Here is a 57,671-nt window from a genome sequence, read left to right on the forward strand (position 1 = left end):
TCAGCAAAACCCAAATATAATAAACCAGCAGGAGTCTCAAATCCAAGTAATAACCCATAAAATTGTATTGAATTATGAGCCATAAGCCACTATAAACTGTTCGTTGCAGTCCTAGTGGTACTGCCTTTTACCAGAGATACCTTTAATGCATACCTGTTCTGCCTAGGGGCTTTTCCCTCAAGCAAGGATTTCAATACGGCAATCGTCTGCTTTGCTATCTCTTTTACCGGCTGTTTTATTGTTGTGATATCTATAAGATTCATATTTACTACATAGGTTCCGTCATAGCTCACTGCACAGAAATCTTCCGGGATTCGTTTTCCTAACTGCACTGCTGCTTTCAAAAACGCCGTACAGGGCATGTCTGCTGACATCAGACCGTCTATCTCCGGAGATTCCTGCAAAATTGTTTTCGCCAGGCCCAGATATCCGTCAAAATCAAAATCGTTCCAGGGGATAGTAACTCTCCTGCATGCAATTTTGTGCTCCTGAAGTACCCGCTCCAATTCTTCATGTGATTCATAAGAAAGAACCTTTTTCTTCGACTCTCCGCAGATATGAATCACTGATTTGCATCCGCTTCTGATAAATTCTTCAGCTGCAAGCCTGCCGCCCAGTCCATGATTGGAAGCAACTACCGGAATCTGTTGATTTACCTGATAATCCAACATGACCAGAGGCTTTTGAAAAGACTCGTATTCACTGTCGTCCAGACTGTTCACTCCCATAATCACGCCATCCACAATATTGGATTTCAGCATATTCATGTATTCCTGTTCCCGTTCCAAATCATCATCTGTACTGCAAAGCATCAGCTTATATCCGCATTCATAAAGCTCTTTCTCCATATATCCAGCGAGACTCGAAAAAAACGGATGCCGGATATTCGGCACTAACATAGCAATGATCCCTGCCCGCTGCCGAAACATTCCTCTGGCAAGCTCATTTGGAATATAATTTAATTCTTTCATCGCCTGCTCTATCTTCATTTTCGTCTCCGGTGCCACATGGGCTGTACCGTTTAATACTCTGGAAACTGTACAGGCTGCCACATTGGCCTTTTTAGCCACATCACGAATACTTGCCATAATTACCAACTCCTTATGAAATATGTTTCATTCATTTTAGCACGGGCAGGAAAATATGTAAACAGATTTTAAAAGAGGCGCCAAAGCGCCCCTTACATTATTCCGGCTTAACAACAAAGGTATGAATAGAGTGTGCCGGAATCTCAGCCGTAAATTGCCCCTGCGGATATTCACAGGTAAATTCCCGGTCACGGTCCATACTATTCATCAGGGTTATGACCACTTCCCCATTTGGATTTTCAAATACAATAGCATTGGAGGTCCAGTATCCGGTCGTACGGATTATTCTGGCTCCCGGTTTCACAAAATGGGAAAAATGCTTCATCAGATAGAACTCCGGCTGCAGGGTTAATTTTCCTGTTTCGGGATCTACGGTTGCAAGGGAATTCTGGCACCAGCCCCATGTAGAGATACCCCCTTCCGGCAATGCCATATTCCAGTATGTATAACGCTCTGCACCATGGCGGAAATAATACCACATCTGCATAAAAATATATTCCGCCTGTTCCCACTCATTTAAGCCGTCTCCACACTCACTCTCAGTCTGCATGATATGCATTTCAGGAAAACTTGCTTCGATCTGCTCCAGCTGATGTTTGCCGCCCCACTGCACACCCACACCAGTGATATATTTTCTGGCATCCTTATCTGACAGTATGGTATTGGCAAATTGATCATAGAATTCATGATAAGGGGCACCGTTTCCCGGCCATCTGAAATCTACAAAAGGCCCGTTAATAGTTCCAAGCCAGATCTGGGTGTCCAGTCCGCTCTTATCGAATTCCGGCCCCAGATATCCTTTGATAAAGTCCCGCATATCAGAACCATACCAGAGGCAGGAAGGGAACTTCTGATCCGCCATCGGCTCATTCTGAACATGAACCATATCCACAGGTATCCCCTGCTCCCTGTATGCTTCCACAAATTTCACAAAATATCTGGCATAGGCATCCAATACTTTTTCTTCCATACGGATTCTTCCAAAATTATAAGCTTTCTTTGTCTTCATCCAGATGGGCGGACTCCAGGGCGATGCAAAAATACTTAAATCCGGACAATACTTACGGGCGGCTTTAATAAAGGGCAGTGTATATTTTTTATCTCTTTCAATATTGAAATCCTTCAGTTCATAATCCCCATCGGTATCATCACAGCTATACCATTCCAGACTGAAATCGTTGGCACCAATGGGGACCCTTCCCATACAAAAAGCACAGCCTTCTTCTCCGTATAATTCTTTGATAAAAGCTTCCCTTGTATCTTCATCTGTTTTTTGCAGTGCATCCCATCCCAGTTCATTAAAACAGCCTCCGAATCCAAGTACTTTCTGGCGGTAATCTGTTGTAAGCAAAAGGGTATCTTTACTTTCTCCCCTGCTTTTCACCTCCACTTCTTTCCAATAATCACTTTCCCTGCTCATTACATGGGTCACAGTTTTCATATATTGCTTCTCCCTTCTAATATCTATCCGGTTAATTGTTTTTGTTAGTCCTAATATAACAATTATCCTTCGTTTTGTGTAGGTTCAAATCAAACGAAAAAACAGGTCGATTTTAACTTTTAAAATCGGCCTGTTTCCGGATTTCCGGCTGAGATACGTTTTCTAAGCTCTTTTGGTGTACAGCCATAGGCATTTTTAAACATTCTCATAAAGAGTTTGTAATTGTAAAAATGATTTTTTTCCAGGATATCTTTGATACAATAATCGGTATACAGCAATTCTTTGTGGATTTTCTCCATTCGAACTGTATTCAGATATTCCAGAAATGTGATCCCTGTCTGCTGTTTAAAAAATCTGGAGAAATATATCTGATTTAACCCTACTGTATCGGCGATATCATGCAGCGTAACTTCTTCGTTATAATGCCGGTTCACATAGTCCATAATCTGCCGCATCCGCAGCTGGTTTTTCTGTGATTTCATCATGGTCACTTCATCTATCCGCCGCGAAAAAGAATGTATACAGATATAGAGCAGTTCAAAGACCAGGCTATAACAGCGAAATATATATCCTTCTGCTTTTATTTCATATGCAAGAAGCAGGTCCTGCATAAGCATTCGGATTCTGTTAAGTCTGGTTTTCACTCGCTCATCCTCCGTATCCAGGTCTATTTCAAAGCTGTAATTTACCACATCCGGCATAAACTTTTTCAGAAATGCAATGGGAATCTGCAGTAAAATAGCCTGATTCCCGCCAATGCATCTGGTGGAGTGGATGCTCATTGTATTAATTATCACGAAATCATTTTCTTTCAAAGGAATCATCCGGTTGTTGTCATACACTTCCAAACTGCCTTTCACCAGATAAACAATCTCAATCCAGTCATGAAAGTGTTTGGGAACTACACTTCCCTCGTCAATAGAATAATTCAGATTAATGTCAATCGCATCATTCGGTTCTATAAATTCATGTGTATAGGACTCCACAATCATTTCTCCTTTGTTGTGTTACGGATTATCACTCATAAATCCGGTAATCTCTTTTGCTGCTGTATTCTGCTGTTCTTCCTGGGAAACTGCAGCTTCGCCGTCTCCTTTTTGTTTTCCGTAACTGCCAAACTGGGCATGATTTCCTCCCTCTATCACGATTTCTTCATGCACTTTTGGCATCATTTTCAGACCTTCTTTGAACTTCTCCCGGTTCATGACCTGATCCATGCTTCCATACATACTGAGTACTTTCAGACTGCTGCTGCTAAGATCGGATGCTGGATAAGCGCCCAGTAGGATAAGCCCCGCCAGCCGGCTGCTATACTTTGCTGCAAATTCTGCAGCCATGGCACCGCCCAGAGAATGGCCTCCCACATACCAGTTTTTAATTGTATCATATGTATCCATATAATCCTTGGCAGCATTCATATCAAAGACAGCCAGATTAAACGGCATTTTCACTAATATGCAAAGGTATCCTTTTTTCGCTATGATCTGCATAAGATCTGCATATGCAGTATACTCTACCTTTCCTCCTGGATAAAAGATCAGCGCCGTTTCCGGTTTTTGATCGGATGGAGTAAAAAAATAACTGTTTCCCTTACTTGTAATGTCCACACCCTTGCTGCCGTCAGCCTGCGCCAGCGCTTCTGTTAAAACAGGATGTTCCGCATGATAGTAACTCCCTGTATAAATAAAAAATGCTCCCGCCATAACTACCAGCACACTTGCCGTTATTATGGCTATTTTTTTCCATAAACTCATCTTCATTTTGGACTTCATTCTTTATGCCTCATTTTCTGATTACTTATTTAAAATCCGGTGAATCTCATAACGTATTTCTTTTATTCTTTTTTCTTCAAATGCAGGATGGTCTAAAAACCATTTTACATTCAGTGGAGATGGATGGGGGAGAACGTATGCCGGTTTCCCATTCAGCCTCTGATCCTCAAAAATCAAATCCGTGAAATTGCTTTTAGGGAAGAAAAAGTCCGCTGCATATTTGCCAACCAGGATATAGATCTCATTATTGACCAGTTCCATTTCCTGCAAAAGCCACTTTCCGGCACATACCTTCGGAGGCTTCCTGTCTCCTCCTCCAGAAGCTTTTCCTGGGAAACAGTGGGCAACTGAAACAATATAAAAGAAGTCCGGATTATAAAATTCTTCATCCGTAATGTCATACCAATCATGACGCAGCTTCTGTCCGCTGGCATCGTTAAAAGGCTTACCCGTTTCATGAACCCGCCTGGACGGAGCCTGGCTGATCTGCATGATTCTGGCATCTGCATTTCCAAACAGGATAGGACGGGGTTCATAACCAAACAATTCCTCACAGGCACGGCATTCCCGTATCTGTCTGCGAAGTTCCCGGTATTTTTTTTCTCTGAAAATTCGGCTTTTATGATCTGATATCTGGCTTTTATGATCTGCTGTACAGCATTTATTATCTGATATCCGGCCTTTATGATCCGTCATGTCTCCCACCCCTTTCCTGATAAAAGCACCCTTTCGGGTGCTTATACCTGCCTGATTTTTGGATTTACTGCTTCTTCTCTTACATTGTGAGTCTGATTTTGATTTTCTGGTTTCACCTTCTGGGTTACACTGTTGAATTCTTCCAGATTCTTCTTTTTATTCTGATGTTCCAACTCTTTTTTATTCATATCATCACCTCAGTATTACTATGGCTGAAGTGAAGCATATTTATTCAGATATTTTAGAAAAATAATAGTCCGTTACCTGTCTTTTACCAGGTCATAGCTTTCAGCCAGCATCCTTTTGATTTCCTTATCAGGTATCGTTCCATCCAGAATCAGTGAATTCCAATGCTTTTTATTCATATGATATGCCGGCACTACGGATGGAAATGCATTTTGCCAGAATGTAACCCATTCAGGACTGCATTTAATATTTACCCAGATTCGCTGGTTTCTCTCATAGATGTATGCAAAACTTCTTTTATTTTTTCCACACCTCATAACAGTCCAGTTATCATCATGAAATGGATAATCTTCATAGACACCGGGAAATGTCTGGCAAAACCGGATAACCTCTTCTCTTGTCTCCATTTTTCTCCTTTAGATCGCGTATCTGTTCTAAAGCCTGTTAGAATTGTTTACAGACAAGCTCAAGTATCAGATATTCTTCCTGCCTTTTCTGACAATCCTATTTTCGCACATTTTGACAAATATTTCAAATACTTTATTTCCCCGGACAACCAAGCGGAATGCTTGCATGTTCATTCGGCGAATGACACGAGAGACAAGTAATCTGGTACACCGTTGATATATCTGATACTGTCCGACTAGGAAATCATTTCTTCCATAGTATGCCATCCAAGTACCGCACACTTTACACGTGCCGGCATATGGGAAATATCTTTCAGCGCCGCAGCTTCCTCCAATACCTCCAGCTCTTCTTCCTTTGCTTCTCCTTTTATCATTTTCCCAAACAACTCCGCCAGTTCCAGGGCTTCCTGCTCTTCTCTTCCTATGATTAAATCCAGCATCATATCTGCGGATGCCTGGGAAATGGCACATCCTGTTCCGGTAAAAGTCCCGTCTGTAATTACACCATCTTCGATTTTTAATTGCAATAGGATGTCGTCCCCACAGCTTGGATTCACACCTCTTAATACCTTTGTAGGGTGTTCCATCTCTTCTTTATGGGTTGGATGCAGATTATGTTCATTTAAAATTTCGGTATATAATTCTCTAAGCCCCATATCCAAGCCACCTCCTTACCTGTCTTAAATTTTCCAGAAAAATATCGATTTCTTCTTCCGTATTGTAAAAGTATACGCTGGCTCTCGCCGTGGCATTCACATTTAGGAATTTCATCAGCGGTTCTGCACAGTGGTGCCCTGCCCGAATTGCAATATGTGCAGAATCCATTATAGACGCTATGTCATGAGGATGTACGCCGTCTATGGTAAATGTCAGAATACCGCTATGTTCCTTTGGATTTCCGGAACCGATGAGATGCACATGGGGAATTCTACGGATTCCTTCCATTGCTCTTTCTACTAAAATCTCTTCCCGTTTTTGAATTTCCTTATATCCCACTTCCTTCAGATAACAGACCGCTGCCTCTAATCCTGCTGCTCCCTGTGCATTTACCGTTCCGGCTTCAAACTTATGGGGAAGCGGTGCAAATGAAGCATCCTGCTGGCTAACCGTATCGATCATCTCACCACCGGTCAAAAATGGAGGCATTTCTTCTAACAACTGCTTTTTGCCATACAGTACACCGATCCCCATGGGCCCCAGTAATTTATGCCCGGAAAAAGCGTAGAAATCAGCATCCAGATCCTGTACATCTACTGCCATGTGAGGAACTGCCTGGGCACCGTCCACTAATACAACGGCACCCATTTTATGTGCATATGCGATAATTTCCCTCACTGGGTTCGTACATCCGATTACATTCGATACATGGGCAATCCCCACTAGTTTTGTGCGGCTGCCGATTTTAGTTTGCACCTCAGACCAGGGGATACTTCCATTCTCGCTGCAATACAGATAAATCAGTTTCGCACCGGTCTGCTTAGCCACCATCTGCCATGGAAGGAGATTACTGTGGTGTTCCATAATGGTCACCACGATCTCATCTCCTTTCGTTATATTAGAGAGCCCATAGCTGTATGCCGCCAGATTAATGGATTCTGTTGTATTTCTGGTGAATATTATTTCACAGTCATGCCTGGCACCGATAAATTCTTTTATCGTATGCCTGGCCCTTTCATAGGTCTCCGTCGCCCGTATGCTAAGTCCATACAGTCCCCGCATTGGATTCGCATTCTCTGCTTCATAAAAACGGGTCATCGCATCCATTACCTGACGGGGCTTTTGAGAAGTTGCTGCACTGTCCAGATAAATCAGTTCCCTGTTTTGCAGGATAGGGAAATCTTCTCTGTAATTATGTTTCATATTGAAACACCTCCTCTATATAGGACTGAACCTTTTTCACGGAAGCTTCATCGGGTATCCGGCGGCAGATTGCATCTATACCGGCACGAATAATCATTTCCTTAGCCTCATCTTCCGTAATTCCTCTGGTCTGCATATAAAATAGAAGTGATTCATCAATTTTCCCTATGGTTGCCCCATGATTTCCATCAACCTCTTCTTCCTGGCACAGGATCAGGGGAATTGTCTTATTAACTACGTCCCTGCCAAATAGCAAAGTCTCTTCCTGCTCTTCACCTGCACTGCCTTTTGCACCACTTCTAAAATCAATCGTACCCCGGAACACCTTTTCTGCCTGGTCTAGCAGTGCTCCTTTTACCTCCATTCGGCTTTCGGTCTTCTTTCCTTCATGCACTGCCACATAATTCATATCCAGCTTTTGCTGCGCTCTGCAAAGATATCCGGTTCCGCTTTCAAAACTGCTTTTATATCCCTTTAGCCGGGTATGGCAGCCTGACCATCCCCTGTTTCCTCCGATCTCCAGTTGAACTACCTCAACCCTTGCCTGTTCCTCACAAACGGCTCCCATATCATCGAAATGTATAACTTCCCGCCCCAGAAGCTGCAGCTTAATGATCCGCACTACCGCATTTTTCTCCGCATAAATCCTGGTACGAATCCCAAACAGTGCTTCGCTGTCACTTCGGGAATGGTAATCCATAATAATCGTCATTTCGCTGCCTTCCCGGGCATATATCAGCTGATCTTCAAAAGCTGCGCCATGATCCTGGCTGGTATAATGTAAAAACAGGGGTTCCGCCACCCGACATTCCTTTTCAGCCAGATACCCCGTAATCTCTGTCTGCATCTCCTGAAGAAATTCACCGGTTTCCTCACCCATTCCTGTTTCTATGCCTTCCATAGCAGGCATGAAACGCTGCAGCTCCTCTGTTTCCATAACACGTATTCCAGCTGGAATCTCAAAACTGCACTCCATTTTTTTCTGTACCGCATCGATGTTGAAATCCATTTGACTATCATTTATTTTTAACCAGTTCCAGGTGGGAACCGGAAGTCTGTTCACCTTTTTATTACATACTATCTGCATTTTTAATCCTCCGTTCTATCCGATACATCCGCTCATCTCAAGGCGGATCAGATTATTCATTTCCACTGCATATTCCAGTGGAAGTTCCTTGGATACCGGATTGGCAAAACCACTGACAATCATTGCTTTTGCTTCTTCTTCGCTGATACCTCGGGACATAAGGTAAAATACAGCTTCATCACTGATCCGGCCAATTCTTGCTTCATGTCCGATATCCGCATCCGAAGTCCGGATATCCATTGCCGGTATAGTATCTGACCTGGACTCGCTGTCCAGCATCAGAGACTGGCAGGATACCGAGGCTTTGCTGTGCTTTGCTTCTTTCGTCACCGTTACAGAACTGCGGTAAGTGCTGTTTCCGCCCGATTTAGAAATTGATTTGGTATTGATAACAGAAGATGTATGGGGCGCTTTATGCACCATTTTAGCTCCTGTATCCAGGTTCTGTCCATTTCCCGCGAAGGTAATCCCTGTGAATTCTGCCCTTGCCCCTTCACCATTCAGAATGCTCATAGGATACAGGTAAGATACGTGTGAGCCAAAAGAACCGGAAATCCATTCAATGGTTCCGCCTTCTTCTACCATGGCACGTTTGGTATTCAGATTAAACATATTCTTTGACCAGTTTTCAATAGTAGAGTAGCGAAGCTTAGCGTTCTTCTTTACAAATAACTCCACACAGCCTGCATGTAAATTTGCTATATTGTATTTCGGTGCAGAACAGCCTTCGATAAAATGCAGGTCTGCGCCCTCATCCACAATAATCAGTGTATGTTCAAATTGTCCGGCACCCGGTGCATTTAAACGGAAATAGGACTGCAGCGGTATGGTTACGGATACGCCCGGCGGAACATAAACAAAGGATCCCCCTGACCACACTGCTCCATGGAGCGCTGCAAATTTATGGTCCCTCGGTGTTACCAGCTTCATAAAATGCCTTCTCACCATATCTGCGTATTCACCTTTCAGCGCACTTTCCATATCCGTATAGATTACGCCCTGTTCCAGCACTTCCTGTCTCACATTATGATAGACCAGTTCTGAATCATACTGGGCTCCCACTCCTGCAAGGGATTTCCGCTCCGCTTTTGGAATCCCCAGTCTTTCAAAGGTCTCTTTAATCTCCTTAGGAACATCAGACCATTTACCGCTCATAGCAGTATTAGGCCTTACATAGGTAACAATCTGATCCATATGTAAGCCATCCAGTGCAGGTCCCCACTGGGGCACTTCCATCTGGTTATAGATCTGAAGAGAGCGCAGGCGGAACAACTCCATCCATGCAGGATCTTTCTTCTCTCTTGATATCTGCTCCACAATTTCCGGTGTCAGACCTTCCCGTACCCGGTAAAAGTCCTTTTCATCATCTTTTACATCATATATACTTCTGTCGATATCGTCTACATAGGTCTTTTCTTTCATGCTGGCTCATCTCCCATCTCCTCATAGAACTGTTCAAATCCATGCTTATTAATTTTTTCTACCAGTTCTGGTCCGCCCATTTTCACAAGTCTACCTTTCAACATAACATGGGTATAATCCACATGCAGATATTCCAGAATTTTCGTACTATGGGTAATAATCAAAAGTGCACCATCCTTCTGCTTCTGGTATTCCTCTATCCCTTTAGATACAGTCCGGACCGCATCCACATCAAGTCCGGAGTCCGTTTCATCTAAGATTGCCAGTTTGGGCTTTAACATCAGCATTTGTAAGATCTCCGATTTTTTCTTCTCTCCGCCGGAAAATCCTACATTCAGATCTCTTTCGGCATAGGAAGGATCCATCTGGAGCAATTCCATAGCTTTATTCATAGAACGCTGAAAGGATAACAGCTTTAACTTCTCCCCGGTCTGCTGATGAATGGCATTGCGGATAAAACTCTGAAGTGAAATTCCAGGAACCTCCAGCGGATTCTGGAAAGAAAGAAACATTCCCATCTTTGCCCGCTTATCTGTGGATTCCTCTGTAATGTCCCTTCCTTCAAATAAGATGGAACCCTGGTCAACCTGATACTGTGGATTCCCCATCAGGATATTTCCCAGAGTGGATTTTCCGGCGCCGTTTGGGCCCATTAAGACATGTGTTTCCCCCTTTTTCATTTTCAGGTCCACATGCTGTAAAATCAGACCGTTATCTATACTTACGGATAAATCATTTATTTGTAGTAACTCTTTAGACATTTTAAAAACCTCCTGTATTTGTGTATATTTTAATTCCGAGTATTTTACTGGGAATTAATTTACTTACATTATAATCCCCTTCTTTAAAATTAGCAATAGGCAACTTCTAAAAATTTAAAGATCGTGGACAAAAATAGAGAACAGAAGCTGAGGTATATGGAATCCCCGCTGTCTGTTCTCTGTTTTTTATACACTGCTCTCTGTTCTTCTATTCTCTATTTGCTAATCTTTATTTTTTATTCCCTGTACTTTATTCTCTGTTCTTCTATTCTCATTCTTATTAAGTTTTGTGACCTGGTTAAAGTTTCAATAACATTAAATAATCTTCTTCTTTTTCTTCTATTATTTGAAATCCCGTTTTTTCATACATCTTCAAAGCATAATTATCTTTGTCTACGCTTAAGGATGCCTGAGCATAACCATCTTCCCTCAACAACTGTATCATCTCTTCCATCAGCCGGGTTCCGATTCCCTGACCTCTGTAACTTTTATTTACGGAAATTGCAAACTCCGGGGTAACTGCATCAACATTTCCATAACCCGGATCCGCTCCTGCTAAAATTCTGGTCCATACTGCCCCGACAATCTTCCCTTCTGTCTCTGCAACCAGGCATCGATCATCCTTTTTTCCAAAATTCTCTATGTAGTGGTATAAGTCAGGTTGATAGATAACCTCTCTGGGCAGCTTTGGTTCCTGGTCCGGCTGATAGATTGCATTATATAACATCTCTTCCAAAATATTATTTTCCTTCGGTTTAAGCTTTCTGATAATCATACTTATACCCCCTTAATAGCTCAAGCTGTACTGTATTATAACACCTGCCCTGTCCTTTGGACAACCGAATCAGCCTGGTAACGTTTGAAATCTTCCAAATTATTCCGGTATTTTTAGTGTTTTATAAGTAAAGTTATAAACAAAATCTGTTTTTTTGCGGAAATATGCCAAATTGGCCACCGGTATGTATGAAGAGCACATTTCCTGTCAAAAGCGGATTTCGTTTATATAACTCGGAGACCACCCCGTACAGGGCTTTTCCGGTATACACAGGATCCAGCAGGATGCCTGTCTGAAGCGCCGTTTTATGGATAAAATCCATCACCTGAGATGAGGTTATCCCATAACCTTCTCCCACATAATCATACACTATATGAATGCGGTCGTAACTTATCCGGTTACGGCACCCACCTACACGCAGCCCCTCTTCAATAATTCCGGCTATCTGCATTTCTGCATCTGCATTCTTATCATAGATATTGAATCCCACAATCCGTTTCCGGCATCCATACATCTCATTTGCCGCATAAAGCCCGGCGTATGTTCCTCCCGACCCAACCGCCACACAAATCGTGTCAAACGGCTCCCGTAAAAGACGTTCCTGCATCATAATTTCTTCATATGCCTGATAGTACCCAAAAAATCCGATTCCGTTTGAAGCTCCTTCCGGAAGAATATATGCCTGAATCCCTCTTCGGGTATAAGAAGCCCTGATCTCCTCCATAAGCTGCTGTCTGCGGTATTTATAATCCTCCTCTGAAACAAACTGCACGTTGGCACCAAAAAGCAGATCCAGAAAATAATTTCCATCCGGGTGCATATCACTGCCACTCAAAACCAGATGCGCCTTTCTGGAAAACAATGCTGCTGCCGATGCAACTGCCCTGACATGGTTTGATTGGATCCCTCCGCAGGTGATAAATACCTCTGCCCCCTGATCCATCCCTTGTTTTAATGCATATTCCAGCTTACGTACTTTATTTCCACCCATCTCAAATCCGGTAAAATCATCCCTTTTCATAAAAAGTCTGGCATTTTCCCTGCAGTAGTCCATCCCATCAAGAGACCATATTGGCGTTGGTAAATTGGCGAGCTCAAGTCTGTCCGGTTTTCTCATTCTGACTGACCTCCAAATACGATTTGTTTATCATATGCCTGTCTGTCAGGGAATAGAATGATAACTCCTAACCAAAATCCGTCATAAAAGCCTCATTATGGAAAATTGCATTGCGAATGCTGTGCGGGGACCTGTAAAGGCATTTCATTTAATAGTTTTCAAGGAAATTGTATTTCTTTTTATCTTTTTTGTATCCTATCACTTTTGCAAGATTTACATTTTCTACACTGCGGAAAATATTTTTTTCGATGATTTCATCTTTCTTTCTGAACTGTTGAATAAGTTCTTTCATCTCATCCCGTTTTGACCCTTTTGCTCCACCACAGCTTGCACAATTTTCCGTAAATCTGCAGGCGCATTGAATAAAATGCAAATCATTTGTATCACGCCATGCCTTGATCGCTGCCTCTTTTACCAGATATAAAGGACGAATTAACTCCATTCCTTCAAAATTAGCGCTATGCAGTTTTGGCATCATAGTCTCAATCTGCCCATTGTACATCATCCCCATCAATATCGTTTCAATCACATCATCATAGTGATGTCCCAAAGCAATTTTATTACACCCAAGCTCCTTTGCTTTCGAATACAGATAGCCCCTTCTCATACGTGCACATAAATAACAGGGACTGTCATCCACACCTGCTACAATGTCAAAAATCTCGGTATGAAACACCTTAATCGGAATCCCCAGCAGCTTAGCATTATTCTCAATAATCGTCCAATTCTCTTCATTATATCCGGGATTCATCACCAGGAATTCAACCTCAAAATTATTCCTGCCATGCTTTTTCAATTCCTGCATAAGCTTTGCCAGCAGCATGGAATCCTTACCACCCGAAATACAGACCGCTATCTTATCACCGTCCTGAATCATTTCATATTCATTGATTCCTTTGGTGAACTGTCTCCATACGGTTTTCTTATATTTCTTTATGATACTTCGCTCAATATCTGACCTGCGCTCTTTTATCTCATCATCTTTTTGAACTAGTCTGCTTAAATTCAGGCGAAGGTAAGAGCGGTAGCCGCCTTCTATATTAAATGCCTGATAGCCTGCAAGCTGCAATGTATCCACCACATCTCTGCTGCGTTCTCCGGTATGGCAAAGAACATAAACCATTTTTGCCTGATTGATATCTAAAAGAGAGGCATCAAATTCGTCCAGCGGAATGTTGATCGCCCCCGGCATGGTTTCTTTTTCATAATCTTCTCTGTTTCTTATATCAATAATTATACGTTCATTTTGATTTACTAATTCTAACTCTTCAATATTTATAGATTCCATTATGCTCATCCTTAACCGTTCCAATTTATCATTGCTTCATGGTTAACATTTTAAGCAAAGTGATAAAAGGCCGTTTATTTATATTGTTATTTCCTATTAAAATACTAGGATAACATATTATACACTTCCTGGGGGTGGTTGTCAATTTGTAACCTGTCTGTATGAAGACAGGCTATGGGAAAGATCACCCTTTATTTTTCCAAACAATATTTTACTGTTTAAGGTTCATTGACAGCAAGGCTGACTTTTGACCGCTGTATGATCGGCAGTACAAGTTGAATGACAAAAACCCCATCTACAGTTTTAAAAGAGTGCAATCCACCATACCGTTCTACAATGGCAATCATACTTTTGATACCAAAGCCATGACCTTCTTCCCTATTTTGTGTTTTAGGGAACTTACCCTCCATTTCAAGGGTACCCGCATAGGCATTCTTGATGGAAATCAGGAGCTTTCCATCTTTGACAAAGACACGGATATCTACTTTACGCAGCGTTTCATCCTGCATCTTTGCAGCGGCAGTAATGGCATTTTCCAGTCCATTGGAGAGTAATGAACAAATCTCTGTATCGTTGACCTCAAGCACTGCAGGCAGCTGAACCTTCGCATACAGGGATACACCCACTTTATTCGCTTTAGCGTCAAAGGAGGATAAAATTAAATTCACAGTTTCATTTTCACTGTAACGCACAGGGGTTACTGCGTTAATATCAGACTCAGCTGCCACAAGGTACTCCTTTATTTTTTGAATATCGCCATCCATGGCAAAACCAGAAAGCAGTGATAAATGGTGGCGCATATCATGGCGGTAGATGACTGTCTGCTCATTGGCGGTACGCAAGGCATTCAATTGCTCCTTCGCGGCTTCTATTTGTAAATCTAGCATAGCTTGTTCACTTTTCATACGTTCTAACTGTTTTGCTACCCAAATTCTATCCTGCAAAACTTCCCACACTGCAAGAATAAACAGCGCAAACAATATCGTGGTAAACACCCAAAACAAAAGTGGTCTGCAGTATAAACGAAATGCTTCTTTAAATATGATAATCATGTACTGATTTAGAGGCTTATTAAGCGCTGCCGAGGCGAAAAACAACATCGTATACCCTGCCAAAAACACAACAAGCAATGACAAAAAGTATCGTAAAAAAGTATTTGTCCGCCGCTCTTTTAAACAATAATACAACATAATCCCAAGGAGTATAAAGCAAAACAATTCTACTTTATCAAACCAATATGGCAAGGGCAAATGTAATACAAATGTGGCTGTATAGAGGATAAAATAAATACTCCAGACAGAAAGAATCGTAATAAAATACATTTTTCTTAAATTTGTCATTTTAGTTCCCAAATATAAGAGGGGAAACAAAAAATAAAATGCCGTCGCCAGGCCACTATCTATCATCGGCAAGGGGTTTTCATTTAAGACACTCATATAGCAAAACATTTGCAGCAAGGAGGCAAAAACGAGTAATAAAATAGGAAACCCTTTTTTCGAGGTTGAAAGCTGAAACAAAAACAAGCCAAACAACAGCACCGAAATGATTCCATAAATGGCACCGGGCAAAGCATGTTGATTTACCCATGCTTCATGCTGAAACAAAAGAACATCATCACTCACCAGCTCAAAACCAATAGATCCATATGGCTCATTGTCATACACCCTCGTTACTACAGTAATGGTTTTACCCACCCATGAGGGATTAAATGAAAATACTAAAGAAAAAGGTTGATTTTGAGGCTTTTGCATCCGTGGCAATTCTCCCGGTACGGATAAATCCGTTTGATAGTTACTAAACACTAAACTTTCATCTACAAAAACTAAAACGGCTCTGCCAGTATCAATATATATTTTGCTGTACGATGCCCAGTTTTCTAATATCGTTCTTCGTAAAAAAACTGTTTTTGTATAGTCTATTGCCTGAGTGGCAGTTAAAGATTTTTCTTCTCCGTTTTCAACACCTGAGATTTCCCATCCATTGTTATTTTCATAGTCAACGGTTAAATACAAATTGCTGGCATTAGTAGTTGTAAAACTATACAAATAAAGTAGAAAAAATATAACAATTACAATCAGCGTACTCCAAAAAAGTGCTTTCCTTTTCATCAATCCGTCCTTCAGCGAAAGCCATCGATAGAGTAAAACCCCTTCAAAGTCTCCCGCATTTCCTTTTATGTGTTATTCTCTTCTTATAAATCACGCATACTACAGAACTTGTTAAAAGTGAGTGTTACTCGTAAATTGTTCTCTTCCGAAGTTGACTCTATTACGCTGGACAGCCAGCCCCCAACCGCCCAACAATTATATTAGAGGAAAAACTTTATGGATAAAGATTTCTACTAAACAAAAGGCATCCGTAACAAACAATTCTATTGAACAATTTCCCTCTGCCTTTTAAGCAATATCCTTCCTTTACACGTCTCCATTTCCCTGCTCCAGGTACACTCTTTGCAATGCAGACATTTACCAGGATTTCGACCCTCAAGTGCATCTTTTGCCCAGTTTGGGTTTACCATGATTCCCCGCGCAATATCTACTATATCTACATTGGTTTTCTGAAGTACGTCTTTTGCCATTTTCGGGCTCATAATACTGTTAACTGCAAATACCGGTACTGATACCGCCCTTTTAATCTCCTGAGCCGCATAAATGCATGGCTGAAAAGGAAATTCTTCTGGTGCAGCCGGTTCATCTTCACCAGAGAATCCATAAGAAATATCCAGAAAGTCAATGCCTTCCTCTTCCAGTATTTTTGCAAATCTCAGTGATGCCTCCAAATCAGGCTCAAATCCTCCCAAACGAATACCCACCACAAAATCTGAAGGGACTTTATCTTTAATAGCTCTTAAAATCTCAACCGCAAATTTCTGGGGATACCTTCCATACTCATCTTTTCTTCTATTTACCCTGCAATTAAAAAACTCACACATCAGATATTGGTGGCAGCCATGTAATTCCACTCCGTCATATCCCGCTTTGTAAGCGCGGACTGCAGCATCCACAAACGCTTGCTGGGTCTTATGTATTTCCTCCAACGTCATTTCTCTTCCAGCGTTTTCGCCCCCGTTTTTCTGAAAGCGATAATTGCTAGGGCACAAAAGCTCCTTTTCCACACCTGCAACACCTGCATGATGTATCTGTATAAATATTGGACAGTTTTCCTGATGTACAGCCTGAACAATGGCAGAAAGCCCTTCTATCTGACTATCTTTCCAGATACCAAGCTGTCGCCTGGACAGACGGCCTAATTCATCTACGCAGGTTGCTTCCTGAATAATTAAGCCAGTCCCTCCTTTTGCTATATTCCTGTAATGTTCAATGTGCTGCTCTGTAACAGAACCATCTTCCCGCCCTGCACTGTAACATACTACAGGTGGAAAACAGATACGATTTTTAATTTTGAGATTTTTTATATGAAATGGCTGGAATAATTGATCCATCTTGATACCTCTGCTTTCATTTTAATTACTGAGATAAATGCGTCACTGCTCGTACCACCAGATTCCATAGCCCTGGTTATTGGCAATCTGATACAGGGGTTCGATTGTTTGTCTAAGGGATGTGACAAAGGCATCACGTCCCCTTGCGCAATTATCGATGTGGCGTATATCACGGTTGATTGTAAGAAACTGATCCATAGTCTTTTTGTTGATCTGCGGTATCTTCTTTGCAGCTAGAAAGGCCTGAAACTGATACTGACAAAAGCCATTAAGATACCGGTCCAAGTCCGGCAATTTATTTCCCTTCTGACTGTTTACATTTTTAAACGCCGGATATAAATTCCATATTTCATTATGTAAAACAAAGCTCCAGGGTATAAAATGGTCGATGCTAACCATTCCAAACCGTTCCTTATTTTCTTTCGTAAATGGCTGCCCAGTGTATAAGTCCGGTAAATGTTCTCTCTCCTGTACCAGTTCCCAATATTTTGACGCTTCAGACAATTTCCTTTGTATAGGTGGAAATATTTTAAACGGAATTGCAGGAACATTCAAATTGCGTGCCTGAATATACTCAATTAATTTGTAATGCATCCACCCTTCTATCACTGCTGCATTGGTCTTGATATAATCAGACCAACTTTTCGAAACCGTAAGGGTTCCATTTATTCGATCCATTACGTATAAGGCATGATTGTGATCATTCTTATTATACTTTTCAATCAGTCCGTTTACATCTTTATCTTTGAAAGTATGATCCGTTTTCTTTTCAAATTCAATTTCCCGTTGATAAAATGGCCGGATTAATCTATAAGGTACCATATTGGTAAAGTCTTTTACTTTTTTTAATAAAAGCTTATCTTCACTACAATAAACAAACTCTACGATCTTTTCTTCCTGCTCTTCTCTGGGAACCTTTAATTCTCTGTGAATATACCAAATAGCATCTGCCAATTTATCTGAATGCCCAAGACTTAAATTAAAATACACTACAGGATACCATGCCGCAGCTATCATTCTGGCTACAAGTCTTTTGTATTCCAGAATTCTTTCACCTTTTCGTATTTCTGTGAAAATTCCTTTGAACCAATAAATTTTGTAACTGGAAGAGAACTTATACAGCATACTTTCCAAGTAGCCGGATTCCACGGTTGTAGATACTGGGAGGATTTGATGGATGGGCGGATTGGGCATTATTACCCCTCCTTTCTTTGTAAATTAAACTATAAAGATATAACACAAATACTTTAATTACATGTTTCTTTTTAATATATGAACAATTTCAACATCTGCTGGAAGCCAGTTTACTTTATCTAATTCTTCTTTGGTTAACCATCTGGCGGCTTCGTGCTCTAATAAGGTGAATTCTCCCTTTATTAGTTCACAAATAAAGCAATGCATGGTTAAATGGAATTGGGGATAATCATATTCTACTGTGTGCAAAAAATGGTTTACCTTTATCTCCGCATCTAATTCTTCTTTTATTTCTCTTATAATTGCATTTTCTAGAGACTCTCCATTTTCTACCTTTCCACCTGGAAATTCCCAGCCATCTTTAAAATCTCCATAACCGCGTTGGGTTGCCAGAATTTTATCACCGTTTTGTATGATAGCGGCTACTACCTCGATTGTCTTCATAAAGTTATCCTCCTAAACATCTTTAACTTACAATATACTCGAAAAGATCATCCCTCACAGGCGTAAGCAATTTATAATGTATTTCTACTGCTTTTTTAGATGTATTTGGCATAGTAAACTCTTGAGCCTCACCTGTTGCGCTTATTTTGCCTAAATAGTAAAATTCCTTAGAAATTTTATCATCTTTATTCTTTCGAACGAACAGTTCCATTTGCACCCCTAGCTCTTCTGCATGTAAAGCAGTGTAGACATCATCGGATAATAGATTTCTACCTGATTTTGAAATTGCAATTAAATTGGAAGGATCGATCAATCGATCCTCATACCTAATTGTATCTTGAATTCCTTCTGATTTATCATAATTTATAAATACAGGATAAGTTTTTGTTTTTTTATCATATTTGTATCCGCCTATATTTAACGCCACATCTCCTTTTTCCCACTCTAACAGCCGGCATACATCATCATAAGTATATTTCTGATACAATTGAAATTCTGTATCCATATAGCGTTTCGAATAATTCTTGTGATATCGATTTAATCCGAATTCTATTATCTCGTTTATCATTAAATTGAATTCTCGATCTTGTATTAAATCATGAAATTTCTTACTTACTTTATAATCATATCCGTCTTCTTCAATAAAAATACAATCTTTATATGTAACTTTACCTGTTCCTGCCACAAACTTATTAGTCAAAATATTTTTTAAGTTTTCTTTTGTTTGTTCCGTTACATCAATCTCATAATCATTTTTTAATTTTTTCTTTAAATATCCAAATAATCCCTGTTTATATAATAGTAACCTCTTTATTACCTCTAACTCATGTACTCTTTTTCCTGAAGCAAATTTTTTAGAAATAAACTCTATGAATTTTTCTTGTTGCTCGGAAAACCGTATATTATATTCTTTTTCATATTTAACTAAGAATTTATAATAAGATCCTAACGAGTTATTATCAAAAATACGTAGAATATCCATTTCCCCATAGTCATCAAAATCCTGCATTTTAGGTATTCTGCCCAATTTATTCTTTAAATGTTGGTAACTTTCTTTAATAAGCCTTACTTCATTAAAATTCGCAACATCTATTGATTCATAAATTCTCTTTCTGGTAATTTCATCAAAATGAATTGTGGAACATCCTGGTATCACTCGATTCCCTTCAGCAATATATTTTCTTAATGTGTCTTTATTATAAGTTCGATCTCCAGATAAAGCAATTGGTATCAAAAAATTCTTTTGATAATTACCAATAAAGTCAATTATTACAACATACTCTTTTTCTTTTGCCTTGCGAAGTCCGCGCCCTAATTGCTGCACAAAAATAATCGCCGACTGGGTAGGTCTCAACATTACAATTTGATTTACTTCTGGTATATCTACCCCCTCATTAAAAATATCAACCGTAAAAATATAATCTAAAGCATTCTCATATTCAGCCTGCTCTAATCGCTCAATCGCGTCTTCACGTTCTTCTTGGGAATTTTGGCCGGATAGAGCAATGGTATGATAACCTCTTTCATTGAATAAATAAGATAATTCCATTGCTTCTTTATTGGTACTGCAGAATATTAACCCCTTTACCCGACTCCCACTGTGACCATAAAACTTAATTTGTCGAATAATATTTTCAACACGATCAGAAGATATTAAATAACGAAATTCGGTGTTATCATCTACTATTTGACCATCTATTATAAGGTCCGTAATTCCAAAATAGTGAAATGGACATAATAAATTTTCTTCCATTGCTCTTTGCAACCGAATTTCATAAGCGATATTGTGGTCAAACAATTGAAAAATATCAAAACCATCCGTACGTTCAGGACTCGCTGTCATTCCTAGCAAAAACGCTGGTTTAAAATAATTCATTATTCTTCTATAACTATCTGCACCAGCTTTATGCGTTTCATCAATAATTATATATTCAAAGTAATCGGGCTCATATCTTTGAAGGTTTGTTTCTTTTGACATAGTTTGTACTGTGGAAAATAAGTAATCCGCATTATAATCCTGCCTATTTCCTGTAAATAACCCTGCATCAATATTCCAACCTAAGACTTTTTTAAAACTTTCCATTGCTTGCTTCAATATCTGCTCTCTATGTACTAAAAATAACATTTTTTGAGGTTTTACATTACGAACATCAAAAGCGCTTAAATAAGTTTTTCCTGTTCCAGTTGCAGATATTAATAGTGCCTTATTCTTCTTTTCGGCTCTAAGATTTGCTAATGATCTCGTGGCCTCTATTTGCATACTATTCGGCTTTAAAACGGACGATTTTATATTTTCTTCCTTTTGTTGACTCCTTAATTTTCTATTTTCAAGATAAATTTCTTCATAGTTTAAGATCCAGTCTTCACATAATATTTCTGCTTCGTTCCACATCCTCGTAAACTCGTCATTGCTTTCTTTTATCAACTCACCATTTTCCATAGAAGTTATTTTTATATTCCACTCTTTATTTGACTTTAAAGCACCTTGTGTCATATTTGAACTGCCAACAATAAATACATGATTTTCGTCACTTTTAAACATATATCCTTTAGTATGAAACATTTCTCGTGTATATACCCGCACTTCAATATTAGAAAATTTCAATAAATCCCTTAATGCATCTGGTTCATTAAATGCCAAATAATCCGTAGTAAGTATTTGCCCCACTATCCCCCTATTTGTAATTTCCTTCAAAGTTTCCTTAACTGCTATTAAGCCACTTTTTGTGACAAATGCTACTGAAAACCAGAAAGAACTACATCTTTGTAACTCACTTTCGATACAAGCCAAAACAGTATTTCCTCTATTTGTATCATTATAAAGAAGCTTAGGACGTAAAAATTCTTTAGATTCATAATTTATATCAATCAAACTCGTTCCAGCTGCTTCTAGGATTTGATCAGCCATATTCTTCATACTCGTACTCCTTAAGATCCTAATATATTTATCTCTTTTATTTTTTACTATCTTTCTACATCCTTAATATTAATAATCCACTCCCTATAACTACAAATTACTACTAAGTTCTGTCTGCTTTTCCAAGTAATGGTTTAACACGAAGAATCCCTTTTTCTAAAAAGTAGGGGTTTTGCCCCGTGGTTAATTTTACACTGGCAAAAATTTTATATTAAACTCACACGGCGTTACTCCCTCCCCATTTTCAGTAGAACTTATCCAACACGCTTCCCTCAGAAACAACTCTATTTCTATTTAACAATCCGCAATTTTCCCATAATTCCACCTTTCCGCACGAGAAGGCAAACCGTCTCCACATACAGTGAAACGAAAGTGTTTTCCCTTTACCCCATCAGCTTTTCCTGCCTATTTCTCGTTGCTACAAATATATTCGTTATATGACTTAAATATAGAATCAGATAATCTAGTACCAGTAGAAATAAGCTTAGAAAGAACTTTCAATTGTTCAGAACACGCCACACCATCTATGGGATGTGGATAATTAATTGCATGATCTATCTCTCCCCAAATTTCTTCAAATAACGTTCTCACCTGAATTTCACAACGCAAGTTATTCCCATTGTTCAATTTTATAAGATAATGCACACTTGTATAGAAAGAATCTTTAACTTCTGTATTTATCTCCAGATTTTCATAAAACTTTCTTGACTCAGGATCCCACGTATATGCTTTGGGTTCTTCCACTAAAATCCACTGTTTTTATTTTACCTTATTAATGATTTCTTTATGTATGTGCCCAAATTGTTCTTAATGTAAATGTAAGATTCTCACGCCAATCAAATCTGTAATCTCGTTAAATAAATTATTACAAGTAATAACAGTTCCCTTTTCTAATTTCCTTAGTAATTTATCCTTTAAATGTTCTGGATCCTTTATTCTTGATTTTAGAGAGTGAATTACAGGAAAGGGCATTTCATGTAATATAGGATTTTCATCAAAAAATGTCCAAACTTGTACAATTAATTGTTTCAAAATAAATTGTGTTTGTTTGTCAGTATAATATTTTATTATATTTTTAATATTGACGTTATCTTCTGTAAGATGTTCCATCTATTATAATTCCTCCATTCTCTCGATAATATCTTCGGCAAACGTAGTATACTGACTTAACGTTTCCTTATATTTTTTGTAATGGCCTGAATTAGGTTTATCAATTATTGTATCAATATTTTTTTTCTCAAATTCAGCGTAAGTTTCAGGCACTAACCACATTGGACATTTCAATGCTTGCGCAACTGATGGAAATGTATTATGCGAATACATAACAGAAACCCCACCTATAGGTTCCATAATATTTTCACACTTAACTCGATTGTTTACTCTTATAAAATTTTCAATTATTTCTGGCATTTTCTGTACATATGAATAATGTGCTTGAGCTAAATCATAAGGATTCAAATTTTTAGATTGTTTTTTTGCATTATAAATAGTATATCCAAGAAATTGAACAAACTTCTTAGGGAACTTTTTCCTTTTTTCATCAGAAATCAGCTGATATATAGTGTTAAATTCTTTTTGCCACTGTTCCAATGAATCTCCGATATTACGTATTCCATACATACTAAACATATCTGGTAATGCTGGAATTAAAAATCCATCGACTGTAGAAATTATTACTTTATTTAAAATACCCAAACTTGGTGATGTATCGATTAAAATATAATCATAATTTTTAATTGAATTATAATTTTCACATATTCTACGTATATTTATTATTGTCCTAATACTTAAATTATCACTCTGATACAAACCACTCCATCTCTCTGAAAGTTTATTTTCGTATTTATGTAATGATAACCTTCCTGGAATTAGAGAAACCATTTCATTAATCTTTACTGTAGGAGGCAAATCGGATAACTCATCTAACCCATCTTCCGCAGGCTTTAATAAAAAATGAATAGAACGCGGTCTTTCTAAAATCACATCTAAATCACCTTTTTTCATTGCAGCTTCAAAATCATCAATATAGTCATCTTCCTCTTTCCAAATTCCATGTAAACATTCCTCATTCATAGCAGAAATAGTCAAATTACATTGAGGATCTAAATCTACCAACAACACCTTTTTCCCCATTTCTCCCAATGCGCAACCTAAATGATAACACAAAGTTGATTTACCAACTCCACCTTTTAATAAATTGATCTTTATATATTATGTATAATGCATTATAGATATAGTTTAAGTTCTTTAAAAATACAACTTTTATTTACTCAATTTTGTTTTTCTCCTATCCCAATGACAAATACTTTTTCAATATCAATCACATACAAAAAGGATTTAGTTTTGCACAAATATTTATTTTCCTTACCCCACTTTGCTTACGGATAAACTTATCCATCTCATTTCCTGTAAAAACACACCTACATATCTTTCCCAAATCCCCGAAACCCTTTGAATTACCGGGCTTTCTTCTCCAGCAGTACGACGGTTTCCACATGCCCAGTCCCAGGAAACATATCAACCCCCACAACCTTCACAACCTCATACCCTCTCCCCTGCAGCACTTCCAAATCCCTCACCAGACTGGTAGGCTTACAGGAAATATAAACCATTCTATCCACCCCAAAATCAATAATCTTCAACAATGCCTTCGGATGAATCCCATCCCTTGGCGGATCAAGGACAATAAGATCCGGTTTTTCCTTCACTAAATCAATTGCTTTCAATACATCTCCTGCAATAAACTCACAATTATCCAGATTATTCAAAGCCGCATTTACTTTAGCAGCTTCCACTGCCTCTTCTACGATCTCAATTCCAATCACTTTTTTTGCAACCGGAGCTAACATCTGTGCTATCGTTCCAGTGCCGCTGTAGAGGTCAAAAATTACTTTGTCTTTCGTCTCTCCCACATAGGAACGTGCTGTCTCATACAACACCTCTGCACCAAGTGAATTCGTCTGAAAGAATGAGAATGGAGAGATTTTGAATTTCAGCCCTAACAATTCTTCATAAAAATAATCCTGTCCATATAAAATTTGGGTTTCATCATTCTGAACCACATCCGCCAGACTGTCATTCAATGTATTTAATAGCCCAACGATTCTGCCTTGTAATTCTAGTTCCAAAAGCCTGTCCTTCAGTCCCTCCAGACTGGGAGCTGATTGCGTACTGGTTACAAGATCAATTAAAATTTCTCCTGTCTTTTGTCCCTTACGTACCAACAGGTGACGCAGGTATCCCTGGTGAGATAGCTTATGATAAAAACTAAGATCCGTTTCTTTAAAATATTCCAACACGCAGGCCAGAATCTTATTATAATCAGCATCCACGATTTCACACTGATCAACCGTTACAATATCGTAAAAGCTTCCCCTTTTATGCATACCTAATGCCAATGGGCCATCTTTAACTTCATCCCCAAATGAAAATTCCATTTTATTACGATATGCAAACTGTCGTGGGCTGCCTTTCATTCCCTCGAATTCATAATTCTGACAGACGCTGTCTACCAGATCTTTTACCTGTTTTTCTTTCATAGCCAGCTGAGTCGGATAATCCAGATTCTGATATGTACAGCCACCGCAGATACCAAAATGCGGGCAGGAGGGTTCTACTTCCACAGGTGACTTTTCAATTACTTCTAACAAACGTCCCTCGCATTTTCCTTTTCGGATTTTATTGATGGAAAAGCGTACTTTCTGTCCGGGAACTCCATTTTTTACAATTACTGTTTTTGTTTCATTCTCAACTTCTACAATCCCTTTGTTAGGAAATACAACTTCTTTTATAACACCTTCTAATACTTGACCTTTTTTCACTATAACTTACGCTCCATTTACATTTCATATTTTTCGTTATTACTCTTTGTTAACTTTAATCAAAAACTATCCATGTTTTATATTTTACATTACTATATATCACTCTGCATAATATAAATATTTTTCTTTTACCAGTATGCGAAAACATTACTCTGGAAATATATATATTCTTTATAGCTAAATGTTTATTATCTATATTAACTAAACTAATTTTTTAGCTGCCCTTTCGCCTAAAATAGAATTCCATCTTGTTTTCTACCAACATATGAATAATATTTTCTATGAACCAGTAAAAAAATTAAATGTTTAAATCACTATGCTTATATTCAAGAATACGCTTCAAAACAACATATATCTACAACATATTTTCACAACATTTATCCAATATCTCTATTCTACCAAATCTCTCGACATATTACAATTTTTTCGTAAAAAAAAGCAGGTGCCAAATGACATCTGCCCTTTTATGCATTTTTAATTAATCTACTGCGTCTTCAACGGCGTCTTTCACTTTTTCTGCTGCTTCTTTGACGTCTTCTTTTACATCGTCAATTATATCATCCGCATCATCAAAATAATCATCGAAATCATCATCAAAGTCCTCTTCAAAGTCTTCCAGATAATCCGGCGTGAAATAACGATAAACACCATAAGCGATTGCTGCTACTGCTGCTACAGCACCGATAATTGCCAAAACCCAAAGCACTGTATTTTTGTTTTTGTCATCCTCTTTTTTCTGTAATGCAGCCAGTAATTCTTCAAATTTGTTCATATCCTTACACGTCCTTTCATTAGATTTACTCTTACGACTAGTATATCACTAAATACTAAATTTTACTATATGAAAAAAATATTTTATACTTTCTTTAGTTTTGCAAAGGCCGCAAACATCTTTTTTACGCCTGCTTTTTCGAAGTTGACGGTTACTTCATAGTCCTTGCCGCCTTCTACGATTCCTTCTACAGTTCCTATGCCGAATTTAATGTGTTTTACCTGATCTCCAACACCGTAATCCAAGGTATCCGCCTTCTTTACCTGGAATTGTTTGGGATCAAATATTTTTGTTTTGAATGCTGTTTTTGCCTGGGCATAATTGGTTGGTTTTGGAATATCTTCCACTTTATCCTTCACCTGTCCGCCAACAGCTACCAGGTCCCGTGGTATTTCCCGGATGAATCTGGATACTTTGTTATACTGTGTTTCACCGCGGATCATTCGCTGCTTTGCACTGGTCAGGGTCAAACGCTGCTTTGCTCTTGTAATTCCCACGTAACACAGACGGCGCTCTTCTTCGATATCCAGGGGATCGTCGGAAGTTATAGTCATATAACTCGGGAATATGCCATCTTCCATTCCGGCCAGATACACGTTTGGAAACTCCAGTCCTTTGGCACTATGCAGGGTCATCAGTACTACATGGCTGCTCTCTTCATCCAGGTTATCGATGTCCGCTACCAGGGCTACTTCTTCTAAAAATCCGCTCAGTGACGGCTCTTCAGCATCACTTTCATAAGATACAACTTTAGTGATCAATTCATCGATATTTTCAATTCTGGCTCTCGCCTCATCGGTGTCTTCTGCTTCCAGTTCTTTTACATACCCGGTTTCGTCGATGATTGATTTCATAATTTCCTGTACTGACAGATAATCCAGTTTACTGCGCAGTGTCTGGATGAAGGTTACAAATGGTTTTATTTTTACTGCACTTCTTCCCAGTGTTGCAATGCTCTCAGCATCTTTTAACGCATCATAGAAGCTCATATCATACTCATCTGCATATTCCTGCACCTTTCCAAGGGAAGTGGCTCCGATACCCCTTTTTGGTACATTAATGATTCTCTTAACTGCCAGGTCGTCCATGGCATTATCTACCGTCTTTAAATAAGCCAGAAGGTCTTTGATTTCTTTTCTGGCGTAGAAATTTACGCCCCCGATGATTTTATAAGGAATATTTGCCATCAGGAATTTTTCTTCGAACATACGGGACTGGGCATTCGTTCGATAGAGAATCGCGCAATCCTTATATTCATAATTGCCTTCTCGTATATTCTGCGCAATATCTCCCACAATATACTCTGCTTCATCAAAAGCCGTTAAAAATTGACGAAAATGAATTAAATCACCTTCCTCATTATCGGTCCAGAGTGTTTTTTCTTTTCTGCCTACATTGTTTCGAATCACATCATTGGCGGCATTTAAGATATTCTGGGTGGAACGGTAATTCTGCTCCAGTTTAATTGTTCTTGCATTGGCGAACATTTTTTCAAAATTTAAAATATTTCCGATATTGGCACCACGGAATTTGTAAATAGACTGGTCATCATCACCCACTACGCAAAGGTTCTGATATTTTTCTGCAAACAGACTTACCAGTTTAAACTGTGCCGTATTGGTATCCTGATACTCATCTACCATGATGTATTTGAATCGTTCCTGATAGTAATCCAATACATCCGGGCAATTCTGGAACAGCTCTACTGTTTTTACAATTAAATCATCAAAATCCAGCGCATTATTGCTGTGAAGCTGCTTCTGGTATTCTTTATAAGCCTGTGCAATTTTCTGCTTTCCAAAGTCACCTGCAACATTTAATTCGTATGCCTGCGGACTAACCAGTTCGTCTTTTGCAGATGAAATAGCTCCCAGCAGTGCTTTTTCTTTATATACTTTAGTATCTATCTGCAGGCGTTTGCAGACATCCTTCATCAGAGTTTTCTGATCGTCGCTGTCATAAATGGTAAAATTATTCGTATAACCCAATCGGTCTATGTAACGTCTTAAGATTCTGACACAGGTAGAGTGGAATGTGGATACCCAGATACTTTCGGATCCGAAACCCACCAGGCTGTCTACACGCTCACGCATCTCTCCTGCCGCTTTATTTGTAAAGGTAATTGCCATAATATTCCACGGGTTTACCCCTTTTTCTTCAATCAGATATGCAATGCGGTGTGTCAGAACCCTGGTCTTGCCGGAACCTGCCCCAGCCAGTAATAATAACGGACCTTCCGTATGGAATACCGCCGATTTCTGCATGTCATTCAATGTATCGTATATGCTCATTGTAATACCACCTAACTTTTAGTCTCGGGTTTTATTATATAATAAAATGAGGCTTCTGTCACCAAGAATCCACATTTTTCATCTTATTTTAAGATTATTCCCCTCTATTCATCAAAAGCCGCGGTGACGATGTAACCTCTTGGGGTATTTTCAATTTTCTTAATGATCCCTTTTCTTGCCTTAATTCTTCTGCCGGACGGAAAGCACCCGGACATAGCCACTGCTGGCTCTATGATATAGCTGTAATTCATCGAGGTGTTGATCTCTACGATCTCTACTTCCTGTCCTTCCTCTACCAGCCCCGGCCTTTCCATCTTAAACTGTTCTTCACGCATTAATTTTCATTCCTTTCCATAAATATACCTCTAATATCTTAGTACATTCCCTCCTAATTTGCAACCCTCCATTCCTCTTATTACATGACACCCACCATTCCTCTTATTACATGCTTCTTATTACAGGCATTTTAATTACATCCCCTCTTATTACATGCACATTTATTACATGCTCCCTCATTACATGCACTCTCATTATATGCTTATTCATTACATACTCGCTCATTGTGTACCGATGCATTCCCTATATTCTACCCGCCTATATTCATCTTCTACACGAATAGAGCTATATCTCAATCTGAAATATCTTTACCATAAACCAAACCGGTTGAAGGGTACCCAAATCGGTGTTACACTAAATTTAAAAAATGAAAGGAGTCAATGTTATGAAACGCCGTTACCTCATATATAACATTCTGATGTGCCTGCCTTTGATTCTGACCCTGATCAGCTTGTATTTCCTACCGGATAAAATCACGACTTCAGTTAATTTATCCGGTAGCGGAATGAATGTCATCGGGAGTAAGTATGAACTTTTGATTTTCCCTATTTTTACTCTGGCAATCTGTGCATTCGTGAAGGTTATTTTGAAATCGGAAGATGCTCATATTGCAGGCATCATCCTGGTTGTTATTTTTAATCTTATCACAATAATTACATTAATTGGTACCTTTTCCCATGATACAGATATTTCCGCATATTTTAAGAACGGAATTAACTTTAAGCCTTCTCTTGCTGTTGTTACCTGGATTATTGGAATCTTTATTTTTCTGGGTGGAATCACGATGTGCTTTGCCAAAAAACCGGTGGGTATTTACTCCGTTATGAAAGCCCCGGAAAAGGAGAAAATATCTGATCTGATAAAATATAACCGTGCGGTGGGATTTCTGTTTATGGGATATTCACTGTTCTTTATAGCAAGCGGATTCGTGGGATTGAAGGATCAGACATTATGTACGGTGTGTCTCACTCTGAGTGCAATGCCGGGCTGTATCATTATCATGATCATCTATGAATGTGTTATTGCTAAAAAATACGTTTTAAGGTAGAAATTGCAATTATGTTTTTCTCTGATATTGTAGATAGTATTAAGAAATATTACAAACTACAATAAAAACATTTACAAATAGTAATGAAAACTATATAATGTAATCAGAGGTGAACAAGATGACAATAGATACAGATGATATGATAAACAGCATATTGCGCAGCTTATCCAGAATTGATTATATCAAACCTGCAGATATTCCAAATATTGACCTATACATGGACCAGGTAACTACTTTTATGGATTCGCACTTAGCCCATTCGAAACGAAATTCAGATGATAAGATTTTGACAAAGACCATGATTAATAATTATGCTAAAAATGACCTGCTTCCGCCACCGCTGAAGAAAAAGTATTCAAAAGAACATCTGCTGGTTTTGATTTTTATATATTATTTTAAAGGCGTGCTATCCATCACTGACATTCAGACACTGCTCCATCCCATAACAGAAAAATACTTTCATAACGATTCCGACTTTAATATGGAGACACTCTACCAGGAAGTATTCAGTTTGGAGAAAAGCCAGGTAAATGAAATTTCTAAGGATATTTTGGAAAAATACAATACTTCCCAGAAGACCTTTGAAAATGCAGATGAAGAAGATCAGGCATTTCTAAAACATTTTTCTTTTATCTGCCTGCTGAGTTTTGATGTATATATTAAAAAACAGCTTATTGAAAAATTAATTGATGAACTTCCAAAAAAAGATTTAGAAAAAAGTAAAAAGTGAAAATCAAGAATCTAATATCAAAAATCTAAAAACAGGCAGGATGCTTTTTAAAGAGCAGCTCTGCCTGTTTTATATTCTTCTATCTTTTTAATATTACTGCTTTTTTTCCTGCATACGGTCGAATACCATTTCATACCCATCATTACCATAATTCAATGAACGGTTTACTCTGCTGATGGTTGCCGTAGATGCTCCTGTCTTTTCTGCAATTTCCAGATACGTTTTATGCTCTCTTAGCATCTTAGCTACCTCAAAACGCTGTGATAAAGAAAGCAATTCATTAACAGTACATACGTCTTCAAAGAATAAATAACATTCTTCTTTATCTTTTAGATTTAAAATAGCCTCAAACAGTTGGTCAACTGCTTCTGTCCTGATTTTTTTGCTCATAAAATTACCCCTTCATTCGTTCGTTGTTGTACTTTATATATTAGCACAGCGAAACTTTAGTGTAAAGAAGTTTATCGATTTTTATAGCGGTTGATATACTTTTTGTATTCATCCACAGAACGATTTACGATTAATTCTTCCGGAAATTCAAAACATTCAAACAGTTTGTCTATAAACTGATGATTTCCCACATCTGCGGCGCAGTGGGCATCACTGCCTAAGATGATTGGTACCTGATATTTTTTACACATTTCCAACATCACAATATCATTTGGAATTGGGTTCTCTCTGGCTCCCAGGGGATGCAGGGAATTGTTATTAAGTTCTAACAGTACCTGATGTTCTTTTGCCCCCAGGACAAGCGCTTCATAGTCCAGCGGGAAACGGCTGTCATCCGGATGTCCGATAATATTAATATATGGATTTTTCATGGCATTCAGACATGCTCTTGTATTCTCTTCTCTTGTACCGGATTTTATACAGGGTGTGTGCAGGCTTGCAATTGCCACATCCATTTTTTTCAAAAGGCTGTCATCCATGTCCAGATTACCGTCATAATCCAGTACATTAACTTCTGCCCCAAATAAAACTTCTATTCCACACATGCTGCGCTCCAATATACGCAGGTTCATGAAGTAGTATTCATGGCAGGTCCCCGGCATCTTAGGTGCATGCTCAGTAATCCCAAGCAGTTCCAGACCTTTTGCTGCAGCCTCATAGGCCATTTCATGAATCGTACTGTATGCATGTCCGCTGGCCAGCGTATGTGTATGTGAATCTAATACGTATCTCATCTCGTTAACCTTCTTTCTGTTCTAACATGGTTATTATACGTGTTTCATGGGGAAATTTCAAGTTCCGTTTTCCTTTTCCGATAATTTTGTTCCAACAAAGTGTCTTTCACAGAAAAACAGCCCGGCTGAAACACCGGGCTGTCTGTAATTATTTTTTCTTTTTCTTTTCACTCACATATCCAATAAAATTGTTCTGATACAATGTCTGAAAAAATCTCGTCATGCGTTCATACAACGGTTCAGCTTTATCGCCAAACTGTACTTTCATCTCATTTGCGATTTGAAATACTGTTTTTCTGCCATCCATCAGCTGCCACGCAAAGCTTCCGTAGTTATCCAGTGTAATATGACTGAATCTGGGTCTTTTAAATACTTTCTGGGCAATCCAATTGTAGAAACCTTTATTTTCCATGTGAACGACTACGTTCCCTTTTTTATCCAGATCCCATTCAAACTTAGGATTACAGATCGGAACAAAGTCAAGATAATTCTTCTTGTTTTTCTTTCCCATTCTTATGCCTTAGCTTTCTTTTCCTTTAAGAATAAAGAGAACTTCAATAATGAGAAGATTAAAAGTGCAAAGAAGATTAATCCTACTATCTTAGCAACGCTTTCCGGGAATATTCCACCGCCAACTTTGGCGATAATGTCTCCAAGAGATTCACCTTTAATTTGGATAATTGCAAATACAGCCAGCAGGATACCAACTAAACCTTCTCCGGCAATCAGACCAGAACAGTAAAGAACACCGCCATCGATGGCATTTTTCTTTTTCTTCTCGTCCATTCCCTTTTTCTTTTCAATAAATAATCTTACGAGTCCACCAGCCATCATAGGTGTGCTTAAGTGGATTGGAAGATATAAACCAACTGCAAATGGAAGTACCGGGATTCCTAATACTTCTACTACAAGTGCAATGAACACACCGGCAAATACCAGGTTCCATGGTAAGTTACCGCCCATAACACCTTCTACTACCATCTTCATCAGAGTAGCCTGTGGTGCAGGAAGTTCAGCAGAACCATATCCCCATGCTTCATTTAACAGATATAAGATACCACCGATAGCAATCGCCGCAGCTAATACACCGATAACCTCACCAATCTGCTGTTTCTTAGGTGTAGCACCCAAAATATAACCTGTCTTTAAATCCTGTGAAGTATCACCTGCAATTGCTGCGATAATACAGATAACAGAACCGATTGCAATTGCTGCTGTCATACCACTCTGTCCAACCTGTCCGGTTGCTTTCAATGCCATGGATGAAATCAGCAGTGTTGCAATAGCCATACCGGAAACCGGGTTATTACTGCTACCAATCAATCCAACCATACGTGAAGATACAGTTGCAAAGAAGAATCCGAATACTACGATCAAAACAGCACTAAATAAGTTTACCGGAATAATCGGGATCAGCCAGATTGCAATAGCCAATGCAAGTATAGAAATAAAAATAACCGGCATGGAAAGATCCTGATCAGTACGAATGTTGGAATTAGCAGTTGCGCCTTTTCCATATCCTTTAATAGCGTCCTTGAAAGTTTTGATGATAAGTGGCAGTGACTTAATTAAACTTAAGATACCACCGCATGCTACAGCTCCTGCACCAATGTACTTAATGTAATTGGACCAGATACCAAAAGATCCTCCCTCTTCATAAATCTGAGCGATCGGTATAGTAGCCGGGAACAATGTAACATTTGCACCAAATAATACGATTAATGGCATTAACACAAACCATCCGAGTACACCACCTGCAAACAGATATGATGAAATCTTTGGTCCGCAGATATAACCAACACCTAACAGTGCTGGTAATACGTCCATACCAACACCCGCTCCTTTATAAGCAGGAATTTCATAATGTACTTCACTTGGGAATAATTTAAATCCGTCTGTGATAAATTTGTAAGCTGCAGCAATACCTAAACCAGCAAATACAGTGGACGCTTTTGCACCACCCTGCTCACCAGCCAAAAGTACTTCAGCACATGCCATACCTTCCGGATATGGAAGTGTTCCGTGTTCCTGTACAATTAAGGCTTTACGAAGAGGTACCATGAAGAGAACTCCTAATGTACCACCGATAAATGCAATAATTGCAATCTCAAGTAAAGACGGTGCTGCTGTTCCCCACTCTTTTGCCCACAAAAATAACGCTGGCAGCGTGAAAATAGCACCTGCGGCTACAGACTCACCGGCAGAACCAATCGTCTGTACCATGTTGTTCTCCAATACGGAGTCTTTTCTCAAAATGACGCGGATAACGCCCATTGAGATAACGGCAGCTGGAATTGATGCAGATACGGTCATACCTACACGAAGTCCAAGATACGCATTTGCGCCACCGAACAGAACAGCCAGCAATACACCCAGGATGATGGCTGTCGGCGTAAATTCCGGTACTGACTTGTCAGCAGGAATATACGGCTTGAAACTTTGTTTTTCGTTCATGTGTCTTTCTCCCTTTATCTTTTTTGTTCGTGTTATTATAACATGATTTTGTTCATAATATCAACTAATTTTACATAATTTCTTTAGTATTTGTTAATCTTTTTTATTTATCTTTTAGATTTGTTGGTTTTCTTTGCAACATTTACGCAATTTTTCATATCTTATAGCATTAGATCTTTTGGAGGTAAGTTATGAAAAAAAAGCTTTTACTGTTAGCTGCTTTTACAGTTCTTCTGGCATTGACCTGTATCGGCTGTAAAAAAGAATCGGACACACTGACCAAAGTTACTTTAAATGAAGTGGCACATTCCATCTTCTACGCACCACAGTATGTGGCAATTCAGGAAGGTTATTTTGCGGAAGAAGGAATTGAACTGGAGCTTGTCACAGGATTTGGTGCGGACAAAACTATGACCGCTGTAGTATCGGGTGATGCTGACATCGGTTTTATGGGAAGCGAATCTACCATTTACGCCTATAACGAAGGAGCCTCAGATTATGTGGTAAACTTTGCACAGCTCACTCAGCGTGCAGGTAACTTCCTGGTTGCAAGACAGGATATGCCTGATTTTACCTGGAGTGACCTGAAAGGAAAAAATGTTCTTGGCGGCCGCAAAGGCGGTATGCCTGAAATGGTATTCGAGTACATCTTAAAACAAAATGGATTGAATCCGGCAACCGATTTAAATATAGACCAAAGTATTGATTTTGGATCTACCGCTGCTGCATTCTCGGGCGGTCAGGGTGACTTTACGGTAGAATTTGAGCCTGGTGCCACTTCTCTTGAAAAAGAAGGCAGCGGCCACGTTGTTGCCTCCCTCGGTACGGATTCCGGTTATGTGCCATACACCGCATACAGCGCTAAAGGCAGTTTCATCAAAAAGAATCCTGAAATTATCCAGGGCTTCACCGATGCCCTGCAAAAAGGTATGGACTATGTGAATTCCCATACGCCGGAAGAAATCGCAAAAATTATTGAGCCGCAGTTTAAAGAAACAGATCTTGCTACAATTACAACCATTGTAAAACGTTACCACGAACAGGAAACCTGGAAAGATAACATGGTATTTGAAGAAAATAGTTTCAATCTCCTTCAGGATATCCTGGATAATGCCGGGGAACTGAGCCAGCGCGCACCTTATGATAAGCTGGTTAATACTAGTTTTGCCCAAAAAGCGGCAAAATAACAATAAAATGCCATCTGTATATTTTGCAGATGGCATTAAGCAATTTTCAAACACATTCCAGCGCGTATTTCCTACAATCCATTTATTGTAAGGAACCTCAAATAACCTGCTTATTTTAATCCAAACTCCCGTTTCAAGGTATCTTCCATCACTCCCACAGGTGCGTCAGCTCCCGTCCACAGGGTGAAATTAAGCGCTCCCTGCTGGGCCAGCATTCCAAGTCCGTTTACGGTCTTCGCGCCCCTTATTGCAGCTTCCTGTAAGAATAGCGTATTGGGATCATTAAAAACCACATCGCTGACTGCCATGCCGGACATTATGGTGTCGTAGTTAATCTCCGGCTTGTCCGATACATTTGGATACAGGCCTACACAGGTGGCATTAACCAGAATGTCTGTATCTTCCGGCACTTGATAGCAGCCCTCCCATTTCACAAATTTCCCTGCTGCTTCCGTTTTTGTTTCAATCAGTGCCGCCAGTTCCATACCACGGTCTTCATTACGGTTTACAACCGTAATTTCCAGAGCCCCAGCCAGCGCACACTCCACACCGATTGCCCGGGCTGCACCTCCTGCTCCTAATATCACGATCTTCTTATCCCGGACTTCTATGCCCTCTTTTTTAAGGGCTGTTAAAAATCCTTTTCCGTCTGTATTTTCTCCAAACAGTTTCCCTTCCCGGTTTACTACGGTGTTCACGGCACCGATAATTTCTGCGGCTTCTGACAGCTCATCCAGGTATGAAAGTACCTTGACTTTATGAGGGATGGTTAAATTAATCCCCTTCATTCCAAATGCACGCACGGCATTCATAGCCGCTCCCAGATCTTCTTTTTCTACTTTGATTGTCAGATAACGGTAATTCAGACCCATTTTTTCAAATGCAGCTTCTTCCATGACACCTGTTGGATTTTCATCTACCGGGCAGCCAAAAACGCCAACCAGTTCAGACCGGTAATTTATCGACATATTAATCCCCTTCTTTCATTTTATTTTTAGTCATTCAAAATATTTAATGAGTGCCTGGGTTCCAAGTTCTCCGTCTCCTCTTTTTTCCAATTCTTCGTATGCTGCAAGTGTCTGATCCAACACTTTTAAGGTGAGTCCGTCTGCCTCAGCCTCTTCCTTCGCCAGTTTCATATCTTTAATAAAATGCTTAATAAAAAATCCCGGTGCATAATCCTGTTCCAGCATTTTCGCCGCCTGCAGTTCCAGCTGCTTACTTCCGGCTGCCCCTGTGGCAACGGAATCCAGCACCGTAGGTATATCCAAACCCTTCTCTTTTGCATAAGCAAATGCTTCGCAGATACCGGATATGGTGCCAGCTATCATTATCTGGTTTACCATTTTGGTATGCTGCCCGCTTCCTGCTTTCCCTTCCAGATGGATGTTCTTTCCCATCGCCTCAAAAACAGGGAGGCATTTCTCGTATGCCTGTGGATCTCCCCCTGCCAGTATGGACAGCGTCCCATTTTGGGCGCCTACATCCCCTCCGGTTACCGGAGCATCCAGTGCGTGAATTCCACGTTTTTTAGCCTCTTCATAGATTTCTTCCGCTAATTTAGGGCTTGAGGTGGTCATATCGATCACATATGTTCCTTCCGATACATTTTCCAGTATGCCATCCTTCCCAAAATAGACTTCTCTCACATCTTTTGGGAATCCTACGATTGTAATTACCGCGTCACAGCCATTTACGCACTCCGGAATAGTTGGATGATAAACGGCTCCTTTTGCAATTACATCCTCCGTTTTTGCCTTATTTCTGGCATAGAAAGAAACTTCATATCCTGACTTCATTAAATTATTCACCATTGATTTTCCCATAATTCCAACACCGATAAACCCGATTTTCTTCATCTCATCTTCTCCTTTTTATGTAATAGGGGTACAGCAATAATTTTATTTTACCCGCAATAATGCCGGAATGTCAATAGCTCCTGCACGGATACATAAATGAAGGAAGCACAACGGGCTATGTATCTGGATTTGGAACAAATATACCGCAAAGTGGGACGCGCAGACGGCTGGAATGAATTTTCAGACACTCTCCAGGATTTTCAGAAACCCCTGCATTGGCTCCGACAAAAATTTATCCTTATGATATGCCAGATAATTTTGATTCTCCATATAAAGTCCGGCTACCGTCAATGGCACCAGTTCTTTTCTCTCACATTCTTTTTCCACCAGAATATCAGGCATAATGGTAACACCCAGGTTATTTCTGGCTGCCTGAATCAATGCCTGGGAATTTACGCTGGTCCATGCCGGAGATACAGACAGATTATGTAAAGTCATTGCACTTTGGAAAGTATCCCGTATTGCGCTCCCCTTCTCTCTTAGCAATAATTTTTGTTGTGCAAGTTCTTCAATCTGCACCTCACTTGCAGATGACAGAGGATGTCCAGTGCCGCACAACACCACAAGGCGGTACGAAGAAAAGGGAATACAGACCAGATTATCCCTGGGAAAGACTCCTTCTATCAATGCAAGATCAACTTCATTTTGCAAAAGCTTTTCGGTAATAACCCGGGCACTTTCCACTTCTACCCGGACGGGAGTATTCTTCCATTGCTCTTCAAATCTCTTCAGCAGGGACGGCAGCCAGAAATTAGCAATCGTTATACTGGAACCAATCTGTAAAACTGCCTGCTCTTTCAGGTTATCCAGGCCGCCTTCCAGATCATCGTACAAATCCAGTACACGGATGGCTTTGTCCAGAAATAACTTTCCGAATTCATTCAGATAAATCCGCTTGGACACCCGGTCAAACAGTGTATTGCCTATTTTTTCTTCCAGATCGTTTATGACATGAGACACAGCAGGCTGGGTCATATATAGTTTTTTCGCTGCTTTTGTAATATTTTCTTCCTCACAGACAATTTTAAAAATCCGAAGATGGCGTATTGTCATTTCTATCTCCTCCTATTCATTACTATTTTGTTATGTTCTATATAAAATAATATAATTTTAATTATATATCATCAGGAGTTATAATGAAACTGCCAAATAATTTATTCCCGCAGGCAACGAGCCGTATGAGCGCGTTTGGGAATCATTTGGCGACTGCGGCTTTTGCAAAAGTACAAACACGGTTGCCTGCGGTGTAGTTTTCGACTTGACCATTTATGAAAAAGGAGATTTCACCTATGAAAAAATTACCTCTGCTCTGCTGGCTCTTTGGAATTAATTTCTTTATCAGCGCTTTTACTTTCGGGGGCGGCTATGTAGTCATTCCTATGATCCGGAAATATTTTGTGCAGAACAAGAACCTGCTTTGCGAATCCGAACTTCTGGATATGGCTGCAATCGCACAGTCCTCACCAGGTGCAATTGCCGTCAATCTCTCCGTGCTCGCAGGCTATAAAACCGCCGGGCTTAAAGGCGCCATTATCAGCGGACTAGCTTCTGTCCTGCCCGCACTTCTCATATTATCCGTGATCAGTGCCGGTTATCAGGCATTCCGCGACAATACGGTGGTATCTGCCGTTTTAAAAGGAATGGAGGCTGGTGTCGCAGCTTTAATCGTGGATCTGGTCTACGATATGTGCCGCAATATTTTTAAAGAAGGCCGGTTGTTTTTTTCAATTTTAATTCCTCTGGCTTTTATTGCCAGCTTCTTCCTGCAGATAAATGCTGCACTGATCATTGCAGCCAGTGCCCTGCTCTGCCTGCTGGAATGCTTTATACGCAGAAATGAGGTGACTGTATGACAAAGCTGCTGCTCATGCTTTTTTACAGATTTACCCAGATCGGGCTGTTCAGCATCGGAGGGGGCTACGCCACAATTCCCCTGATCCAGGAACAGGTGGTTGAACTGGAACACTGGCTTACACTTCAGGAGTTCACCGATATCATTACAATCTCCCAGATGACACCCGGACCTTTGGCAGTCAATACCTCCACTTTTACGGGACTTAGAATTGCAGGCATCCCGGGGGCTGTTACCGCAACTATTGGATGTATTCTGTCCGGCTTTATCATATCTATATTCCTGTACCGCTTTTTCAATAAATACCGCAGTAATCGCTATCTGTTCCAGGTATTAAACGGATTAAAAGCGGTATCCGCAGGACTGATTGCATCCTCTGCAGGTGTAATCCTTCTGCTTGCTTTTTGCGGTACATCTGAATTAGATATTTCCGCTCTGCATCCGGATATATTCGCCTGTTGCCTCTTTGGTGCCTGCCTGCTCCTGCTTCGCAAATGGAAATGGAATCCCATTCTGGTTATGGTGCTTTCTGGTATCGCTGGCTATTTTATCTACTAGTACTACTGGGAACAAATTCTTCTTAAATTGGGGTTTTGTTGAGGAAGGGACGCTTTGTAGATGTAGGTAGTGTACGGAAAGAGAAGGGGGCGGACCAGGACATTGGTTTGGAATGCTTACCGCAGAACTGGCATTTTCTAACCTTCCCGGAGCACTTTTTGGCGGCACGCGGGCATTCGCTCCGAAATCCTGATGCATTTCGCAGCTCACTGCCCGCTTACAATCCGATGGGAGCCAGTCGAATTGTATCCGCCAAAAAGCACTCCGGGAAGATAAGTAAATGCTCAGCTCTGCTATACGCATTCCAAACCAATGTCCTGGTCCGCCCCCTTCTCTTTCCGAGATAGCATTCGTTGATACAAAGCTGGTTTTCTCAGCATGATAGGACCCTAGGGTTATGGCATGCCGGACGCGATTGGCGTAAAGCAACTGATCTTAAGAATTAATTTGTTTTTCATTCTGTAATCAGAAAAAGGAGCAAACTTTCATCTTCTTTTACGCAAACAGCCGAAACATACTGCGCAGCATCCAATAAAGAACAGCCCGTCACAGCCCAAGGGTCTCCATCAGGCTGAGAAAACCAGCTTTGTGGCAGTAAACTGAATCTCGGAAAGATGGGAGTGGGAAGCTTGTATGGGCGGAGGAAGCGTAGAGCAGAGCTGAGTATTTACTTACCTTTCCGGAGTGTTTTTTGGCGGATAGTATTCGACTGGCTCCCATCGGATACTAAGCGGGTACTGAACCGAGAAATGCATCAGGATTTCTCGGTGAATGCCCGCGTGCCGCCAAAAAGCGCTTCGGAAAGGTTAGAAAATACCAGTTCTGCGGCCAGCTGACGGAGTCCATACAAGTTTCCCACTCCCATCTTTCCGTTGCACCATCTCCATCTGCAAAGCGTCCCCTTCCTCAGCCAAACCCAAATATAATAAACCTGCAGTGAGTCTCGCTTTCAAGTAATGACTCATAAGATTGTTTGGAATAGCGGCCCATAAGCCATACGTAAAATTTATTACAGCAAAAACAGCCGGTTGGATATTACTTACGATCCAACCAGCTGTTATAATTTACCTTTCTTCCTGCCTGCTTTTACTCTGAAAGATAAAGATTTACTTTCTGCATCACTGCTTTTACCGCTTCATCGATACTTGTAGTTCCATTCAGGCAGCTATCCGCTGCACCGTTCACTGCTTCCCGTATAATGCTGTCTGTGTTTGCAGGTGTAGTCAGACCTTCGGCTAAAGCCTTAAATTCTGCAGCCTGTTCCTCTGTGGGCCATTTCAGCTCAAGAGAGAGATCTACACCATTTTCGCTAACGGTTGATATCGCTATCCCAGGAACACTATTACCGGCTTCCGCTGTGAAAATTTGATCAAAAGCTGCTTTGTTTACCGGGAATCCGCCTCCCTGGCTTACGGTCTGGGCATCTTTGGATAACATGTAGGATGCCAGTTTTTCGGCAGACTCTTTGTTCGCTGCCTTACTGCTGATACCAATCATAGTACCTGGTACAAAGACTTTGGAAGCCTGTCCATCCAGTGTTTTATAACCACTGTCTTTTAACTTTTCATTTACAGCCACTACCTGCATAAGATCATTTATGGAATTGATATTTCCTATATTTGCCATGGTGGTTCCTGCAAGGTAGCTCATGGAATTATCTGCAATTCCACTCATGTGTGATAAACCGCTAATATTCATAGTAATAGAGTTATAGCTATCTGTCTGTTCTTTCTTATCGAGATCATAGATTTTCTTTAGCTGGGTAAAAAATTCTTTTAATGCATCTTCCTTTAAGGTTCCGTCTTCCTTTATCCACTCGCTGGCGGATGTATCATACAAGCGTTTTACTAAATCTTCCGGTTGTTTACTTCCCAGAATATCTTTATCTGCATTTTCCTGTTTCAAGCCTTGCAAAGTATCTGCCAGAGTCTTTAAATCTTTGATTCCATCCAGGTTTTTCTTATCAGACTGAATTCCCGGTACCATAAATCTGGTTGGAATTGCATATATTTTACCATCCATTTCATATGGCTTTGTGATATTTTCCAGGAAACCGTCCTGCCCTGATACCTTCTTTATGATTTCGCTCATATCTGCCAGAAGTCCTTTATTCTGATAAGATTCTATGGACATTCCATCTAAAACGAATAGATCAGGTCCTTTTCCAGCCATAATATTTGTATTTAATGTTCGGATTGCATCGGACACCGTGACTCCATCATCGCCGGTAAGTCCAACTTCATAATTCACTCGGATGTCCGGATTTTGTTTCTGGTATAATGCAATTGCCTGCCGCACTTCTGCATTTTCATTCAGAGAATAGATTTTTACTTCTTTTTCCGGAACAGACGGCGTATCTTCAGAATATGTATACCGAACCAGATGGCTGCTCATATCTTTCCAGTAAGCCAGGAAGAACGCACCGTCTTTCATTGCTGACAGATTGCTTAATGTAACACTTGGATCCGCCATTGAATTCAGAGATCCGTCTATCAGCTGTTCAGATACATTACCGCCAAGGACATGACGGAAAATACCATCTTTGTTACAATAGTATAAAATATTATCTTCTTTCCCCCCCTGCAGAAGAACAGCCGAATTGCCCCCGCCAAATGAAATGCCGCCGTTTTCATTATTGGTACCCAGCTGTTCGTTTAAAACTTCATCTTTTTCCAGGGCGCTTCCGGTGGTCATATCATAGTAAAAAACCCCGCTGCCTGCATATGCTGCCAATGTATTTCCCACAAAACCGGTATTTGTAAAATATGCGTCACTATTTTCAATAGACCTTAGCACTGCTCCGTTTGCCGAGTCTATTATATGAATTTTCCCATCCATCCCCATTCCTACCAGATTGTTATCCGGCGCATATTTCCAGCTATTCAGATACTGGGGTATTTCCATCTGGGAAATTTGTCCCGTACTTTGTCCTGCACTTTCGCCTACACTTTCGCCTGCACTTTCAGCTCCGGTCTGAACCTCAGTATTATCAGCTTCCTCCATTTCCCTACTGCTCATCTGTATATCCAGTTTGTCTGCTCCGCCTTCTTCCTGCCCTTCACTGACCGGTTCCTGATTGGAAATATTTGTACTCTGCCCCCCGCCACTGCTGTTTCCAAGGGCTACCGGTAACGGAACGGCTTTACCGGAATCATCCATAGTCCAGTAACCGGTCTCAACGGCGCCCTGTCCGCTTTGCATATCCACCTTAGAATAATCGGTAGTAATTGCAGCTGCGCCTCCCTTTGGCGACAGGGCTACGGAAGTTAAATATTTCATTTCGTTTCCTTTTAATTCTTCCGGATAATCAAATACTTTATCCCATTTCTTTCCCTGATCCTTTGTCTCCCAGACTCCGCCGGTATAGTTTTCCCCCATTCCTGCTAACCGCAGGCTTCCATCTTCCATTTCACACAATGCCTGTATATCTGTAATACCCTCCGGAAGAACTACATCCTCTTCCAGATACCTTCCCATAGCTGCAGCCTCTTTTGTATTTCCATTATCAGTGCCATTACTGCCATCCGACTGCTCAGTTCCATTTGAGGAACACCCTGTTAAGAAGGTTGTTAACAGCATTGCTGCCATTACCACTCCTGCCATCCTTTTAAGAATCATCTCACTGTAACCTCCTGTTTGTTAGAATGATTTTTCTTTGCGCTTTTGCACGTTCTTATCCTAACAAAACCTTTTGTGGATGTTTTGTATTTTATATGTGTTTTATATGGAGAATGTAAAAGCTACACCATTGAAAGTATTTTCTATTCTATAGTCGGCTTTGTGAAGTTCCAGGATCATTTTGACAATATACAGCCCAAGTCCACTGCCGCCGGTGTTTCTGTTTCTGGATTTTTCAACACGGAAAAATGCTTCAAAAATGCGTGGGACTGCTGCTTCATCCAGATGTACACCGGAATTCTCCACCCTCACCGTCAATTTTTGGTCCTCTTTATATGCTTCAATCTGAATTTTTGCTCCATCCGGTGAATAGTGGATGGCATTGCTGATAATGTTATTTAATGCCTTTTGCAGAAGCTTCTTGTCTCCACGTGCATAGAGGTCATTGCTAATGTGGTAAGAAACCTCCATATCCTTTTGGATAAACAAATCATCCTGTCTATGGGCACAATCCTTTACCATATTTCCCAGGTTAAATTCTTCCATTTGGGGCATAAACCCCGACGCTTCCATCCTGGATACCGTCAGAATCTCCTGCACCATGTCTTCCATCGTACAGGCAACTGAATAAGATCTGGCAAGATATTTATCCCTATTTTTATAGATACCAACCTGATACATCATTCCTTCCAGCTGCCCTTTCATAACAGTAATGGGCGTCTTTAATTCATGAGATACGGCAGAGAAAAATTCAAGCCGTTTTTGCTCCAGTTTACGTTCTGTTTCAATATCCTTCTGCAACGATTCGTTTGCACTTTTCAGTTCGCTTAATGCGGTAGATAACTTCAGGGACAGTTCATTCAGGCTTGAGGACAGTACCCCGATCTCATCATTGCGTTTTTCATCACAGATCCAGTTAAACTCCAGGTCAGACATCTTTTTTGATATTTTGCTAAGGCGTACTACCGGTCTTGTGATATACCTGGAATATAAATAGGCAGTCAGCGTAGATATAAATACAATGACAACGATCAGCCAGGGCAATATTTTATTCATCGCCTCTACCGCCTGATTCACAAACCGGTACGCTCCTAATACGTAAAGTTCATATTCTTTATCTGATCCGGAAAACGTAACTGGTTTCTGCATACCATAATCAACGCTGGCACTTGTAGTCATGACGGATATATCCACAGGATTCTCAATAAAACCATAGTTGTCTGTGTTTGTTGCAAGGGCATTCGAATAAGCCAGCTGGTTATCATCAGACTTCTCTTCTGTTTCTTCTGATGATTCTTTTTTTACAGCGCTTCTGTCAATTACTTCAACTGTTTCAATCGCCTCGTTTCCCGTAGTAGCTGAATGCATTGAGCCAACAGCAATACTGCTTGCATCTGCAGCAGAATTCTGCTCCTTTTCATTGATAGTGATGGCCAGCATTGACTGTTTTCCAATGGTTTCTACAAATCCTGACTGCACGCTGCCCGGGCGCTGGATTTCATTGCCTTCAGCATCCAATAATTGCAGGTCTACCGTATTGTTTACAATAAAATCATCAAATAGCGGACCACTGTCCTCAAATTTTATATTCTCTAAATCTGCCACAAGAGCATCCGTCTTTTTATCCATGTCCTCGCTGATTCCATAAGTATAGGTCTGCGGCATAAAATAAGCGATAAAACCATATGTAACACCACAGACGCAGATCAGTATCAGGCTGGTAATGAGAAATATTTTAAGTGTAAGGCTTCCTCTAATACGTTTTATCAATCCGATATCCCACCCCTCTGATTGTCTCAATATAATCTACATCCAGTTTCTTCCGTAAATTTTTTATATGGGTATCTACAACCCGCTCATCGCCATAAAAATCATATTTCCAAAGTCCGTTCAGCAGCGCCTGCCTTGTCAGGACTTTGCCCTGATTTTGAAGCAGCTCCCGGAGAAGTTCAAATTCTCTCTGTGTCAACTCTATGTTTTCACCGTCAACGAATACTTTATAACCGTCCAAATCCAGTACCAGATTCCGGTATACCAGCTGATTTGTCTCCTGTACAGGGGAAGTCCGCCGAAGTACCGCCTCAATCTTACGGATCAGGATCTGCATGGAAAATGGTTTGGTAATATAGTCATCAACCCTCAGATCATAGCCTTTCACCTGATTTTCTTCACTGTCCAAAGCCGTCAGCATTACAATAGGAACGGAAGATTCCTGGCGGATTACCTCGCATACACCATATCCGTCAATTTTAGGCAGCATAATATCCAACAGTACCAGATCAAAGGGACGGCCATGGAAGCTGGTAATTCCCGCAACTCCGTCACCCGCCACCGTGACCTTATACCCGGAATCCTCCAAAAATGCCGTTAACAGTTCCTGTATATCTGCTTCATCTTCTATGACAAGTATCTCTTTCATATCACACCTCTTATTATATTAAAGAATCAACGTAATTTTATCATACTTTTTTGTGTTTTGTGTGAAGTTTCAGTATTTGTCCCGGGTAATTTATGACATAAAAAAAGATGGATGCCACAGGGACATTCATCTTTTTCACAATTTCTTCTGTTATTCATCGCAGGTCAAGTATCTTCCCATTGCATCTGCCCCCATTATAGCGGCATACACGTCCTCCGGTGTAACTTCAAATGGCATATTGTGTATGGTTTCACCAGGCGCGCATGCAAGCTTTGCAGCATCCATGATTTTTTCCGGTTTTACTTCCTTTATGCCAAGGCCTTCCAGGGTCACCGGCAGGCCCACTTCCTCGCAAAAACCAATTACCGTATCGATTTCATCTGAATCTGCATCTTCCAATATCAGCTGAACCAGGGTACCAAACGCTACTTTTTCCCCATGATACAATGAATGTGTTTCTTCAATGGCTGTCAGTCCGTTGTGGATCGCATGTGCTCCTGCCAGGCCGCCGCTTTCAAAACCGATACCGGACAGATAAGTATTTGCTTCAATAATATTTTCTACGGCTTTTGTACACACTTTTTCTTTTACAGCCAATGCTGCCGATAAGCCGTTTTCCAATAATGTGTCATAGCAAAGCTCAGCCAGCGCCATAGCCGCTTTTGTGGACTTTCCTCCCACACAGTTGGCTGCATTTGATTTCTGGCAGGCTCTGGCTTCAAAATAAGTAGCCAGTGCATCTCCCATTCCTGCAATTAAAAGCCTGGAAGGTGCCTTGCTGACAATATCCGTATCCACCAGAACCATGTTCGGGCTGGAGGGAAGGAACAGATATTCTTCAAATAGCCCTTCCTCTGTATAGATTACGGAAAGTGCGCTGCAAGGTGCATCGGTGGACGCTATGGTTGGTACAATGATAACCGGCTTATTCATATAATAAGCTACTGCTTTTGCAGTATCGTGGGTTTTTCCCCCGCCGATTCCAACGATGACTTCTCCGTTCTTTTCCCTGCATGCATCTATAATCCGATTAATCTCAGTTTTGCTGCATTCTCCCCCGAATACTTCATAAGTAACTGCACAGGAAGTATCTTTCATCCCTTCATTTATGACAGGTTCTACACGTTTTCTCCCGGATTCACTTGTTAAAATAAATAGGTTCTTTCCACATTTTTCTGCATGGCTGCAGAGATTTTTTAATTCACCTTTTCCTTGTATATAACGGCTTGGGCTTCCAATTATATTTGCCATGTTGCTTTCCTCCTTATAAATAATGTAATTGTCTGTTTATCCATATTCTTATCTTTATGTAAGGAACACGGACCGTACGGTATTTATTATATCACGCTGCATGGTGAAAGTAAATTCCGGGCAGATATAAAACCAGCAAAACGTCATACATAAAACCAGCCGGGACGGCCGAACCATAACTCAAACTCTTAAAAGGGTTTGAAGCCTGCTTCTGCATCCCGGCTGGTTTTACATATCGGGCTATTCTTTCATTTTTGGCTTAAATACCAAACTTGCCAGATAAGAGAACACCAGTGCCGCACACACACCTACTGCACTGGAAGTAAATCCCCCCATGAATATCCCAATAAATCCGTCCGTCTCGATTGCTTTCTTAACACCGTTCCACAATACATTGCCCCAGCCCAGAAGCGGAACACTTGCACCGGCTCCTGCAAATTCCTGGAATGGTCCGTAGAGCCCCACTGCTCCCAGTACCGCTCCCAGACACACAAGAATAACCATGATGCGTCCCGGCATCAGTTTTGTTTTTTCCATCAGGATCTGTACCAGTGCACAGATCAGTCCGCCCACCCAAAAAGCATTAATATATTCCATAACTATCTCCTTTGCTGACAATCCCAGGTGTTAGCAATGCTCGATCACTACACCATGCGCTATTCCCGGTACACTCTGACCTTCGTTAAAACTGGTAGGTGACAGCAGTGCACCGGTTGGTACGAATAACACCCTTTTCCAGGCTCCCTTTTCCACATTAGGGAGTATTTTAGCCGCCAGAGTGACTGCTGAACATCCGCATCCGCTTCCACCGGAATGAGTATCCTGTGTCTCTCTGTCATAAATTTCAATACCACAGTCCATATGCACACGGCTGATATCAAAGCCTTTTTCTTTCAATAAATCAATCAGGATAGTCTGTCCCACATATCCAAGATCTCCTGTAATGATTTTGTCATAGTCATCCGGCTGGCGGTTGAAATCCATCAGGTTCTGATAGATGGTGTCACAAGCTGCCGGCGCCATACATGCTCCCATATTCAGGGAGTCTTTTACACCGTAATCTACAATCTTTCCTGTCGTAATGCCGGTAATTCTTGCATGTCCTCCTTTTTTAGCCAGGATAAATGCCCCGCTGCCGGTGACTGTCCAAGTCGCTGCCAATGGCCGCTGGTTTCCATATTCCAGAGGAAAACGGAATTGCTTTTCTGCACTTCCAAAATGACTGGATGTAACCGCCATCACATAATCGGCATAGTCTGCGCTGACCGCCATTGCTCCAAGTGACAGTGATTCCCCACAGGTGGAGCATGCTCCATATAATCCAAACATTGGAATGTTGAAATTCATTACACCAAAGGAGGATGCAATCAGCTGCCCCAAAAGGTCTCCGCAAAAAACATACCGCATCTGGGTTGGCAGCAGTTTTGCTTTTCCAAGTGCCAGCTGACATGCTTCTCTTTGCAGCGTACTCTCTGCTTCTTCCCAGGTATTTTCACCAAAGGATGCTTCTTCTCCGACCAGGTCAAATAATTTCCCAAGAGGACCCTCACCCTCTTTTTTCCCGACGATAGATGCCGCACTTATAATATGAGCGGATTTATCAAATTTTATACTTTGCTGCCCTGCTATCTGAGTCATCCTACCACCCCCGTAATTCTTAGAATATAATAGATTAAACCAAGTGCCCAGCTGGTAAATACACCATATAAAATTACAGGACCGGCGATGGTAAAGATCTTACATCCAATTCCGAATACCTGACCTTCTTTTTGAAATTCTATTGCAGGAGCTGCCACTGAATTTGCAAAACCGGTAATCGGAACCAGCGTTCCTGCACCACCGAATTTTGCTATTTTAGGATAAATATTAAATCCTGTCAGAATCACACTGATTAGAACCAGAAGCATGGAACACCAGCTTCCCGCCGTCTCTTTGTCAAGTCCCATATTAGATGCATAGTTTAATATAAATTGTCCAATGACGCAGATAATTCCACCTACCAAAAACGCCTTAGCCATATTTGCCCAGAGATTGTGAGTAGGTGTTACTTTCTTGACGTAATCATTATACTGTTGATTTTTTCTCTCTTTTAAAACATCCGCCATTATAATACTTCCTTTCGTCTTTATCTCCCTGAATAGCACAAGCTGCGCTATTCCTTAATCAGTATTTTGAAAGCGATTTTCTTTCAAACCTCTGCTTCATGCAGTATGCAGATTGTTTTTACCACCTCATATAGAATTGCAGCAGGCTGCTCAGAGTCTTTCCAAGCGCTATGGTAATCATAATAAAGCTTACTCCCTTTACCAGACCGATACGCCTGAAAAAGATAGGAAAAATATTGACTACTTCCGCAAGCGCTAAAATCCAGCCTCCTACAAACATTCCGGAACATATTCCAATAATGGAAAGTCCTAAGCCGCCCAGTGGAATACTAACATTATAAACAGTAAGCAGATTTCCAAATAAACCTCCAAATAAAATACAGGTTTCAAATATCCGGATATGTTTCCCCGTATGAGTAACCCCAATCAGTCTGTTTATAATTCCAAGTCCGGCGATCAGCGCGATGACGCCTCCTGCTATGACAAAACCGGAACTGAAAGCTATGAGGGCTAATATTAAATGTGTTAACATATTTTACCTCCTGAGTATCACAAGCTTACTTGCAATATTGTCCTCACTTTCTCCTATTGTTTCATTTTCTTCTCATTCTTCGGTTCACGGTTGCTGGATTCAATCAGCGCCTTATTAATATCATCTTCATAGGTACGCATCTGCACTTCCATAGGCGTAGGATCCGCAGTAAGTTTTTTCCCTGCAAAATGGTTAAAGAATATGATAATTCCAAGACCAAGCCCTATCGAATATGAAATTTCCAGTATCGTAAATCCATCCGAAACAGTCCCGGTAAACTGTTCGTAAAGCTGAGCAAATAATTTGGTGATACTAACATCATTATTAAATGTCATAATGGAAAAACCTGCTCCGAAAAAAGACAGAAAGCACACAAATATAGTCTTTATCCAGCTGAATGCCTGACTGGGCTGTTTGGACTTTTCATAGGTAATGATAAAATCCGCCTCACCAATGTTGTTTACCTCAAGACTTGGATAAACCGCATGGATCTGGGTTATAATTTCCATTACAGACATGACATGGCGCCCTGGCTTGTTTCCGGTAGGATTATCCAGTTTCAAGGTTTTTATCTTATTTTCAATAGCCTTGTTACTGCACTCTAACTGGGCAATATCCTTTAAAAATACACAATCGTCATGCACCTGGACATTTTGATCTATCTTTAAATACAGTGTATCATTCGTCATATCATTTCCTCATTCTCTTTCATCTGAAATGTATTGACAAGGGTTCCTTTCATCTGGCCATCATGATTATTCAGATAGGTCATATAATAAAAGATTCCTACAATTGCTGCCACGATCATGAAAAGCGCAAATCCCTTCGCAATTTTTTTATACATTTTTCTCACTTCCTTTTTCCATCATTTTTGTTTATTATTTGAATTTTAGCAAAAAATATACGGGGAAATTATGATATCTTTCCCCGCATCTTTTTCAGTATTTTCTTTTCAAGCCTGGAAACCTGTACCTGGGTCATTCCCATTGCCGCCGCAACCTGTACCTGAGTCTTGTCGCCAAAGTAGCGAAGATAGATCAGCGAACGCTCCTGGGCATCTAAGGAATCCAGCAGTTCTTCCAGCACAATATGATTAAGCAGCTCCTCGTTTTTATTCTCCTTTTCCTCTAATTTATCCATCAGCAAGATTGCACTTCCGTCTCCCTGATAAATTGTTTTATGCAATGATTCTACTTCGGCTGATGATTCCATTGCCAGTACAATATCTTCTTTTGCAGCGCCAATCTCGGCTGAAATTTCTTCTAAAGTCGGCTCTCTGCCCATCTTTTTTTCCAGCGCTTCCCTGGTGGCATATGCCTTATATGCTGTTTCTTTTAAGGAACGACTCACTTTAATCATACCGTCATCCCGTAAAAATCGTTTTATTTCTCCTGTAATCATGGGTACCGCATAAGTGGAAAACTTCACATCAAACGACAGGTCAAATTTATCAATTGCCTTAATCAGTCCGATGCTTCCAATCTGGATTAAATCCTCCATCTCATAACCACGGCCTAAGAACCGCCTGACAATGGTATAAACCAGCCCCATATTTTCCTCTACCAGTCTTTCTCGTGCATCTTTATCCCCTTGGTGTGCCTGTTCAATTAACGCAAGGGTATGCTCCATTTGCCCATCCTTTCCCGATATTAAATTTCATATTCACTTCTGGGTCTGCCTATTTTCTTTTTCATGATTACCCTGGTTCCTTCGCCGACAGTTGATTCTACTTTCACTTCATCCATAAAGGCCTCCATAAAAGCAAATCCCATCCCGGAACGCTCCGAGTCCGGCTTTGTGGTAAACAAAGGCTCCATTGCTTTTTTTACATCTTCAATTCCTCTTCCATGATCAATCACATGGATAATAAATTCATTCCCGTCAATAAAACATTCGATCAGTATCTTACATATCTTTCCCTCATATCCATGAAGGATTGAATTTGTAACTGCTTCTGAGATCGCCGTCTTAACATCTGCCACTTCTTCCAGTGTCGGATTCAGCTGCGTTACAAAAGCAGCTACCGCCACCCTTGCAAATCCCTCATTACAGGATCTGCTGTCAAATTCCAGTTTCATTTCGTTTGCATAGCTCATATTGGCTCCCCCCTTTAATTAAGCGTTGATTGCTGCGGCAATCCTTCATATATTTCAATCATTTTATAGATACCTGACAGGGTTAAAATTCTTCTCACCCGTTCATTTACACGAACTGCAATGACCGTTCCGCCCATAAACCTCATATCCTTATAGCGGCCCATAATCATGCCGATTCCGGAACTGTCCATGAAATTCGTTTTTCCAAAATCAAATACAATACTTCTTATATTCCTGCCCTGTACGATTTTATCAGCTCCTGTCCTGATCTTTTCTGCACTGTGGTGGTCTAACTCCATTGGTACCACGATTGTAAGATTCGTCCCCTTTACTTTAAAGCAATCATCCATTAGCCTAAATCCCCCTTTACTCCCCATTAATTCCGCTTCTAATGCCTTTTCTAATTCCTGTGTGTATAAATTTGATCCTTCCGGGTTCATAACAGATTCTCCATTCTCTCAAGCTGTGTAATCGGCAATGGCTGCATTAATCATAATCTTTCACTGCCGATCCAATATAAAATAGAAAAAGGACGTGTACATATTATTGTACACGTCCCCAATCTGGAGGTTCCTCATTTTGTGTGTGATACAAGCCTACTGAACGCCGTTATTATCGTCGATTCCGCCTGCCTGTCCGTTTGCTCCATTGCCGTTATTATCGGCTGTATTTCCACCTGCAGCGTTTCCGTCACCACCTGCAGTTCCATTTCCGTTTACACCGTCTGCGTTACCGCCCGGTGCGTTTGCATCTCCGCCTGCGGCATTGCCATTGGCACCTTCTGCGTTGCCGCCTGCAGCATTTCCATTTGTTCCGCCTGCAGCATTTCCGGTGGTATCACCAGTGGTTCCGCCTGCGGCATTTCCGGTAGTTCCTGCAGTATTTCCGTCGGTTGAATTATTATTTCCTTTATTAGATATAAATCCATTAATATTATTAGCAGCTGCTTCTGCCGGGAATTTTTCTATTAACTGTTTAAATATCTTATCTGCATTGGTTGTATCCTGGGTGTTATAATAGGCAAATGCCAGATAATACATCGCATTCCATGATTCAGGATCCGTCTGGCTTGCAAGCGTCAACTGCTCAATGGCTGTTTTATAATCACCTGCAGCATATGCTGTAGATCCTTTACTGTATTGCTCTGCATATAACGCATCCTTAACCCCTGCCATAATCTGCTCATACAGCTCTTTTGCAGAACCATCCAGGCTTTTTGCGTCCACATTGCTAAGTGCAGTAGCCGCACCTGTCTGATCTCCTTTAATCAGCAGATTTGCAGATTTCAAAAGATCTTCATACCCCGTAGCTTTCGCCTTCGCTTCGTCCATGGTCTTATTTGCAGAGTCCACTTTTGCCTGATAACCATCAATTTCTTCCTGAAGCTTCACATTCTTTGCATTTTCAGATGCCAGCTTTGTATTTGCCTCTGTAACTTGCTTTGTGGCCGTTTGATTAACGCTCTGCTTAATCGCCGGTACCGCCAAAAACCATACGATTGCGCCTCCCAGAAGGAGTCCCAGAAAAATGTTGATAAATGTTGCAATCGTGGAACTGTCACGAAACGGTGTAGGCTGTATGATGGTATCATTTCCGCTTAAATACGTCATGGGACCTGTGAATTTCTTCTCCATGGCATCTTTTGCATAGCGCTTCCGCCTTTTTACATCCAGGCTTGTCCCTATGCCGGTCGCATCTTCTATCTCATGCAGATACCGCAGTGTGGTAGTGTTCGTGGCATCAATCCGGATCGCTTTTCGCAAAAGCTTCCTGGCACGTTCATACTCCTGCTGCTTCAGATAAAGCAGCGCCAGAAGATGGTAACCTTTGATCAGCTTTGGATTCTGTGTCAAAACTTTTTTCAGCTGAATGACCGCCATATCTTCATTATCCTGCCTGCAATACTGCAGTGCCTGATTGTATTTGCGGATGGTATGGTTTATCGTATCCAGTTTATTTTTATTCGCCTGCAGTTTGGTTATGTAGCCGTCCGCAGCATTTTCCGGCACCTGCAGATTTTTACTGATTACCCATTCACTCAGTGCCGAAACAACCTCGCCCATTTCATAGTAAACAAGTCCCAGTAGATTTCTGGCATCAATATTTTCTTTATTAAATTTCAAACTTCTTTTCAGGCAAGCAATCGCTCCAGATAAATCACGAACCGTTGCCTTTTCCAATCCTTCATTATAGAGAAGGTTAGAAATTCTTATGGTTCTTTTCTGTAAGCTGATATCCGCCCCACATCCGGTACAATAATCTATGGCAGATAAGGGGGTGCCGCAATAAATACATCTCATATGATTCCCCTTATTTTCTCTTTTTCTTTTCTTCCTGTATCAATTCCTTCAGGATATCGGTAATATCGGTAAAGTCTCTGTTGTAAATGGCGTCTTCTGCTTCATTTACATCCAGGCTCGGATGAAATTTCTTCAATTCTTCTTCATAATCAATCATTTGTAATTCTCCTCAATTATTCCTTTAATCTCGCCGACCAGATATAAAGAACCTACGCAGAATAATAATCCATCCTGCCTCTTATCCAGTGCTTTTGCGAATGCTTCCTTAATATCAGGAATTTCTGTGACTGCTGCCTGTGTATATCGCTGGAAAATATCTGCCAGCTGCTCTGCAGGCACAATTCTGTCTCCCTGGATTTCGGTAACAATTACTTCATCCAATTTCGCTGATTTACAAATGGACTCTATCATGGATTCGTAGTTCTTCTCCACCACTGCCGAGAACAGCAATACCACTTTTCGTCTGCTATCCACTCGTCCCAGTGTCTTAACAAACTCGTCCACTCCTGCCGCATTATGTGCGCCATCCAGAATTACTCCCGGCATAACCGTCTCCATTCTGCCTGCCCAGGTTGTATAAGCAATACCGTCAACAATCGTCTGAAGCTGAATTTCCTGCTTAAGGTCAATCACTTTAATCGCCAGCATCGCCAGTGAACTGTTCACTACCTGATATGGAGCAATGTAAGGAACTGTAACCCTGACATTTTTATAATAACTACAATTCAGGGAAAAATCAATGCTTTTATCCGTATTTACTAAAATTTCATACATTTCTTCATAGAGCGGATACGTCTGTGCATGCAGTTCTTTTGCTCTTTTTTCAATGACTTCAGCCACATTTGTATTCCTTCCGTCATAGATGACAGGAACACCTTCTTTGATGATTCCAGCCTTTTCGAATGCAATCTTTGCAATGGTATCGCCCAGTATTTCCGTATGGTCCAGACTGATGGATGTTATGATAACAGCCAGTGGTTTCTCTACGATATTCGTAGCATCCAGGCGGCCGCCAAGTCCCGTTTCCAATACCACATACTCCACGTCAGCCTCCTTGAAAGCCACCATGGCAACGGCAAATAATATTTCAAAATAAGTAGGATGGAAGAAGCCGTCCTCCTGCATTTCCTCTATGGCTGCCCACACCTGCCGGTATGCACCTAAAAAGGCTTCGTCCGATATGGGGACATTATTGATCTGAAACCGCTCATTTATTTTGACCAGATGAGGGGATGTAAACAGACCTACCCTTTTATCAGCCTTGTCCAATATAGAGGAAAGGAAAGCACAAACAGATCCTTTTCCGTTTGTACCAGCCACATGTATGATCTTCATGCCACGTTCCGGTCTGCCAAGACGCTCCATTAATTCAATCGTGTTTTCCAGCTTATTTTTTTTCGTAAATTTTGGAACACTCAATACGTATTCCACTGCTTCTGTATAGTTCATTTCATGGTCACTCCGCTTTCGTTGTTCTTTTCCTATTATAATATAGTCTATATAATATGCAAGTAATTTTTTTCGCAATATCCGTCATCAATCGTTCTAGAGTGAACACAACTGAAAAAAGTTCAGCCCTTACCGGACGAGAAACCCGCTCGGCAAGTGCTGTCAAAAAAATTCAAAACACGCTCTAACTTACCGTTACATTACACTTTACTTTCTTTCCGCTTCCATCACAAGCCTTCGCTGTAATCACGGTCCTGCCGCGGCCCACTGCCTTGACTTTACCTTTGCTGTCCACTTTTGCCACTTTCGTGTTGGCTGACGTCCAGGTCAATTTCTTATAGGCCGGCTTTTCAGGCTTCTGCAACATATTCAACGGTAACATCAGCTACCGGAAGCATCTCATCGATACAATTTCCTGTTATTCGAAAAATTTTTTTATTACCTCCTCTTTAGTAATATATTTCACTCGTTTCTTCATATATTCTTTGACACACTTCTTGGCATGAGCCTCTTCTCCTGCCTTTTTCTCCTCGTCTCGGAAGACCGAAGCTCCGAATTCTACCATATGTATTATTTTTTTCCGTACCTCATAAATCCATTTAGAATCCAGTAAAAAATGTGTAATATTTAGACAAAAATTCGAATGTCATTTTTCTCCTGCTTCATCTATTATATAATATAGAGGCACATAAAAAAGGAGAAGAATGTATGAAAAAGAGAATGAAACGCATAACTTCAGCTGTACTGGCGGGTATCTTCATAACCAGCACGCTTTCGCTGAACTTTCCACTGAATACTTTTGCGTCAGAATCGGAGTTTGCAGAACAGAATAATATGGAGCAGGTGGAAACAGAACCGCTAACCGCAGAAACTCCGGGGATAGAACTCCCCCCGTCTGAAGCAGACAGCATCACAGAACAGAATACAGTAGTTGAAACCGAGGTTTCCATTGACAGCATCTATTCTGAAACAACTGCAAAAGCTCTGGAGGGCTGGACATTGGTTGAAAATGATTCCGGTTCCATTACATATGAAGGCACCTGGAATCAATATTCCGAACAGGGACACAGCCAGGGCAGCGCTCATCAGTCCGACGCCGTTGGCGCTACCGCAAGTTATCAGTTTACAGGTACCGGGATTCAATGGATTGGACAAACAGATACAAATTTCACAAAAGCAAAGGTATACCTGGACGGTGAACTAATGGCTATGCCTGACTCCAATAACAGCCCTATGTATCAGCGTACAATCTATACGTTAATTGGTATCCCTTATGGAGAACATACTTTTGTGATAGAAAGTCAGGGGCCACCTAATTCATCTCACAATATAAATTTTATAGAATTAGATGCACTGGCTTACACTACTGACCAGACACCTGTAACAGCTGACAGCCTTATAATTAATAATTCTTCCGGCAAAATGAAAACAGGTGAAACACTACAGTTAGATGTATCCTTAAAAAAAGGAGACAGTCAAGTGTATGCAAGTGGACTTTCCTTTGCAAGTAGTGTTCCTTCTGTTGCCGAAATAAATAAAAAAGGCCTCATAACAGCCCTTTCCAACGGCAAAACCCAGATCACTGCATCCATAAATGGCTTAGAGCAATCCTTCTGGCTGGAGGTTAGATCAACACAGGTAGGAACGCTTAGAAGAGTTATCGATAGTGAACATCCTTTGTTTTATCACCATTTGTACCGCCAGTCCAATCCTGAAAATCTTGGACAAGAACCGGATTCTCTTCAGGGCGGACTTGACATTCAGACATTCTGGGACAGCCTGGATGCAGCTATGACGCCGGAAACCAAGCAGTATCAGGCAATTCTCATACATGCAGGCGGCAATATTAATGATGACGAAGACACCAGAAGATGGTATAAGATGGAAATGGAAAAGACGACAGCTGATCAAA

General features: G+C 40.6%; 56 protein-coding genes and 1 pseudogene (1 of these 57 cut by a window edge). 6 read left to right on the forward strand and 51 right to left on the reverse strand.

Annotated features, from left to right (window positions below):
• Positions 1–89: 89 nt before the first annotated feature.
• From RHS_RS01000 to RHS_RS01120, 27 genes and pseudogenes are all read right to left on the reverse strand, one after another.
• Positions 90–1,088, reverse strand: a complete 999-nt coding sequence (locus RHS_RS01000) for a LacI family DNA-binding transcriptional regulator (protein ID WP_027294395.1) — start codon at positions 1,086–1,088, stop codon at positions 90–92.
• A 97-nt stretch (positions 1,089–1,185) separates the two neighbouring features.
• Positions 1,186–2,529 (reverse strand): glycoside hydrolase family 30 beta sandwich domain-containing protein, encoded by a 1,344-nt coding sequence (locus tag RHS_RS01005; protein WP_047832101.1) that lies wholly within the window; start codon positions 2,527–2,529, stop codon positions 1,186–1,188.
• 119 nt (positions 2,530–2,648) lie between these two features.
• The gene (locus tag RHS_RS01010; protein WP_044297461.1) at positions 2,649–3,515 is read right to left on the reverse strand and encodes an AraC family transcriptional regulator; all 867 of its coding nucleotides are present in this window, start codon (positions 3,513–3,515) and stop codon (positions 2,649–2,651) included.
• Positions 3,516–3,536: 21 nt separating this feature from the next.
• Positions 3,537–4,301, reverse strand: a complete 765-nt coding sequence (locus RHS_RS01015) for an alpha/beta fold hydrolase (protein ID WP_047832102.1) — start codon at positions 4,299–4,301, stop codon at positions 3,537–3,539.
• Between the two features lie 21 nt (positions 4,302–4,322).
• A complete protein-coding gene (locus tag RHS_RS01020) occupies positions 4,323–4,997 on the reverse strand; it encodes a uracil-DNA glycosylase family protein (protein WP_395020921.1) in 675 nt (224 codons plus the stop codon).
• Positions 4,998–5,038: 41 nt separating this feature from the next.
• The gene (locus RHS_RS29820; protein ID WP_176731142.1) at positions 5,039–5,185 is read right to left on the reverse strand and encodes a hypothetical protein; all 147 of its coding nucleotides are present in this window, start codon (positions 5,183–5,185) and stop codon (positions 5,039–5,041) included.
• Between the two features lie 72 nt (positions 5,186–5,257).
• Positions 5,258–5,590 (reverse strand): MmcQ/YjbR family DNA-binding protein, encoded by a 333-nt coding sequence (locus RHS_RS01025; RefSeq protein ID WP_044297459.1) that lies wholly within the window; start codon positions 5,588–5,590, stop codon positions 5,258–5,260.
• Positions 5,591–5,826: 236 nt separating this feature from the next.
• On the reverse strand, positions 5,827–6,246 hold the full coding sequence (sufU, locus tag RHS_RS01030; RefSeq protein WP_047832103.1) for a Fe-S cluster assembly sulfur transfer protein SufU: 420 nt from the start codon (positions 6,244–6,246) through the stop codon (positions 5,827–5,829).
• Positions 6,236–7,450, reverse strand: a complete 1,215-nt coding sequence (locus RHS_RS01035) for an aminotransferase class V-fold PLP-dependent enzyme (protein ID WP_047832104.1) — start codon at positions 7,448–7,450, stop codon at positions 6,236–6,238. Before RHS_RS01035 ends, sufU begins: the two co-directional genes overlap by 11 nt.
• Entirely contained in the window at positions 7,440–8,537 is a 1,098-nt protein-coding gene (locus tag RHS_RS01040) for a SufD family Fe-S cluster assembly protein (RefSeq protein WP_027294403.1), read from the reverse strand. The genes RHS_RS01035 and RHS_RS01040 overlap by 11 nt, the downstream gene beginning before the upstream one ends.
• 15 nt (positions 8,538–8,552) lie before the next feature.
• A complete protein-coding gene (gene sufB, locus RHS_RS01045; RefSeq protein ID WP_047832105.1) occupies positions 8,553–9,959 on the reverse strand; it encodes a Fe-S cluster assembly protein SufB in 1,407 nt (468 codons plus the stop codon).
• A complete protein-coding gene (sufC, locus tag RHS_RS01050) occupies positions 9,956–10,720 on the reverse strand; it encodes a Fe-S cluster assembly ATPase SufC (RefSeq protein WP_047832106.1) in 765 nt (254 codons plus the stop codon). Before sufC ends, sufB begins: the two co-directional genes overlap by 4 nt.
• Positions 10,721–11,018: 298 nt before the next feature.
• Complete coding sequence (locus tag RHS_RS01055; protein WP_044289408.1) at positions 11,019–11,495, reverse strand: GNAT family N-acetyltransferase; 477 nt, start codon at positions 11,493–11,495, stop codon at positions 11,019–11,021.
• A gap of 133 nt (positions 11,496–11,628) precedes the next feature.
• Positions 11,629–12,612, reverse strand: coding sequence for a pyridoxal-phosphate dependent enzyme (locus tag RHS_RS01060; RefSeq protein WP_047832107.1), 984 nt, complete (start codon positions 12,610–12,612; stop codon positions 11,629–11,631).
• A 148-nt stretch (positions 12,613–12,760) separates the two neighbouring features.
• A complete protein-coding gene (locus RHS_RS01065) occupies positions 12,761–13,900 on the reverse strand; it encodes an ATP-binding protein (RefSeq protein WP_047832108.1) in 1,140 nt (379 codons plus the stop codon).
• Between the two features lie 218 nt (positions 13,901–14,118).
• Positions 14,119–16,008: a sensor histidine kinase gene (locus tag RHS_RS29825; RefSeq protein ID WP_395020926.1), complete on the reverse strand. Its 1,890-nt coding sequence runs from the start codon at positions 16,006–16,008 to the stop codon at positions 14,119–14,121.
• A gap of 263 nt (positions 16,009–16,271) precedes the next feature.
• Positions 16,272–17,342, reverse strand: a complete 1,071-nt coding sequence (locus RHS_RS01075) for a tRNA-dihydrouridine synthase (protein WP_047832109.1) — start codon at positions 17,340–17,342, stop codon at positions 16,272–16,274.
• Between the two features lie 42 nt (positions 17,343–17,384).
• Positions 17,385–18,536, reverse strand: coding sequence for an HNH endonuclease domain-containing protein (locus RHS_RS01080; RefSeq protein ID WP_047832110.1), 1,152 nt, complete (start codon positions 18,534–18,536; stop codon positions 17,385–17,387).
• Positions 18,537–18,593: 57 nt separating this feature from the next.
• Complete coding sequence (locus RHS_RS01085) at positions 18,594–18,980, reverse strand: (deoxy)nucleoside triphosphate pyrophosphohydrolase (RefSeq protein ID WP_047832111.1); 387 nt, start codon at positions 18,978–18,980, stop codon at positions 18,594–18,596.
• A gap of 22 nt (positions 18,981–19,002) precedes the next feature.
• Entirely contained in the window at positions 19,003–21,897 is a 2,895-nt protein-coding gene (locus RHS_RS01090; RefSeq protein WP_395020929.1) for a DUF3427 domain-containing protein, read from the reverse strand.
• Between the two features lie 405 nt (positions 21,898–22,302).
• A complete protein-coding gene (locus tag RHS_RS29830) occupies positions 22,303–22,641 on the reverse strand; it encodes a hypothetical protein (protein ID WP_395020931.1) in 339 nt (112 codons plus the stop codon).
• A gap of 63 nt (positions 22,642–22,704) precedes the next feature.
• Positions 22,705–23,007 carry a hypothetical protein gene (locus RHS_RS29835; RefSeq protein WP_395020933.1) on the reverse strand — a complete coding sequence of 101 codons (303 nt, stop codon included), beginning with the start codon at positions 23,005–23,007 and terminating at the stop codon, positions 22,705–22,707.
• Positions 23,008–23,010: 3 nt separating this feature from the next.
• Complete coding sequence (locus RHS_RS01100; RefSeq protein ID WP_047832113.1) at positions 23,011–24,105, reverse strand: AAA family ATPase; 1,095 nt, start codon at positions 24,103–24,105, stop codon at positions 23,011–23,013.
• Between the two features lie 248 nt (positions 24,106–24,353).
• Positions 24,354–25,718: a 23S rRNA (uracil(1939)-C(5))-methyltransferase RlmD gene (gene rlmD / locus RHS_RS01105; protein WP_047832114.1), complete on the reverse strand. Its 1,365-nt coding sequence runs from the start codon at positions 25,716–25,718 to the stop codon at positions 24,354–24,356.
• 556 nt (positions 25,719–26,274) lie between these two features.
• A pseudogene (locus RHS_RS01110) lies at positions 26,275–26,490 on the reverse strand (hypothetical protein); the annotation flags it as partial.
• 83 nt (positions 26,491–26,573) lie between these two features.
• Positions 26,574–28,781: a DNA helicase PcrA gene (gene pcrA / locus RHS_RS01115; protein ID WP_047832115.1), complete on the reverse strand. Its 2,208-nt coding sequence runs from the start codon at positions 28,779–28,781 to the stop codon at positions 26,574–26,576.
• A gap of 104 nt (positions 28,782–28,885) precedes the next feature.
• Positions 28,886–29,116: a hypothetical protein gene (locus tag RHS_RS01120; protein WP_027294421.1), complete on the reverse strand. Its 231-nt coding sequence runs from the start codon at positions 29,114–29,116 to the stop codon at positions 28,886–28,888.
• A gap of 386 nt (positions 29,117–29,502) precedes the next feature.
• Here RHS_RS01120 and RHS_RS29840 point away from each other — a divergent pair, with 386 nt between their 5' ends.
• Positions 29,503–30,165 (forward strand): hypothetical protein, encoded by a 663-nt coding sequence (locus RHS_RS29840; RefSeq protein ID WP_395020936.1) that lies wholly within the window; start codon positions 29,503–29,505, stop codon positions 30,163–30,165.
• A gap of 118 nt (positions 30,166–30,283) precedes the next feature.
• Positions 30,284–30,895 (forward strand): DUF1836 domain-containing protein, encoded by a 612-nt coding sequence (locus tag RHS_RS01130; RefSeq protein WP_027294423.1) that lies wholly within the window; start codon positions 30,284–30,286, stop codon positions 30,893–30,895.
• A 93-nt stretch (positions 30,896–30,988) separates the two neighbouring features.
• Here the strand turns inward: RHS_RS01130 and RHS_RS01135 are convergent, their stop codons facing one another.
• The 4 genes from RHS_RS01135 to RHS_RS01150 all read right to left on the reverse strand — a co-directional run bounded on the left by RHS_RS01135 (position 30,989) and on the right by RHS_RS01150 (position 34,533).
• A complete protein-coding gene (locus tag RHS_RS01135; protein ID WP_027294424.1) occupies positions 30,989–31,285 on the reverse strand; it encodes a YerC/YecD family TrpR-related protein in 297 nt (98 codons plus the stop codon).
• Positions 31,286–31,356: 71 nt separating this feature from the next.
• Complete coding sequence (locus tag RHS_RS01140) at positions 31,357–32,079, reverse strand: phosphatase (RefSeq protein ID WP_027294425.1); 723 nt, start codon at positions 32,077–32,079, stop codon at positions 31,357–31,359.
• A gap of 148 nt (positions 32,080–32,227) precedes the next feature.
• The gene (locus RHS_RS01145; protein ID WP_027294426.1) at positions 32,228–32,590 is read right to left on the reverse strand and encodes a PqqD family protein; all 363 of its coding nucleotides are present in this window, start codon (positions 32,588–32,590) and stop codon (positions 32,228–32,230) included.
• Positions 32,591–32,592: 2 nt separating this feature from the next.
• Positions 32,593–34,533 carry an OPT family oligopeptide transporter gene (locus tag RHS_RS01150; RefSeq protein WP_027294427.1) on the reverse strand — a complete coding sequence of 647 codons (1,941 nt, stop codon included), beginning with the start codon at positions 34,531–34,533 and terminating at the stop codon, positions 32,593–32,595.
• 191 nt (positions 34,534–34,724) lie between these two features.
• On the opposite strand from RHS_RS01150, the gene RHS_RS01155 reads away from it, so the two are divergent.
• Complete coding sequence (locus RHS_RS01155) at positions 34,725–35,720, forward strand: ABC transporter substrate-binding protein (RefSeq protein WP_027294428.1); 996 nt, start codon at positions 34,725–34,727, stop codon at positions 35,718–35,720.
• A 110-nt stretch (positions 35,721–35,830) separates the two neighbouring features.
• Here the strand turns inward: RHS_RS01155 and aroE are convergent, their stop codons facing one another.
• The 3 genes from aroE to RHS_RS01170 form a co-directional block, all read right to left on the reverse strand.
• Positions 35,831–36,688 (reverse strand): shikimate dehydrogenase, encoded by an 858-nt coding sequence (gene aroE / locus RHS_RS01160; protein WP_395020939.1) that lies wholly within the window; start codon positions 36,686–36,688, stop codon positions 35,831–35,833.
• Between the two features lie 30 nt (positions 36,689–36,718).
• Positions 36,719–37,579, reverse strand: coding sequence for an NAD(P)-dependent oxidoreductase (locus RHS_RS01165; protein ID WP_047832117.1), 861 nt, complete (start codon positions 37,577–37,579; stop codon positions 36,719–36,721).
• Positions 37,580–37,759: 180 nt separating this feature from the next.
• Positions 37,760–38,632 (reverse strand): LysR family transcriptional regulator, encoded by an 873-nt coding sequence (locus RHS_RS01170; protein ID WP_047832118.1) that lies wholly within the window; start codon positions 38,630–38,632, stop codon positions 37,760–37,762.
• A 236-nt stretch (positions 38,633–38,868) separates the two neighbouring features.
• Here RHS_RS01170 and RHS_RS01175 point away from each other — a divergent pair, with 236 nt between their 5' ends.
• On the forward strand, positions 38,869–39,432 hold the full coding sequence (locus RHS_RS01175; RefSeq protein ID WP_044294563.1) for a chromate transporter: 564 nt from the start codon (positions 38,869–38,871) through the stop codon (positions 39,430–39,432).
• Positions 39,429–39,989 (forward strand): chromate transporter, encoded by a 561-nt coding sequence (locus tag RHS_RS01180; protein WP_047832119.1) that lies wholly within the window; start codon positions 39,429–39,431, stop codon positions 39,987–39,989. The genes RHS_RS01175 and RHS_RS01180 overlap by 4 nt, the downstream gene beginning before the upstream one ends.
• Before the next feature lie 1,086 nt (positions 39,990–41,075).
• Here RHS_RS01180 and RHS_RS01185 read toward each other — a convergent pair.
• From RHS_RS01185 to RHS_RS01255, 17 genes are all read right to left on the reverse strand, one after another.
• Entirely contained in the window at positions 41,076–43,607 is a 2,532-nt protein-coding gene (locus RHS_RS01185; RefSeq protein ID WP_047832120.1) for an extracellular solute-binding protein, read from the reverse strand.
• A gap of 102 nt (positions 43,608–43,709) precedes the next feature.
• Complete coding sequence (locus RHS_RS29845; protein WP_395020942.1) at positions 43,710–45,377, reverse strand: ATP-binding protein; 1,668 nt, start codon at positions 45,375–45,377, stop codon at positions 43,710–43,712.
• A complete protein-coding gene (locus tag RHS_RS01195) occupies positions 45,361–46,026 on the reverse strand; it encodes a response regulator transcription factor (RefSeq protein ID WP_027294435.1) in 666 nt (221 codons plus the stop codon). Before RHS_RS01195 ends, RHS_RS29845 begins: the two co-directional genes overlap by 17 nt.
• A gap of 150 nt (positions 46,027–46,176) precedes the next feature.
• A complete protein-coding gene (locus tag RHS_RS01200) occupies positions 46,177–47,277 on the reverse strand; it encodes a glycerol dehydrogenase (protein WP_047832121.1) in 1,101 nt (366 codons plus the stop codon).
• A gap of 240 nt (positions 47,278–47,517) precedes the next feature.
• Positions 47,518–47,874 carry a SpoVA/SpoVAEb family sporulation membrane protein gene (locus RHS_RS01205; RefSeq protein WP_027294437.1) on the reverse strand — a complete coding sequence of 119 codons (357 nt, stop codon included), beginning with the start codon at positions 47,872–47,874 and terminating at the stop codon, positions 47,518–47,520.
• Between the two features lie 30 nt (positions 47,875–47,904).
• Complete coding sequence (spoVAD, locus tag RHS_RS01210) at positions 47,905–48,915, reverse strand: stage V sporulation protein AD (RefSeq protein ID WP_027294438.1); 1,011 nt, start codon at positions 48,913–48,915, stop codon at positions 47,905–47,907.
• Positions 48,912–49,382, reverse strand: coding sequence for a stage V sporulation protein AC (spoVAC, locus tag RHS_RS01215; protein WP_027294439.1), 471 nt, complete (start codon positions 49,380–49,382; stop codon positions 48,912–48,914). The genes spoVAD and spoVAC overlap by 4 nt, the downstream gene beginning before the upstream one ends.
• A gap of 118 nt (positions 49,383–49,500) precedes the next feature.
• Positions 49,501–49,914 (reverse strand): stage V sporulation protein AB, encoded by a 414-nt coding sequence (locus RHS_RS01220; RefSeq protein WP_027294440.1) that lies wholly within the window; start codon positions 49,912–49,914, stop codon positions 49,501–49,503.
• A 53-nt stretch (positions 49,915–49,967) separates the two neighbouring features.
• Positions 49,968–50,603, reverse strand: a complete 636-nt coding sequence (locus RHS_RS01225; protein WP_047832122.1) for a stage V sporulation protein AA — start codon at positions 50,601–50,603, stop codon at positions 49,968–49,970.
• The gene (locus RHS_RS29850) at positions 50,600–50,758 is read right to left on the reverse strand and encodes a hypothetical protein (protein ID WP_156042916.1); all 159 of its coding nucleotides are present in this window, start codon (positions 50,756–50,758) and stop codon (positions 50,600–50,602) included. Before RHS_RS29850 ends, RHS_RS01225 begins: the two co-directional genes overlap by 4 nt.
• Before the next feature lie 68 nt (positions 50,759–50,826).
• Positions 50,827–51,543, reverse strand: coding sequence for an RNA polymerase sporulation sigma factor SigF (gene sigF, locus RHS_RS01230; protein ID WP_027294442.1), 717 nt, complete (start codon positions 51,541–51,543; stop codon positions 50,827–50,829).
• Between the two features lie 20 nt (positions 51,544–51,563).
• A complete protein-coding gene (gene spoIIAB / locus RHS_RS01235; RefSeq protein WP_027294443.1) occupies positions 51,564–52,010 on the reverse strand; it encodes an anti-sigma F factor in 447 nt (148 codons plus the stop codon).
• A gap of 14 nt (positions 52,011–52,024) precedes the next feature.
• Positions 52,025–52,450: an anti-sigma factor antagonist gene (locus RHS_RS01240; protein WP_330373713.1), complete on the reverse strand. Its 426-nt coding sequence runs from the start codon at positions 52,448–52,450 to the stop codon at positions 52,025–52,027.
• A gap of 156 nt (positions 52,451–52,606) precedes the next feature.
• Positions 52,607–54,310 carry a tetratricopeptide repeat protein gene (locus RHS_RS01245; RefSeq protein WP_395020945.1) on the reverse strand — a complete coding sequence of 568 codons (1,704 nt, stop codon included), beginning with the start codon at positions 54,308–54,310 and terminating at the stop codon, positions 52,607–52,609.
• Between the two features lie 10 nt (positions 54,311–54,320).
• Positions 54,321–54,467, reverse strand: a complete 147-nt coding sequence (locus tag RHS_RS29855) for a hypothetical protein (protein ID WP_176731149.1) — start codon at positions 54,465–54,467, stop codon at positions 54,321–54,323.
• Positions 54,464–55,759: a folylpolyglutamate synthase/dihydrofolate synthase family protein gene (locus tag RHS_RS01250; RefSeq protein ID WP_047832123.1), complete on the reverse strand. Its 1,296-nt coding sequence runs from the start codon at positions 55,757–55,759 to the stop codon at positions 54,464–54,466. Before RHS_RS01250 ends, RHS_RS29855 begins: the two co-directional genes overlap by 4 nt.
• A gap of 184 nt (positions 55,760–55,943) precedes the next feature.
• Positions 55,944–56,126: an Ig domain-containing protein gene (locus tag RHS_RS01255; protein ID WP_395020948.1), complete on the reverse strand. Its 183-nt coding sequence runs from the start codon at positions 56,124–56,126 to the stop codon at positions 55,944–55,946.
• Between the two features lie 341 nt (positions 56,127–56,467).
• Here RHS_RS01255 and RHS_RS01260 point away from each other — a divergent pair, with 341 nt between their 5' ends.
• Positions 56,468–57,671, forward strand: the beginning of a protein-coding gene (locus RHS_RS01260) for a glycoside hydrolase family 98 domain-containing protein (RefSeq protein ID WP_047832125.1). The gene runs 2,711 nt beyond the window's last position; 1,204 of the gene's 3,915 nt are visible here — the first part of the coding sequence; the start codon lies at positions 56,468–56,470; the stop codon falls past the right edge of the window.

The organism is Robinsoniella sp. RHS (assembly GCF_001029355.1).
Taxonomy (GTDB): Bacteria; Bacillota; Clostridia; order Lachnospirales; family Lachnospiraceae; genus Robinsoniella; species Robinsoniella peoriensis.

Coding starts and splice junctions, on each gene's coding strand:
- RHS_RS29850 (WP_156042916.1), bottom strand. CDS start 50,758: ATGTATAAAAAAATTGCGAAGGGATTTGCGCTTTTCATGATCGTGGCA.
- sufB (WP_047832105.1), bottom strand. CDS start 9,959: ATGAAAGAAAAGACCTATGTAGACGATATCGACAGAAGTATATATGAT.
- sufU (WP_047832103.1), bottom strand. CDS start 6,246: ATGGGGCTTAGAGAATTATATACCGAAATTTTAAATGAACATAATCTG.
- RHS_RS01090 (WP_395020929.1), bottom strand. CDS start 21,897: ATGAAGAATATGGCTGATCAAATCCTAGAAGCAGCTGGAACGAGTTTG.
- RHS_RS01225 (WP_047832122.1), bottom strand. CDS start 50,603: ATGACGAATGATACACTGTATTTAAAGATAGATCAAAATGTCCAGGTG.
- RHS_RS01120 (WP_027294421.1), bottom strand. CDS start 29,116: ATGCGTGAAGAACAGTTTAAGATGGAAAGGCCGGGGCTGGTAGAGGAA.
- RHS_RS01015 (WP_047832102.1), bottom strand. CDS start 4,301: ATGAAGTCCAAAATGAAGATGAGTTTATGGAAAAAAATAGCCATAATA.
- RHS_RS01140 (WP_027294425.1), bottom strand. CDS start 32,079: ATGAGATACGTATTAGATTCACATACACATACGCTGGCCAGCGGACAT.
- RHS_RS29840 (WP_395020936.1), top strand. CDS start 29,503: ATGAAACGCCGTTACCTCATATATAACATTCTGATGTGCCTGCCTTTG.
- RHS_RS01175 (WP_044294563.1), top strand. CDS start 38,869: ATGAAAAAATTACCTCTGCTCTGCTGGCTCTTTGGAATTAATTTCTTT.
- spoVAD (WP_027294438.1), bottom strand. CDS start 48,915: ATGACTCAGATAGCAGGGCAGCAAAGTATAAAATTTGATAAATCCGCT.
- RHS_RS01025 (WP_044297459.1), bottom strand. CDS start 5,590: ATGGAGACAAGAGAAGAGGTTATCCGGTTTTGCCAGACATTTCCCGGT.
- RHS_RS01145 (WP_027294426.1), bottom strand. CDS start 32,590: ATGGGAAAGAAAAACAAGAAGAATTATCTTGACTTTGTTCCGATCTGT.
- RHS_RS01185 (WP_047832120.1), bottom strand. CDS start 43,607: ATGATTCTTAAAAGGATGGCAGGAGTGGTAATGGCAGCAATGCTGTTA.
- RHS_RS01000 (WP_027294395.1), bottom strand. CDS start 1,088: ATGGCAAGTATTCGTGATGTGGCTAAAAAGGCCAATGTGGCAGCCTGT.
- RHS_RS01065 (WP_047832108.1), bottom strand. CDS start 13,900: ATGGAATCTATAAATATTGAAGAGTTAGAATTAGTAAATCAAAATGAA.
- RHS_RS01200 (WP_047832121.1), bottom strand. CDS start 47,277: ATGGCAAATATAATTGGAAGCCCAAGCCGTTATATACAAGGAAAAGGT.
- RHS_RS29855 (WP_176731149.1), bottom strand. CDS start 54,467: ATGATTGATTATGAAGAAGAATTGAAGAAATTTCATCCGAGCCTGGAT.
- RHS_RS29825 (WP_395020926.1), bottom strand. CDS start 16,008: ATGAAAAGGAAAGCACTTTTTTGGAGTACGCTGATTGTAATTGTTATA.
- RHS_RS01155 (WP_027294428.1), top strand. CDS start 34,725: ATGAAAAAAAAGCTTTTACTGTTAGCTGCTTTTACAGTTCTTCTGGCA.
- RHS_RS01005 (WP_047832101.1), bottom strand. CDS start 2,529: ATGAAAACTGTGACCCATGTAATGAGCAGGGAAAGTGATTATTGGAAA.
- RHS_RS01195 (WP_027294435.1), bottom strand. CDS start 46,026: ATGAAAGAGATACTTGTCATAGAAGATGAAGCAGATATACAGGAACTG.
- RHS_RS01250 (WP_047832123.1), bottom strand. CDS start 55,759: ATGAACTATACAGAAGCAGTGGAATACGTATTGAGTGTTCCAAAATTT.
- RHS_RS01080 (WP_047832110.1), bottom strand. CDS start 18,536: ATGCCCAATCCGCCCATCCATCAAATCCTCCCAGTATCTACAACCGTG.
- RHS_RS01255 (WP_395020948.1), bottom strand. CDS start 56,126: ATGTTGCAGAAGCCTGAAAAGCCGGCCTATAAGAAATTGACCTGGACG.
- RHS_RS01180 (WP_047832119.1), top strand. CDS start 39,429: ATGACAAAGCTGCTGCTCATGCTTTTTTACAGATTTACCCAGATCGGG.
- RHS_RS01060 (WP_047832107.1), bottom strand. CDS start 12,612: ATGAGAAAACCGGACAGACTTGAGCTCGCCAATTTACCAACGCCAATA.
- RHS_RS01040 (WP_027294403.1), bottom strand. CDS start 8,537: ATGCAGATAGTATGTAATAAAAAGGTGAACAGACTTCCGGTTCCCACC.
- sufC (WP_047832106.1), bottom strand. CDS start 10,720: ATGTCTAAAGAGTTACTACAAATAAATGATTTATCCGTAAGTATAGAT.
- spoVAC (WP_027294439.1), bottom strand. CDS start 49,382: ATGGCGGATGTTTTAAAAGAGAGAAAAAATCAACAGTATAATGATTAC.
- RHS_RS01020 (WP_395020921.1), bottom strand. CDS start 4,997: ATGACGGATCATAAAGGCCGGATATCAGATAATAAATGCTGTACAGCA.
- RHS_RS01170 (WP_047832118.1), bottom strand. CDS start 38,632: ATGACAATACGCCATCTTCGGATTTTTAAAATTGTCTGTGAGGAAGAA.
- RHS_RS01135 (WP_027294424.1), bottom strand. CDS start 31,285: ATGAGCAAAAAAATCAGGACAGAAGCAGTTGACCAACTGTTTGAGGCT.
- RHS_RS01130 (WP_027294423.1), top strand. CDS start 30,284: ATGACAATAGATACAGATGATATGATAAACAGCATATTGCGCAGCTTA.
- RHS_RS29820 (WP_176731142.1), bottom strand. CDS start 5,185: ATGAATAAAAAAGAGTTGGAACATCAGAATAAAAAGAAGAATCTGGAA.
- RHS_RS01165 (WP_047832117.1), bottom strand. CDS start 37,579: ATGAAGAAAATCGGGTTTATCGGTGTTGGAATTATGGGAAAATCAATG.
- RHS_RS01205 (WP_027294437.1), bottom strand. CDS start 47,874: ATGGAATATATTAATGCTTTTTGGGTGGGCGGACTGATCTGTGCACTG.
- RHS_RS01220 (WP_027294440.1), bottom strand. CDS start 49,914: ATGTTAACACATTTAATATTAGCCCTCATAGCTTTCAGTTCCGGTTTT.
- RHS_RS01085 (WP_047832111.1), bottom strand. CDS start 18,980: ATGAAGACAATCGAGGTAGTAGCCGCTATCATACAAAACGGTGATAAA.
- pcrA (WP_047832115.1), bottom strand. CDS start 28,781: ATGAGCATATACGATACATTGAATGACATGCAGAAATCGGCGGTATTC.
- RHS_RS01035 (WP_047832104.1), bottom strand. CDS start 7,450: ATGAAACATAATTACAGAGAAGATTTCCCTATCCTGCAAAACAGGGAA.
- RHS_RS01240 (WP_330373713.1), bottom strand. CDS start 52,450: ATGAACCCGGAAGGATCAAATTTATACACACAGGAATTAGAAAAGGCA.
- RHS_RS29835 (WP_395020933.1), bottom strand. CDS start 23,007: ATGGAACATCTTACAGAAGATAACGTCAATATTAAAAATATAATAAAA.
- aroE (WP_395020939.1), bottom strand. CDS start 36,688: ATGTCGATAAATTACCGGTCTGAACTGGTTGGCGTTTTTGGCTGCCCG.
- sigF (WP_027294442.1), bottom strand. CDS start 51,543: ATGGAGCATACCCTTGCGTTAATTGAACAGGCACACCAAGGGGATAAA.
- RHS_RS01150 (WP_027294427.1), bottom strand. CDS start 34,533: ATGAACGAAAAACAAAGTTTCAAGCCGTATATTCCTGCTGACAAGTCA.
- RHS_RS01055 (WP_044289408.1), bottom strand. CDS start 11,495: ATGATTATCAGAAAGCTTAAACCGAAGGAAAATAATATTTTGGAAGAG.
- spoIIAB (WP_027294443.1), bottom strand. CDS start 52,010: ATGAGCTATGCAAACGAAATGAAACTGGAATTTGACAGCAGATCCTGT.
- RHS_RS01075 (WP_047832109.1), bottom strand. CDS start 17,342: ATGGATCAATTATTCCAGCCATTTCATATAAAAAATCTCAAAATTAAA.
- RHS_RS01245 (WP_395020945.1), bottom strand. CDS start 54,310: ATGAGATGTATTTATTGCGGCACCCCCTTATCTGCCATAGATTATTGT.